We start from the raw sequence: 57,096 nt of genomic DNA, 5'->3' as shown, positions 1-57,096 counted from the left end.
GCCAACGATTGAAAAATCATTAGCCTTAAGTCATACTTATGAGATGATTTATAGTATTATCGGTTGGCATCCAACAGAAGCAGGCACTTATACAAAAGAGGTTGAAAAAACGCTACAACGTCAATTAGAAGATAACCGAGTGGTGGCTTTAGGTGAGATTGGCTTAGATTATTATTGGATGGAAGACCCTAAAGAAGTTCAAGATAAGGTTTTTAGACGCCAAATTACTATTGCAAAAGAGATGAATTTACCCATTAGTATTCATACAAGAGACGCTATTGAAGATACTTACAAAATCTTAAAAGAAGAAAAAATTCAAAATATTGGTGGTATTATGCATAGTTTTAGTGGAGATGAAGAGTGGGCTAAACGCTTTTTAGATTTAGGTATGCACATTTCTTTTAGTGGAGTGGTGACTTTTAAAAAAGCATTTGAAGTCCATGAAGCAGCCAAAATAGTTCCTCTAGATAAATTATTAGTGGAAACAGATGCACCTTACTTAGCTCCTATGCCGTACCGTGGTAAACGAAATGAACCTGGGTATACTAAATATGTAGTGGATCGTTTGTCAGAACTTAGAAATATACCTGTAGAAGAGATAGCTAGAGTGACAAGAGAAAATGCCCATAGATTATTTAGGATTGGTGAGTAATGACTGAAAAAATGAGAATAGAAGAAATTATTGTAGTTGAAGGTAAAGATGATACCAAACGACTACAACAATTTGTTGACGCAGATACCATCGAAACAAATGGATCAGCTTTAAGTGAAGATACCCTAGAAAAAATTAGTCATGCAGAACAAGTACGTGGCGTCATTATTTTTACAGATCCTGATTTTTCAGGTGAAAAAATTAGAAAGCAAATTACAGAAGTTGTTCCAACAGCTAAACATGCTTTTATTTCACGAAAAAAAGGTGAACCTAAAAATGCAGGTGGTAGCTTAGGGGTCGAACATGCGGATAAAGAAGCGATTATTGGAGCACTAAAAAATGTCTCAACGCCTAAACAAACAGAGTTTACCTCTGAGATAGAAATCGAAGATTTGATTTACTTTGGATTAATTGCTGGTAATTGTGCGAAAAAACGTCGCGAGTTATTAGGTGAAAAGCTAAACATTGGCTACACTAATGGGAAGCAATTAAAAAAACGATTAACCATGTTCCAAATTGAGAAAGACACATTTATACAAGCAATGAAAGACATACTAAAGGATGAACAAAATGACAGAATATAAAGACATTGCTACACCAAGTCGTACGAAAGAGATACTGAAACAATATGGCTTTTCTTTTAAGAAAAGTTTGGGTCAAAACTTTTTGACTGAACCAAATATTTTAAGAAATATTGCTGCAACAGCTAATCTCTCTGAAGAGGATCGTATCATTGAGATTGGGCCAGGGATTGGCGCCTTAACGGAGCATTTAGCTCGTTCAAACGGACAAGTCCTATCTTTTGAAATTGATCAACGTTTAATTGAAGTATTAGAAGACACTATGAGTCCTTATCCTAATGTGACAGTGGTCAATGAGGATATCTTAAAAGCTGATGTGAAACAGATTTCAGAAGAGGTGTTTAAAGAAGAAGGTCCTATAAAAGTAGTGGCTAACTTACCTTATTACATCACAACGCCTATCATGATGCATTTATTGATGTCTGGTTTAGACGTTGAGTCAATGACAGTCATGATGCAAAAAGAAGTTGCTGACCGCATTACGGCAGTTCCTGGTACAAAAGCTTACGGCTCTTTATCGATTGCTGTTCAATATTACATGGAAGCTAAGTTAGCTTTTATTGTACCAAAGACAGCTTTTGTTCCTCAGCCAAATGTAGACTCAGCTATTATTCATTTAAGCAAACGCTCAGAGCCGGTAGTTAATGTAATAGATGAAGACTTTTTCTTCACGGTGACGAAGTCTGCTTTTACTCAAAGAAGAAAAACATTATGGAATAACTTAACCAGTCATTTTGGTAAAGATGAAAAAACGAAAGCTTGGCTTGAAACTTCTTTAGAAGAAGTTGGTATCGATCCAAAACGCCGAGGAGAAACATTAAGTATTCAAGAATTTGGTAAGTTATCTAATTCATTAATGACGAACAAAAAATAATTAAACAGTAAAAATGTCCGTTGACAAAAATCTGTGCATTCGTTATCATAGTTTCAAAAGGTGTTGGAGATGAATAATATGAAAAACAGATCGATTCAGTCTTTAACGTACGCATCTTTACTTATTGCATTAGGTATTATGATTCCTTTAGTGATGCCAGTGAAATTTGTAATAGGGCCTGCGTCATTTACATTAGCAAGTCATGTCCCTGTATTTTTGGCAATGTTTGTATCCCCCGTTGTGGCAGTACTAGTAGCATTAGGAACAGCCTTTGGTTTTTTCCTAACGTTTCCTTTTATCGTTGGTATGAGAGCTTTATCTCATGTGATTTTTGCTTTTTTTGGAGCCCTGTATTTGGGGAAACATCCTAACTTAGTGGATTCACCTAAAAAAATGATGGTTTTTAACGTGGTAATTGGTTTAGTCCATGCGATTTGTGAAACCTTAGTCGTAACATTATTCTTTATGACAGGAAAATTATCTGCAGAGACATACACATCAGGCTTTTTCGTCTCTGTGTTCTTACTAATTGGAGTAGGCGGATTTATCCACAGTCTAATTGATTACACTATTGCGTTTTCAATTGCTCAAAAAATTGGTTGGAAATTTAAGTTTCCAGTCTACTTAGCAGCTAACAAACAAAAATAAAAAAAGAGCTTGGCACTTTTAGTGCTAAGCTCTTTTAATTTTCACTTAACGTGAAAAGAGGGAATAGTTTTAGCGAATTGCTTCTTCTGAGTCAGCGTCAAAGAAATGAGCTTTGTTTAAGTTGAAGGCTAATTCGATTTGCTCTCCTGGGATATACGCAGAACGAGCATCTACTTTAGAGATGAACTCAGTATCACCAGTACGAGTGTATAACATTGTCTCAGCTCCAAGTAATTCAGATACAACTACTTCAGAACTAACCACACTATGTGGAGCAGAATCTTTTACGATTGGTTCGCTATGGATATCTTCTGGACGAATACCAAAGACTAATTTTTTACCAGCATAGCCTTTTTCTCTTAAGACTTTGAATTTTCCTTCAGGTACTTCAAGACGTAAATGATCACCATCAGTGATGTAACCATCTTCACCTAAAGTCACGTTAAATAAGTTCATAGCAGGTGAGCCGATGAATCCGGCAACGAATACGTTAGCAGGAGTATCATAAACTTCTTTTGGTGAACCAATTTGTTGAATGAAACCATCTTTCATAATAACGATTCTATCAGCCATAGTCATAGCTTCTGTTTGGTCATGGGTTACGTAGATAGTTGTTGTTTCTAAACGACGGTGTAATTTAGCGATTTCTGCACGCATTGCCACACGTAATTTAGCATCTAAGTTTGATAATGGCTCATCCATTAAGAATACTTTAGCATCACGAACGATGGCACGACCTAAAGCCACACGTTGTCTTTGTCCACCAGATAAAGCAGCAGGTTTACGTTGTAAGTACTCTGTTAAACCTAAGATGTCAGCCGCGTTATCTACACGTTTTTTGATTTCAGCTTTGTCATATTTACGTAATTTTAGACCAAAAGCCATGTTATCATAAACAGTCATATGTGGGTATAAAGCGTAGTTCTGGAAAACCATGGCAATGTCACGGTCTTTAGGTGCTACGTCATTAACGATACGATCGCCAATCCATAATTCACCTTCAGAGATATCTTCAAGACCAGCAATCATACGTAGAGTTGTTGATTTACCACAACCAGATGGTCCAACAAACACGATAAATTCTTTGTCTTCAATATGTAAGTTAAAGTCTGTTACTGAGTAGTTAGGGTTACCGTCATATTTTTTATGGATACTTTTTAAAGCGATTTCTACCATTTTCTTAAGTCCTTCTTTCTTTGTCTTTGATAGTTACAGTATAATAGAAGATGTAATGCGCTTACAATGTAAAAAGTGCCCAATCATTTATGTCACTATGACTAAAAAGGAGAGATAGTAATGAAAATAGCGTTAATTGCTCACGATAAAAAGAAATCAACCATGATTAAGCTTGCAAAACAGTATGAACAGATTCTCAGTCACCATGACTTATTTGCTACAGGAACAACTGGAGAAAAAATAATGGCTCAAACAGATTTAAGTATTCATTGTTTCAAATCAGGTCCTTTAGGAGGCGACCAACAAATTGGTGCTAAGGTATCAGAAGGAGAAATGGATATGATTATTTTTTTAAGAGATCCATTAACTGCTCAACCTCATGAACCTGATGTGAACGCCTTGATTCGTCTAAGTGACGTCTATGAAATTCCTTTAGCGACAAATAAAAGTACAGCAATTCTTTTGTTAAAAGAACTAGAAAATTTGGCGGAAAATTGACTGGCGTGTCCTTTATTGTCATTATGAAGAAATGTGATATAGTCAAGTTGTAAAACAAAAACAGAGTAGGAAGTAATGCGTAAAGTGCCGATGAGATGGGATGTTGCTTGTTGGACGAAAAGTGCTAGTGGAGTACTTGCGACATTAATTTTCCGCATTCGCTGCATATTGGATGTAGCAACTCTATCAAAAAAGGAGATGCTAAAATGGAAAAAACACGTTTTACAACTAGGTCAATTGCTTTAATGGGGGTGCTGATGGCTCTCAGAATTATACTGTCACAGTTTATTTCAATTACAACACCGTTTGTAAAAATCAGCTTTTTCTTTATTACAGTGGTATTGATGGCTATTTTATTTGGGCCAGTTATTGCTGGTGCGGGGAATGCATTATGTGATTTCTTTGGTGCTTTGCTATTTCCGGCAGGGGGAGCTTATTTCCCAGGATTCACACTAACTGCTCTTTTAGCAGGAGCTATTTACGGAAGTTTCTATTATAAAAAGGACTTAACGTTAAAACGTATTATTACAGTTAATTTAATCGTCACGTTCTTATTAAGTTTACCGTTAAATACGCTATGGCTATACATGATGCAAGGGAATGCCGTATTTGCTTATTTGCCAGCAAGAATCATTTCTTCTAGTATTATGTGTGTCATTCAAGTAGTGATTACTTATTCTATGGTAAACATTCGTGTGTTCCAAAAACAATTAGTTAAGTTTGTTGCATAATTACGATAACCGTTGAAGTGGTTTCAACGGTTTTTTTGTTTTATTAAAAAACGGAGAGTATGTGAAAATAGTTTAAGTAAAAATGACGCAAATGTGTATCGATGATAAGTCTGGTTGTGTTAGAATAAGTGTGTTCTTGAGGTGAATAAGTAGAACATAAAAAAACAATGTTAGCAGATTCGAATAAATAATATGATTTTTGAATTAAAGAGCCTATAAAAGTCTTATAAAATCATTATTTAAGACGGATTGATAACATTTTATTTCACAGAGAAAGTTGTTTAATATAGACCATTTATAATCAATATTTTTTTAAGGAGAGTATAATGAATAAATACAGTTATTTAATTTTTGACCTAGATAATACATTACTAAATTTTAGTCAATCAGAATTATCGGCCCTTAAGGGTATTTTCACAAAGTATGGTGTTATCTTTAATGAAGACACATTTGAATCTTATAAAAAAATTAATAAAGAGCTTTGGGATAAGCTAGAAGCAGGAACTATCAAAAAAGAAACGTTGTTAAATAGACGTTTTGAGGCCTTTTTTGCGACTCAAGGTGTTCAAGTTGATGGCGCTGTTGCTGATGATGAGTATCGCGGACTATTAGAAGAAAGAAATGATTTAATGCCTGGTGGTTTAGAGTTGTTAAAAAAATTAAAAGAGGCAGGATACACCATTTTAGCAGGGACAAATGGTGTCGGTAGAACACAACGTAAGCGTCTTGAGAATGCTGATATGACAAGTTTTTTTGATGCTCTTTATATTTCTGAGGAAGTAGGTTTTGAAAAACCAGATATGCGCTTTTTCGAAACAATATTCGCAACAGAAGGTATCAAAGATATGTCTAAAGTTTTGATGATTGGAGATAGCTTAACATCAGACATTAGAGGGGCAAATCGCATAGGAATAGACTCGGTTTGGCTAAATAATGATTATCATGGTGTTATTAATGATAATCCTACTTATGAATGTACCAATTTAAATGAATTAAATAAAATGTTTAATATTTAGTCAATATCATGTTATACTATTAACATAAATGAATATAAAAAACGGAGTGATTTAATGAGACAACTTTTTATGAAACAAATGGTTTCAGGAGAAAAGGACAACTTTACTATTAAAGATCGACGTGGAGAAGAAGTTTACACTGTTGCTTTTGACGAAACAGACTCAGATACCTTATTTTCTATTTCTAATCATGGCCAACAACCAGTTGTTTTGATTAAAGAAGATGAAGAGAGCTGCCAAAAAAGATATTGTATTCATTCGGAAGGCCAAGAGATATTCATTGTTGAGGCTGATGAGACTTTAGTAGAATGTAGAGCGATCAGTGATGAACTCAGTATTAATGGAGATATGTTAAGTATGACTTTTGATGTGATGTATGGTTACCGAAAAGTAGGTAAAATTAGAAAACGTTGGATTCCTTCAGAGAATTCCTATGAGTTGACCATTTTTGAATCAGATCGAGAAGGAGTTCTTCTTGGCTTGATGGCTTGTCTAGACTTTACGATGTGTTGTCCGAGTAATTACTAAAAGAGGTTGTTAAAGAACGCCTAATGGTTCTTTAACAGCCTCTTTTTGTTAGCTATTAAATTGAGCTTGGTATAAAGCGGAGTAGTGACTTGTTGGTTGTTGGAGTAACTCGTGATGGGTTCCAACTTCAACAATTTGACCTTGATCCATGACCATGATTTTATCCGCAGATTGAATTGTAGAAAGACGATGAGCAATAATAAAGCTTGTTTTATTTACCATCATATTTAAAAAGGCTTTTTGGATGAGTTGTTCAGTTAAGGGGTCAATAGAACTAGTCGCTTCATCTAGAATAAGCATTTTAGGTTGGCTAATCATGGTTCTGGCTATTGAGAGTAATTGCTTTTGACCGTCTGAGATACTTAAACCACTTTGTCCAAGAAGTGTATCAAACCCTTGAGGTAAGCTATCAATAAAGTGATCAATGGAAGCCTCTTGACAGGCTTGTTTGACTTCTTCAAGAGAAGCATTAGGTCGGCCAAATACAAGGTTATCCCAGACAGTTCCGTTAAACAACCAGGTTTCTTGTAGAACCATGCCGAATAATTGTCTAAACTCATTTTTATTGTACTGGGTGATAGGCACACCATCTAATAAAATGTCCCCACTATCAAGTTCGTAAAATGCCATTAATAGATTAACTAGTGTGGATTTTCCTGCACCAGTTTTTCCAACAATTGCCACTGTTTCACCAGGGTTAACGTCAAAGTTAAATCCTTGAATCAGTGGTGTTTTTTTGTCGTAAGAAAAAGAAACATCACAAAATTCAATATGTCCTTTAATGACTGTAGGTAAGGGAGTCTCTTTGTTCGTTATTTCAACAGGTTCGTCTAGTAAGTTAAACATTCTCTCTAAACTAGCAATCGCTGTTTGAAGTTGTGTCATCACACCTGACAATTCGATAAAGGGTTTAGAAAATTGAGCCGAGTAAAGTAAAAAACTAGTAACAATCCCAATAGTGATATTAGGAGTCTCTTGAATAACGAGTAGTCCACCAATCAATCCAATACTTAAGTAAGCAAGATGATCCACAAAACGTGATAAAGGATTGGTTAGAGAAGAGATAAACTGTGCTTTTCTACCAACGGTGAATAACTCTTGGTTTAATTGATCAAAGGCTTCTTGAGATGTTTCTTCGTATTGGAAAGCTTTGATTACTTTTTGATTAGTAACATGTTCTGATAAAAAGCCAGAGATAAGACCGACTGTCTTTTGCTGTTTAGCAAACTGAGCATGACTAGTTGTTGCGACAAGCCAATTGACTAAAAAAATAAAAAATGTAGAAACGACTATCACCAGTGTTAAAAGAGGACTTAGATTAAGCATTGTGACAAAAGAAATCACGACAATCGTTAAACCAGAAAAAATCTGGTTAAAGATAGCAGTAGAAGAATCAGAAATAAAATCTAAGTCATTTGAAAAACGACTCATAATGTCTCCATGTGACGTTTTATCATAATAGGAAATTGGCAATTGATTTAAATGATGAAAGGCTTCTGTTCTTAGTTGGTGAACAGATTGATAAGCAACTTTGTTACCTAGTCGTTGAATAAGCCACTGAGAAATAGTTGTCATAAGCGTAATTCCAATCAAATAAGTCAAAATGGTAAGTAATTGTTGGAAGAAGACGTGAGATTCGCCAACCATCGTATCAACTGCTTTACCTACTAAAAACGTAAAAGAAACGACAGAAGCACCATTAATCACACCAAGTATCAATGCAATTAAAATCTCTTTTTTAAAGCTTTTTAGATAAGGTAACCAGCGTTTAATAGGAGTGATAGAAAGGGTTTTATTCATTAATGAACCTCCTTTTCGTCTTGTGCCGCAGCTATTTGTTGATAAATATCAGAAGATTTCATGAGCTCGTCATGAGTTCCTAAACCAACTTGTTTGCCATTATCTAAGACTAAGATATGATCAGCCTGTTTAATTGAAGACAGACGTTGAGAAATAATAATAGTGGTCATATCAGGTAAAACAGAACGAAGCTGCTTTCTGATCAGCCAATCTGTTTGGTAGTCTAAGGCGCTTAGGGAATCATCTAATAGTAATAAGTCAGGTGATTTAATGATAGCTCTAGCTAAACATAAACGTTGTTTTTGACCGCCAGAGAAATTATTACCGTTGGCTAGGACTGGCGCGTCTAGTTTTTCAGGTAAAGCTGTGACAAACTCCAAACATTGAGCAAGTTCTAGTGCGCTGTAACACATCTCTTCTGTGGCATCAGGGTTTCCCATTAGTAAATTACTTTTAATGGTACCGCTAAACAGTGTACTTTTTTGAGGAACGATGCCTAAATGTTGTCTTAGTTTCCCAGTTGGGTAGTTAAAAGAAGCAATCCCGTTTAAGGTCATTTCCCCGTTAGAGATGTCATAAGAGCGATTGATTAGCTCAGCAATTGTTGTCTTACCGCTACCAGTTGGACCGATAATACCTAGGGTTTCACCTTTTTTAAGTTGAAAATTGATTTGTTTTAAGGCATAGCCTCTTGATAAAGGGTATTGGAAAGACACGTTGTTAAAGGAAACAAGGGGAGTGTTTTCCCAAGAGTCATCTATTTCTTTTTCAGTTGTGACAATGTCTGGTTGAGTCTCTAGCATTTCTTCCACACGTGTAGCGGAAGCAAAAGCCTTAGTAAAAATAACAACAAGATTGGATACTACAATCAAAGCAAGTAACATTTGAGTCATATAATTAATAAGCGCTACAACTTCTCCAGATGATAAATGACCTGTGTTGACTTGAAAAGAACCAGCAGACAGGATAAAGACAATCGCGCCATTCATTATTAAACCAGTAATAGGTGATAATAAAGCAGATAAATTTGACACATTTTGATAAGACGTGGCTAAATCATCACTAACTGTATCAAAAACTTTTTCCGACTGCGGTTGCTTTGAAAAGCTACGAATAACTCGTACACCTTGAAGTGTTTCTTTAAGGGTCTCGTTAAGGGCATCAATTTTTTGTTGTACCCGTTTAAATAAAGGGACTGTTTTCTTCATAATCACCCAAAGAATGAGAGAGAAGATAGGGATGGTGATAATGAAAATAATCCCCATAGTAGTATCGATATAAAAGGCCATAATAATAGAACCGATACTTAGGAAAGGAGCTCTTATCACCAGTCTAATTAACATGGCAAGAGCCAGTTGTAGTTGATTGATATCATTGGTCATGCGTGTAATAAGTGTAGAAGTCCCGTAAGCGTCTAATTCTGAATGAGACAGAGCATTTATTTTTTTCATTAAATGATGTCTTAGCTCAGTTCCAAATCCTTGAGAAGCCCGAGCGGCGTAGTACTGGCAAATGATGACGCAGACTAACCCGATGAGTGACATGAAAAGCATCATCATCGCCATTTTGATTGTTTGCTGTGTGTCACCTGATTTGATGCCTTCATCAATGAGTTTTGCCATATAAAGAGGTAGTAGGAGCTCTAAAATAGCTTCTAGTAGTTTGAAAAAGGGACCAAGAATTAATTCTTTTTTGTACGTTTTAGCATAAGTTAATAAAGAGAGCAAAGGATCACCTGCTTTAAAAGTCTTTTAATAGAAAGAGATAATAAGGGACTGTGACTTATCGGTGTCTCAGTCCCCATAAATATAGAATGTTATTGAATTGTTACAAATAGGTGTCAATTTTTTTCAACCAGTCAGACTCGTTATTAATAATCTCTCCGTTTAGCTTAACAAGTCCTGCTGTATAAAGATTGACGTAAGGGAATTGTGATTCTGCTACGTCATTTAAAGCACTAATTTTTTCTGGATTAGTTGCACCTAGTTGTCTTGAGTCTGTAAATAAACCAAGAACAGGAATGCCTGCTTGGTAGGCTACACCAATTTCAGAAGCGACTCCCACATCAATCATAGGACCATCTAAAACCGCTAAAACAAGTTGACTATCTAATAACGCATCAGTGTCATATTTAGCAATCATTTTAGAGTCAGCGTAGCTATTTTTATCGTTAATATCACCTTGTTCTTGAGGAACGTAAATAGAAAGTTCTGGATAAGTTTCGCGAATTTTTTTGACTAAATAGTCATTGTAAAAACGCTCCATATCAGAAAATAAAGGGCTAGCGAAATAACATTTTTTTACCATAAAAATTCTCCTAACTGTTACATGATATGAATACAGGGTCTAAACTGTAATAATTTGTAAAGAGATTGTTACAAACCAAAGGATGTATTCTTGTATAATAATAACATAAATTACGATAAAATGAGTTCGGTATGAAAGTGAAAGGTGTTGTCGTTGTGAAAGTAAAAGGGCTGTCCATCACGTTATTCTCTATTATAGCTCTAGCAGTTTCTCCAGTTGTTTCTTTAGCAGCTAATGATAAAGAAGCCAGTGTGAAAAAAGAGAGTGTAGAGATTAGTAGTAAAATTGACAAAGCGCTTGATTCAGTAAACGTGAAATATCAAGAAGTTGAAACATTAAAATCAGAAGTTTCAGCCACAGAAAAAACAATCAAAGAAACACAAAATAAAATCGAAAAAACAGAAGCAAGTATTGCCAAAAGAACTGAAGTAATGGCAGAGCGTATGCAACATATGCAATCAAATAGTGCGTCATTTAGTTTAATGGATTCACTGTTATCTGCTGAAAATATGTCAGATTTCTTCAATCGTGCTTATGCAGTAACAGTTCTTCAAGGAGCTGAAAAATCAAAAGTTGATTCTTTAGCAGAAGACAAGTTAAAACTAGAAGAAATGAAAACAGACTTAGAGGCGAGTAAAACAACTCTAACAGAAAAACAACAAACTATGACTCAAGAAGCAGCGTCTCTTGAAAGTGATGTAGCCTCTTTAAAAACAGAATTAAGTAATAATCAAGCTGTCTTAGATAAATTAGCTAATGACAGAATTGCTGAAGAATCAAAAGCTAAAAAGGCAGCCGCAGAAGCAGCTAACCGAAAAACGATTGAAAAAGAAGCTTCAGAAGCAGTTAAAAAAGAAAAAGAAAAAGAAACACAAGAATCGGTTGTTGTGGATGAAACACCAGCTGAGACAACACCAACACCTCCTGTGAATGAACCTAACATTCCTGAGTCATCTGGTGGAACAGTTATGAACATGGTAGCAACAGGTTATTCTTATAAACAACCTGGATTGAGCTACTTTACAGCAACAGGTATTGACTTACGTGAAAACTCACGTGTTATCGCTGTTGATAGAAACGTTATTCCATTAGGATCAGTTGTTGAAGTATCTGGTTATGGCTATGCCATTGCTGGCGATACAGGTGGCGATATCGTAGGTAACAGAATCGATTGTCATTTCAACTCAATTGAAGAATGTACACAATGGGGCGTTAAAAACGTTACCGTAACAGTTAAATAATACAAAGTCTTAGTAGAGTTATCTGCTAAGACTTTTTTGTGAACAAAAGGAGGCTTGAGAAGATGCAACAAAAGAAGAAAGATATCCAAATGAGTATTCAAAAAACGGCCCTAGCTATTTTTTATCAACAAGGTTATCCAAAAACAAAGATGAGTGATATTGCAAAAGAGATGAATATGTCTGTTGGGAATATCTATACGTATTTTAAAAACAAAGAAGAGTTGTTTTATACTGTAGTCCCTAAAGAGACGATTTATTACTTTGAAGATGTCATTGCCGTTACTGTTCAGGCGTATAATGATTGCTTGATGAATAAAAAAGAACCACAAGAAGTGATTCCGTTAATTGCTAAGCAAATGATTTTATTATTAGGAAACTACCGTGAAGTAGTTATTATGCTAGATAAAAATGAAGGTACTATTTATGAAGGTATGAAGGACAAATTAGTGAAGGAAATGATTGATGTTCGTCTAGGAGATAGAAAAACAACTTTACTGGATCAAGATATCCGAAAAGAAAATATACCATTGTTTTATAAAATAGTTGGCTCTGGTTTTTTAGATATGGTATTGATGGCTCTAAAGGAAGAAGGTATCTCTGAAGAAGAGAAATTTGAACTTTGTATGTCATTGATCACGTATCAGTTAAAGAAAAGTCAAGCTAACTAAAGAATAGAGGCTGACTAAAATGTCAGTCTCTATTCTTTTTCCCTTAATTGTGAAGTTGCTTAGAGCAAAACGACTTTTGACCCATTCTATTTTTTTATAGATAGCTTCCTAAAAAATAAAGAATGGGGTAAAGAACCATAGTCAAGGACATAGTCTTTAAGATGATAGGAAACGTGGTTTGTTTGTCTTGTTTGTGCTTAAAGACTTTGAGAGACTTTAAGACAAAAGGCAAGGCAAGTAGTAACAGTAGAACTGTCACAGGTGCTAATTGGAGAAAGACTAGAACGACTAGCCACAAGTAATTAAAAACACTCAAGAAAAGAAGTAAGTTCACAGCTCGTGGTTTGCCTAAGTAATAAACTAAAGTTTTTCGACCGTTCGGAATATCTTCTTCTAAGTCACAAATGTTATTAGCAAGTAAGTTATTAAACATACTAATGACTAGGGGGAGACTAATTCCTGCTAGTTTTGTCATAAAGTGTGCGAGACTTTGAGACTCTGTATAAGTTGCTAAATAGTAAGAAATCAAAGTGATAAAAAAACCAGAAGCAATGGCTGTAATAGTTTCTGCTATAGGTAGACTGTTTAGTGGGTATTTGCCATAGGAATAAAATAAACCAATGTAAAAACCAATGCCACCTAGTAAACCAACAAATAGATTGGTCTGACTAACTAAGTAAGTTCCTAATACAAAAGAAATAATCATGGCACTATAAAAGTAGCCTTTGACGGTTTTTAATGACAAGTTATCACGTCCAATAATATTGGTAACTGTTTTGTAGTGTTCATCTTGTGCATTGTTGTAGTCTTGCCAGTGATTAAAAATATTAACAGCCACATGGAAGCTAATAATAATACAAGTAAAGACTGTTAGATTGATAGAAAGAGTTGCGCCTCCTAAGTAATGGGCAGCAGAAATACCGAGTAAAATGATAAATAAATTCAGTGGTGCAGTATAAACTTCTGATAACTCCCAAAATTGTTTAAATGTTAATCCTTTTTTTGTCATGATAGACCTCCTCTTGAAACTTTTCCTATCTTAACAAAAAAGAAAAGCAACTAACAAGTAATTGACTTGTGAAATTTAAGAAGTTGCTTTTTTTTTCGGAGCATGAGATGATGTGTGAGACATCAATATAACAAGTACCATCACAAAGGGGAGCAGTAGCTGAGATTGAGTAGATTTATTCTAAACCCTAGAACCTGATATTGTTAGGACAAGCGTAGGAATTGTGATGGAGTAATGCCTAATTACTCCTCTTTGGTTGTGTGCTCGTAATTGACAAACAAACAAGGGGGATTTTTTTATGAAGTCATCAGGAGCAAAAATATGGTTAGAAGGAGCAATAGCAGCTTCTTTTTCCATGGCCTTATCGTTTATTCCATTAGATGTAGGAATTGGTTTTTCTATTTCAATTGGAATGATTCCAGTCATTATTTATTCTTTCAGAAGAGGTTTTTTAGCAGGTCTTGCTAGTGGTTTTGTCTGGGGATTGTTACATATTTTATTAGGAAAAGCCTATATTTTAACAGTGTCTCAAGCGCTGATTGAGTATTTATTAGCTTTTGCTTGTGCCGGGTTTGCTGGTCTCTATGCTAGCAAGATTCAAGCCCTTGTTAAAGAAGGTAAGACACCTTGGCTACAAATGTTGTTAGGAGTCATTCTTGGGACAGGTATTCGTTATATCTGGCACTTTATTGCAGGGGTGATTTTCTGGGGACAATATGCGACATGGGGTCTTAGCCCAGTTGCTTACTCATTAGTTATCAATGGAACAAATGCTTTATTAACAGGAGCAGCTACCTTTATTGTGGTGCTACTGTTAGTTAAGAAAAGTCCTAATTTAGTGTTACCAAAATAAAAATAAGCCAAGTATAGTTGGGGGACTATGCTTGGCTTATTTTTTTTACTTAGGATAACATTATTTTTTTGTGTAATAGTACCAAATAAAGGCTATTACGCCGACAGGAAGAGCGAATTTAATGAGAGTGAAAATAAGTCCTGTTACTAATTGCAAGACATTAATCGCAACAATCACCAAAATAATGATAGCAATTAATTGTAGGGGGGTTAGTTTTCGTTCCATGTGATTCTCTCCTTCATCGGTTTGATAAATATATCTTAGCATGGGTGTGTAGGTTACACCTCAACCTTAAGCCTGATTTTTATCTACGATCTTTAGCAGCACAAAAGCCACGGCACTAGTAGCAATCCCTGCCACAATGGCTTCAGGAATACCGTTGATGAAAATAACAGATAGGACAGCTTTGTAAAGGCCTGCACCAACCTCCATGTTTTTAGCTGCTGCATAAGCATCTTGGAATAAAAAGAAAATCATGTTCATAACCAAAATAGTATTCACCATAGAACCAGTGATGCCTGCTACGAATAAAGAAATATTTTGTTTGGTTTCTCTATTTTTGAAGAAACGATAGACATAAAAGGGAACAACTCCTGTTAAAATTCTTGGAATTAAGGCAATAGCAATCGCCCAAAGGCTTGTTTCATTTGTACCTAAAACAGGAATGAAAGGTGAAAAAGCAAATGATAACAAGGAAGGGGATATAGTATTGATAGTCATACTAAGTAACCCAAATGCTAGACCAAGAAAGGCACCAATACGAGGTCCTAAAACGATAGCTCCAATAATAACAGGTACATGGACGAGTGTGGCTTTAATAAAACCTAAGTTGATAAATCCTAGTGGTGTAAAAGAAAAAAGAATAATAATTGCTAAAAAGATAGCAGTCAGTGTTAGTTGTTTCGTTTTCAATGTAAAAGCTCCTTCGTTTAACTGTTTAAAGCGTGGCTAATGACGTCAACGATTTCGTTAACATCGGCTAGGGCACCTTTGCCGTAGTCACCACAAGCTAATAAACTGGTTTTTGGTTCGATTAGGTTGTAACCATAGTTCTCTAACCTTTGTAAGTTAGCTTCCATGGCTGGATTTTGATACATGTAAGTATTCATTGCTGGTGCAATAAATTTGGGGATATCGTGAACAGCCAAGGCTGTAGTCGATAGCATATCATCAGCAATCCCATTAGCGATTTTTCCAATGATGTTAGCAGAAGCTGGGGCAATCAAAAAGAGATCAGCTCGTTTAACTAAGTCAATGTGATTAATCTCTAAAGGATTATCTTCAAGCATGACATCTATATGAACGCGATTTTTAGAAAGCACTTGAAGAGTCAACTCCGGAATGATTTGCGTGCTATGTTTGGTCATAATCACTTCCACATTGATATTTCTTTTCTTTAATTGGCTAATAATATCTGCTGCTTTGTAAGCAGAGATGCTGGCAGAAACACCTAATAAAACAGTAGGCATTATAAATCATCCTTTCTTTCAAGTATAAGCTCCTTAAGACCTTGAGCAATTTCTTTTTTAGTTTGAAAGCGAGCCTTAACTCCGTCTTTTGTAACTAATAAACCTAAATGCTGGGTCGGAGTAATATCAATCAAATCGTTGGCTAAAATAAAATCAGCTTGATTGGTTTCAAGGCTTTTTTGAGCAACTGTAACTAATTCTTCTTCAGGTACATCGACTAGTAACTTGAAGCCGATTAAAGAGACGCTAGGTTGCCACTTTTTAATGCTAGTAATGACTTTAGGGGCTTTCTTCATAACTAATATCAACTTTTCGCTTGCTGAGCTGATTTTTTTCTGAGTAGGCTCACCTGTACGTGATTCTTGTTTCAAGGTTTCTTGAATGATCAGCTCTATTTGCTCTTGAGTAGTTCCTTGTTTTGTTGTAATAGCTTTAGCTAACTCTTTTGCTAAGAGAGCTTCATTAGTCGCTGTCTCCACTTCATAATCACTAACGGCCATACTATGAATCACATAATCAAATGAAAGAGTGGTTAGTAACTCTTTCATTTGTTGTTCTAATTCTTTAACTGAGCGAATGGGATAAAAATGGATGCTGTTTCCTTCAGGTAAAACAGCTTGAGGACCATAAACGTAATGAATCGTTACTTGTTCTTCTGACTGTAAAAGTGTGGCGATTTCTTTTCCTAACGAGCCTGTTGCGTGATTGGTTAAATGTCTCACGTCATCAATTTTTTCTGATGTCCCACCAGCTGTGATTAAAATATTCATGCTAATAACTCCTTATGTCTTAACGAATGTCTTCAATAATTTTATAACTAGGTTGTCTTGCTTCATTGATAATCTGATGAACAAGGGTACTTAGAGAGGTTGGATAAACTTTCTGAGCCTCTTTTTTGATAAGAGGGACTTTTTCACCTAGTTTGATTGCCATGCCTTGAGCATAACGAAAAGGGTGTTTTTTTGACACGATTAGTCCACTGCGGATAATGGTTGTCGGGTGCCTTTTAGTCAGTAGTTCTTGCTCTGCTTTTTTCTTAGCCTCAACGTATCCGCACGGTCCTCCTTTAGCAGAAAGAAAGATCACTGGAATGTTCTTTCGACTGGCTTCCGTACTAATCAAATGATTAATTTGAACAATCATTTTGTCATAAGTTAAGCCCTTTCTTTTATTCTCAAAAAGAATCCCTATAAGGTTAACACAGACCACTGAAGAATCAAGGTATTTTTTCCATGAATCATCTCGTGTGATATCAATTTTTAGCCAAGTCATATAAGGATGGGTTAACCAAATATCATCACTTTTAGGTTTACCGTGTTTTGAAATACTAATGACTTTTATATTCTGTTTTAAGGCTTCTTGACACAGGGCTTTTCCAACAAAACCACTACCTCCAAAAACAATTAATGTCTCTTTCATTTTGAATGCCTCCTTTAACTTGAGTAAAGTTAGGTTTATTTTAACATAAATTTAAAAATCATAGGGAAATCCAGGTTTATTAAGAATGAAGATAACTTTTATTTCCTATTAAAAATTGATAGAATATAGCAAGTAGCTATTTAGAAAAGAGGAAATGACATGAGACTTTTATTTTGTGGAGATGTGGTGGGTTCTTTAGGAAGAGACACCATTACCACTTATTTACCTAAATTAAAGAAAAAATACCGTCCCCAAGTAACGATTGTGAATGGTGAAAATTCGGCAGCAGGCCGTGGGATTACGGAAAAAATATATAAGAAATTATTACAAGATGGTGCTGACGTGGTGACTTTAGGAAATCACGCTTGGGACAACCATCAAATTTTTGAGTTTATAGATGATGCTAAAAAAATGGTTAGACCAGCCAATTTCCCAGCCAAAACAACACCAGGTGTGGGACTTGTCTACATTAAAGTCAATCAAGAAGAATTAGCAGTGATTAATCTGCAAGCAAGAAGTTTTATGACAGCCATTGATGACCCATTTGAAGTGATTGATGAGTTATTAGAAGAAGTCAAAACAAGAACGAAGCATGTATTTGTGGACTTCCACGGGGAAACAACGAGTGAAAAATTAGCTATGGCATGGTACCTTGATGGTCGTGTATCAGCTATTGTAGGCACACATACACATGTTCAAACTAATGATGCGAGAATCTTACCTTTAGGAACGGGTTATTTAACAGACGTAGGGATGACTGGTCCTTACAACGGGATTTTAGGTATGCAGCGTAATGCCGTTATTGAAAAATTTAGAACGGCACTACCTCATCGTTTTGAAGTGGTAGAAAGCGGAGATACCGTGTTGTCTTATTGTGTGATTGATATTGATGACGCGACAGGTAAAACGAAAAAAATTGAAGCCAATATGATTAATCCAGACCGTCCATTCAAAGACTAAGGAGATAACTAAATGGAGACACGTGACTTTCAATACGAAGCAGAAGTGCAGGAACAATTAGACAGACTCATTGAAGCTTTAGGTAAAAATGAAGTGATTGAGGATTACAAACAAATCGCTCAACAAGTGAATCACCACGAAGGTTTAAAGCAATTAGTTGAATCAATCAAAGCTCTCCAAAAAGATGCGGTTCAATTTGCTCATTACGATAAACCAGAAGCTGAAAGAGAGGCGATTCGTTTGGCTGATGAGAAACAACGGGAATTCGATGAGCACCCGCTGGTTATGTTGTACCGCGAGAAATTAATCGAGGCTAATGATTTGTTGCAACATGTGACCTATTTATTAGAAAAGCAAGTGAATCAAGACTTAGAAGAAAAATTAGAAGAAGTGAGAAAAGAGGAGTGAGAAAATGCCTCAAAAAACCAAACACACACCTATGATGGAGCAGTATTTTAGTATTAAAAAGGATTACCCTGATGCTTTCTTGTTCTATCGACTAGGTGATTTTTATGAGATGTTTTATGAAGATGCGATTCAAGTATCTCAATTATTAGAATTAACTTTAACAGCCCGTAATAAAAACGCAGATGATCCAATCCCAATGTGTGGTATTCCTCATCATGCGGCGCAAGGTTATATTGATACCTTGATCGATCAGGGTTATAAAGTAGCTGTTTGTGAGCAAGTAGAAGACCCTAAGACAACTAAGGGAATGGTTAAGCGAGAAGTGGTGCAATTAGTAACACCAGGTACGCGTTTAGCAGTAGGTGAAACAGGTGCTAGAGAAAACAATTATTTAACAGCTGTTCTTTATATAGAAGAACAAGGTGTATACAGTTTTTCTTATGCAGATTTAAGTACGGGTGAAATAAAAGTAGCCATCCTTTCAAGTGTGGATAGTTTAATCAATGAATGTGAAAGTTTAGCGACTAAAGAAATTGTTATCGGTTCTGAGTTAGGGGAAGAAGTGACACATAAGCTAGAGCAACATGGTATTTTGTTATCCCCTCATAATATGTTACCAACTGACAAACAAGAGTATAGTAGTTTAACTTTAAAATTAGAATCAACAGAATTAATAGCCGGAGCAACGCTACTGATTTCTTATCTTCAAGTGACACAGAAACGTCGTTTGGATCATTTACAAAAAGCTATGAGCTACCAACCAGAGCATTTCTTAAAAATGGATTATTACTCAAAATATAACTTAGAGCTGGCTCAATCCATTCGAACTAAAGAGAAAAAAGGTACTTTGTTGTGGTTATTAGATGAGACGAATACAGCTATGGGGGCTCGTTTACTAAAACAATGGTTAGACCGCCCACTTGTTGAAAAAGACCTAATTGTGGAACGCCAAGACCGTGTGGAAAGTTTATTAAATGCTTTCTTTGAGCGCATGGATTTAAAAGAACGTTTGAAAAAAGTCTACGACTTAGAACGTTTAGCCGGACGAGTGGCTTTTGGCTCGGTGAATGGACGTGACTTGATTCAATTAAAAACGTCTTTAAATCAAGTGCCAGGTATTAGAGAAGTAATTGAAGGAATCAATCAAGGTCAATGGGATAGTTTATTAGTCGATTTAGTCCCAGCTTATTCACTAGTCGATTTAATCGACACAGCTATTAATGAAGAGGCACCTTTAGCGATTACAGAAGGTAATGTCATTAAAGATGGTTACAATGAGCAATTAGATACCTATAGAGATGCCATGAAAAACGGCAAACAATGGATTGCTGAACTGGAAGCCAAAGAGCGTCAAGAAACAGGGATTAAAACTCTTAAAATCAAGTTTAATCGTGTATTTGGTTACTTTATTGAAATTACTAAAAGTAATATCGCTTCTTTACCAGAAGGTCGATATGAAAGAAAACAAACACTAGCAAATGCCGAACGCTATGTCACACCTGAGTTAAAAGAAATTGAAACCTTGATTCTTGAAGCAGAAGAAAAATCTCAAGAATTAGAGTATCAATTATTCTTAGAGGTCAGAGAAGAAGTCAAAAAAGAAATCGACTTTTTACAAAAATTAGCCAAATCGATTGCTAGTCTAGATGTGTTGAAAAGTTTTGCTGATATTAGTGAGTCGTATCATTATGTTCGTCCAGAACTGGTTAATGATAGATCTCATCTAGAACTTGTCGAAGGTCGCCACCCTGTTGTTGAGAAAGTATTAGGCTCACAAGAGTATGTACCAAACTCAGTTATGATGCCAGAAGATACGTCTATTTTATTAATTACTGGACCTAACATGTCAGGTAAGAGTACTTACATGAGACAACTTGCCTTAACAGTCATTATGGCTCAAATGGGTTGTTTTGTTCCATGTGAAAAGGCAACGCTACCGATTTTTGATCAAATATTTACGCGAATTGGTGCCTCAGATGATTTAATTTCTGGGCAAAGTACTTTCATGGTAGAAATGATGGAAGCTAACCAAGCCTTACGTTTTGCTACGAAAAATAGCTTGATTTTATTTGATGAATTAGGTCGAGGGACCGCAACTTATGACGGAATGGCTCTGGCTCAAGGTATCATTGAATACATTCACGAAAAAGTTGGCGCAAAAACATTATTCTCAACTCACTATCATGAAATCACTGTCTTAGAAGAAGTTCTAACTGGATTAAAAAATATTCATGTAGGAGCAGTTGAGGAGAATGGTAAGCTAGTCTTTTTACATAAAATGATGACAGGTTCAGCTGATAAGAGTTATGGGATTCATGTCGCTAAATTAGCGGGCTTACCAGATGAATTATTAGTTCGCTCTTCAGAAATTTTAGCTCATCTAGAAGGTGAAACGCCTGAGATGTCTTTAACGGAAAAAGAAAGTGTCGCACCTGTAGTTTCAGAAGCAACAGAGCAACTCTCTTTATTTGAAGACTCCCAAGAAAACCCCGTGTTGAAAGAACTAAAAGAAATTAATTTATTAGAGATGACACCAATGGACGCCCTGAATTGCTTATTCCAATTGCAGAAAAAGCTTTAACATAAGGAGGTGAGGCTTCATGGGTAAAATCGAAGAACTATCTCAAACTCTAGCCAATCAGATTGCAGCAGGTGAAGTTGTGGAACGACCTGCCTCAGTGGTGAAAGAGCTTGTGGAAAATGCCATAGATGCCAATAGTTCAAGGATTGACATCTATTTAGAAGAGTCTGGTCTAAAAAAAATTCAAGTCATTGATAATGGGGACGGGATTGAGGCCGTTGATGTGGTGAATGCCTTTAAGAGACATGCCACAAGTAAAATTCATAGTCGCGATGATTTATTCCGAATTAGAACACTTGGGTTTCGAGGAGAGGCCCTTCCGAGTATTGCCTCAGTCTCAGAAATCACTCTAGAAACATCTACCGGTGATAATGAAGGAAGTTTTGTCTTTTTATCAGGGGGAGAAATCAAGGAGAACAAACCTCATTCTCTAAGAAAAGGGACAAGTATTACAGTTGGAAACTTATTTTTCAACACACCTGCTCGTTTGAAGTACGTTAAAACATTGCAAACAGAACTTGCTAATGTAGGAGATATTGTTAACCGTTTAGCCATGAGCCATCCCAATATTGCGTTTCGTTTGTTTCATGATGACAATCAAATGTTAACGACTACTGGTAATGGTGATTTGAAGCAGACAATTGCGGGCATATATGGCCTTCAAAATGCGAAAAAGATGCTACCAATTAAAGAAGAAGATTTAGACTTTAAGTTATCTGGGTATATATCTCTACCTGAAGTGACTAGAGCTAGTCGTAATTATATGTCTCTAATCATCAATGGTCGTTTTATTAAAAACTATGTATTGAATAAAGCGATTATTGAAGGGTATGGTTCTAAGTTAATGGTAGGACGTTTTCCTTTAGTGGTTCTCCAAATTGAGATGGACCCGTTATTAGTTGATGTGAACGTCCATCCGACGAAACAAGAAGTGAGACTGAGTAAAGAAAAAGAGTTAGTGGTGTTGATCTCTTCAGCGATTAAAGAAGCTTTAAGTGAGCGCCAGTTAATCCCAAATGTTGGTGACAGTCCTTCATTTCAACGAAAACTTGTCACAGAACCTAAAGCAGAACAATTAGGCTTTGATTTTGCAACAAAAAAAACAGTGGACTATACACAACCTAAAATAAAGGACACTGATTTGGCCTATGACCGAGTAACAGGTGATTTTTATGTGAAGCAAGAGTCACCAACGTCAATCCCATCTTCTTTTGTGGAAGAAGACAAAGCTAAAGAAACAATTCCTTTTACTCCGCAAGTGACTGAGCCTGTTGAAGAAATAGCAAGTGAACAAGCAGAGTCAAACAAGGAAGAGGTTTATCACTTTCCTGATTTAGCTTATTTCGGACAAATGCATGGCACTTACTTGTTTGCCCAAAATGAAGAAGGTTTATTTATTATTGACCAACATGCCGCCCAAGAGCGAATTAAATACGAATATTTTAGAAAGAAAATTGGCGAAGTATCTAATGATTTGCAAGAGTTATTAGTGCCTATCGTTTTAGATTTTTCAAAAGATGATTTGATTCGTATTAAAGAAAACAAAGAAGTCTTAGAAGAAGTCGGGATTCATTTAGAAGAGTTTGGCAACAATAGTTTAATTGTCAGAGCTCATCCTACTTGGTACATACCTGGTCAAGAAGAGGGAATTATTCGAGAGATGATTGATATCTTTTTAGAGACAGGTAAAGTGAGTGTGGCTAAGTTTAGAGAAGATACTGCGATAATGATGAGCTGTAAACGCTCCATCAAGGCCAATCATTACCTAGATGATAAACAAGCAAGAGCTTTGTTAGAGGATTTAAAACACTGTGAAAATCCATTTAATTGTCCCCATGGTCGTCCCGTATTAATTCAATTTAGTAATAACGACATGGAAAAGATGTTTAAAAGAATACAAGATCCACATTAAAGGAGTCTATCAGATGGCAATTATTTTAGCTTCTAGCTCACCTAGAAGAAAAGAATTACTCAGAAAAAGCGTCTCGTCTTTTGATGTGATACCAGCAAACATTGATGAGAGTGTGAAACCAAAAGAATTACCTAAAACCTATGTCGCCAGAATGGCTAAAGAAAAAGCATTAGCCATTGCGAATCACCATCCTGATGACATTGTCATTGGATGTGATACTAGTGTGATTATAGGCAATAGTATTTTAGGGAAACCTGGAAATGACACAGAAGCTAGGTTTATGTTAAAACGCTTGAGCAATTTGACTCATCAAGTGTTAACGAGTGTTTATATCAAAACCCCAGACAAGGTGTATCAAAAAACAGAAGTCGTTCAGGTTAAATTTTATCCCTTAAGCGAAGCAGACATTGATGCTTATCTGAAAACAGGTGAGCATCAAGATAAGGCTGGTGCTTACGGTATTCAAGGAAAAGGCGCTTTATTTGTGAAAGAAATAAAAGGGGATTACTATTCGATTGTAGGGTTCCCTATTGGCTTTGTTCATCAAGTGATGAAAGACATTTTTGATAAGGAGTAGAGACTTATGAAAAAAGATCTAGAACGTTTAAGAAGAGAGTTAACACCGATTCAGTATTCAGTGACTCAAGAAAATGGGACAGAACATCCCTTTACAAGTGAGTACGATAAATTTGCTGAAGAAGGAATTTATGTGGATATTGTCAGTGGAGAGGCTTTATTTTCTTCCCAAGACAAATACGATGCAGGCTGTGGTTGGCCCTCATTTACTAAACCAATTGCTACATTAAAAGAATTAGAAGACAATAGCCTAAGACGCATGAGAACAGAAGTTAGAAGCCAAGAAGCAGACTCGCATTTAGGCCATGTGTTTCCAGATGGCCCTGTTGAAAGTGGGGGCTTGCGTTATTGTATTAACGGAGCAGCTTTAGCTTTTATCCCTGTAACTGAATTAGAAGAAAAAGGTTACGGGGCTTACCTATCCTTGTTTCAAGATTAGACTTAGGAAAATCCTTTAAGGTGTGTTACAATCTTAGGGAACACACGTACGTGAAAGGTGGAAACAAGCAGTGTATGAATACATCAAAGGCATCGTAACTTTTGTTAGCCCTTATTATATGGTAGTTGAAACAAATAAAATTGGTTATCAAATAGCAGTAGCTAATCCATTTAAATACTCAGCCTATTTAAATAAAGAAGTAACCGTTTATCTGCATCAAGTTATTCGAGAAGATGCTCATGTGTTGTATGGTTTTTCTAACTTAGAAGAAAAACAACTCTTCCTAAAAATTATTAGTGTTTCTGGGATTGGTCCAAAAAGTGGTATGGCCATTATGGCTTTAGACGATCATGCTGGTTTAGTGACAGCTATTGAATCAGAAGATGCTAAATACTTAACAAAATTCCCAGGCGTTGGGAAAAAGACTGCTCAGCAAATGATCTTAGATTTAAAAGGAAAACTAGGTGAACTTGAGATAGCAGGAGAGCCTAAAGGAGTTGTGGCAACTCAAGATGATTTATTCTCGACAGTTGATGACAGTTCATTAAATGAAGCCATTGAAGCCTTAAAAGCTTTAGGTTACTCAGAAAGAGAAATCAAACGAATCAAGAAAGAATTAGAAGTTATGACTGGTAGAGCAACAGACGAGATTTTACGCCAAGGTCTGAAACTATTAATGAAGAAATAAAGGAGGGGAGAGTATGTGTGAAGAGGAAAACAGGTTGTTATCAGGGGAAATTACTTTTGATGAAGAAGGCCTTGAAAAATCACTAAGACCCCAATACTTATCTCAGTATATCGGTCAGGATAAAGTGAAAAGAGAGCTAGAAATCTATATCAAAGCAGCTAAACACCGTGAAGAAACTCTAGATCATGCTCTTCTTTATGGCCCGCCTGGATTAGGTAAAACCACAATGGCTATGGTGATTGCTAATGAAATGGGTGTTAACATTAAGACGACTAGTGGCCCAGCAATTGAAAAACCTGGGGACTTAGTAGCTATCTTAAATGAGTTAGAGCCAGGAGATGTGTTGTTTATCGATGAAATTCATCGCTTACCCCGAGTTGCTGAAGAGTTACTTTATTCAGCCATGGAAGATTTTTACGTGGATATCATTGTGGGACAAGGACCAAATGCTCACCCCGTTCATTTTCCTTTACCACCCTTTACATTAGTTGGGGCTACAACAAGAGCCGGGATGTTATCTGCTCCTTTAAGAGATCGCTTTGGGATTATTTGTCATATGGAATATTATGAAGAGACAGACTTAAAAGAGATCGTCCTACGTTCAGCTGATATTTTTGAAACAGAAATTATCGAATCGGGTGCTTTTGAAATCGCTAGACGCTCTCGTGGTACGCCACGTATTGCCAATCGTTTATTAAAACGTGTCCGTGATTTTGCACAAGTTGAAGGCGATGGTTTTATTGACTCAGCTATTGCCAATGAAGCTTTATTAATGCTTCAAGTGGATCATAAAGGCCTTGATTATGTGGATCAAAAAATATTGAAGACTATGATTGAGTTGTATAATGGTGGACCGGTTGGGCTAACAACGATTGCTGTTAACATCAGTGAAGAAACAGAAACTGTTGAAGACATGTACGAGCCTTATCTCATTCAAAAAGGATTCATCAAAAGAACGCAACGTGGGCGAGTCGTAACAGAATTTGCATATGAACATTTAGGGTATACGCGGGATATATAGTTTATAACAAGTTATAATTGAGAGAAGCTCTTAAAAATATAGGAGCTTTTTTTTTGTAAATTTTTAAGTAGATAAAAAGAAACTATTGTTTCAAAGTGAAATAAAGGAGAATGAAGATGATAGATGTTATACAAGAAAATTTGGATACTTCAATAGCTATAGCTACATTATTTATATCAGCATTAGTAATATTTTTAGGGTTGGGAGAGAGTGAAAAAAATAAACAAGAGCAATTAAAGTTTATACTCATTTCCTACACGGTTATTATTTTACTTGTATTATTTTATACTAATGTATCAACGTTTATTTTTGGAATATTACTATTATTTTTCTTTTTAGGAGGTCTTTCATTTTCTACTAATGGCACCTTTGGTTTAGAAAAAGAGTTAAATAGTATTGAGTTGTTATGGTACTCTTCTGTTTCATGGTTTTTTATTACGAATAATTATTTCTTGTATATGAGTATAATGATAAGTTATGCATTTAGATTCGAAGTTTATATTTCTTTAGCAATTATTAGTATCTCCTTAATCTTACAATATCTAGCTATAGTAAAGGATTATTTTGGAATAAATACATACAAAGTAACTTTTGAAGAATTAGAAAAAATAAATTTATACGCTAGGAACAATAAAAGAGCTGAAGATGTATTGAATAGTGAATTTTTGAACGAAAAATTACAACTAGTTGCTTTTGTTTTATATGTTGAGGATAGATATTTGCTAGATAGAAAAAAATTCCGCATATCATTAAAAAACTTAATTGATTCAAAGAGAGATCCTGTTATTTTCAAAGGGAAAATAGCCTATCAAGAAAAATCTCGAATTGATAAATATAAGCGAGGATATTCCACTATTGAGCAACAACTTATTAGGCAATATTCTATTGGGAATAATGCGTATAGGTATAAATATAGAAGGAAATTCTTTTTTGATTGGGTATATACTCCTATGTTTAGTAAAGCATTGTGTAATAGAAAAAGTAGAGTTTATGGAAAAGAGAAAAAAATTGCAAAAAAAGAGCTAGTTTGGAGTTTGAAATTAATGCTTCTTTACAATTATTTTATGAGTGTACTCAAAAATCCTAAAGATAGTGAAGAACTAATATTAAATATGTCACGACAATCTCGAGTGTCTGTATCTGTTTATGAAAAAATGTTTGAAATATTTAAAGATAGTGAAGACGAGAAAAACATCAAGGAAAAGATAAAATCAAATCTATTAAACAAATATAATTTTTATTAAATATATTGTCTAACTATCAAAAAACTAGTTTGAAATGCTTTTTTTCAAAAATCCCTAAGGCTTTTTCTTTTAGGATAAAGATGTTAGAATACAACAGGAAGACTTAGAAAGGAACTGGTCATATGACGTTACAAACCTCAGATTTTGATTTCTATTTACCAGAAGAGTTGATTGCACAAACTCCTCTAAAAGATAGAGCTTCATCAAGATTACTTGTTTTAGATAAAGAAACAGGCAACATTGAAGATAAGCATTTTGAAGATATTATAGATGAATTACACCCTGGAGATGCTCTTGTGATGAATAATACGAGAGTGTTACCTGCTAGACTTCATGGTGAAAAACCGGCAACAGGAGGCCACTTAGAAGTGCTACTTCTGAACAACACAGAAGGAGATACTTGGGAAACTTTAATTAAACCAGCTAAACGAGCTAAAGTTGGAACAGAGATTTCATTTGGTGATGGCAGATTAAAAGCCGTTGTGACAGAAGAGTTAGAACATGGTGGACGAATCATTGAATTTTCTTACGAAGGTATCTTTATTGAAAATTTAGAAGCATTAGGCGAAATGCCTTTACCGCCTTATATTAAAGAAAAACTAGATGACCAAGAACGTTATCAAACAGTTTACGCTAAAGAAAATGGGTCAGCAGCAGCACCTACAGCAGGCCTACATTTTACCCAAGAGTTATTAGAAAAAATCCAAGCTAAAGGCGTTAGATTGGTTTATTTAACACTCCATGTTGGTTTAGGTACTTTCAGACCTGTTAGTGTGGAAGATTTAGAAAACCATAACATGCACAGTGAGTTTTATAACTTATCTGAAGAATCAGCTAAAGCTTTGAGAGAAACTAAAGAAAATGGTGGACGAATCGTTGCTGTAGGAACAACATCTATCAGAACCTTAGAAACAATTGGTTCAAAATTTAATGGTGAGATTAAAGGGGATAGTGGCTGGACAGACATCTTCATTAAACCAGGTTATGAGTTTAAAGTAGTCGATGCTTTTTCAACAAACTTCCATTTACCGATGTCGACTTTAGTTATGTTAGTTAGTGCGTTTGCAGGACGAGAAAACGTATTACATGCCTATGAGCATGCAGTAGAAGAAAAGTATCGTTTCTTTAGTTTTGGCGACGCCATGTTTGTAAAATAAGAGAAAGTAGGAGAATAAATGAGTGAGCCAGCGATTAAATATCGTTTAATCAAAAAAGAAAAACACACTGGAGCAAGATTAGGTGAAATTATTACCCCTCATGGGACTTTCCCAACGCCTATGTTTATGCCAGTAGGAACGTTAGCAACTGTTAAAACAATGGCCCCAGAAGAATTAAAAGAAATGGGCGCAGGCATTATTTTAAGTAATACGTATCACTTATGGTTACGACCAGGAGAAGACTTAGTGGAAGAAGCTGGTGGTCTGCATAAATTTATGAATTGGGATCAAGGGATTTTAACGGATTCAGGTGGTTTCCAAGTATGGTCATTAAGTGATATGCGCCGAATCGAAGAAGAAGGGGTTCATTTTAGAAATCATTTAAACGGTTCTAAAATGTTCTTGTCTCCTGAAAAAGCGATTCAAATTCAAAATAAACTAGGTCCAGATATTATGATGAGTTTTGACGAGTGCCCACCTTTTGAGCAAAGTCATGACTACGTGAAAAAATCTATTGAAAGAACGTCTCGTTGGGCTGAGCGTGGTTTAGCAGCGCATGCTAATGCAGATCGTCAAGGTTTATTTGGTATTATTCAAGGGGCAGGATTTAAAGATTTACGTGAACAAAGTGCTCGTGATTTAGTAAGCTTAGATTTCCCAGGATATTCTATTGGTGGGTTATCTGTAGGTGAAACAAAGTCTGAGATGAATAAAGTACTTGAATACACAACACCATTAATCCCAGAAAACAAACCTCGTTACTTAATGGGTGTGGGAACAGCGGATTCATTAATCGATGGCGTTATTCGTGGTGTGGATATGTTTGACTGTGTGTTACCAACTCGTATTGCTCGTAATGGTACTTGTATGACTAGCCAAGGACGTTTAGTGGTTAAAAATGCAAAATACGCAAGAGATTTCCGTCCAATTGATGAAAAATGTACGTGTTATACTTGTCGTAATTATTCAAGAGCTTATATCCGTCACTTGATTAAATGTGATGAAACATTTGGTATTCGTTTAACGTCTTACCATAACTTGCATTTCTTATTAAATGTCATGAAACAAGTTAGACAAGCCATTATGGATGATAATTTACTTGAATTCAGACAAGCCTTTTTTGAAGAGTATGGATTTAATGAAGAAAATGCGAAAAATTTCTAAAAAAACTAAAATTAACTAGTGTAATGTATTAAAATTTGATACAGTAAATAGTGAATATAAGAGATGAAATAGGGGTGAAAAAAATGGGAGCAATGTTATTTCCGTTAATTATTATTGGTGGTATGATGTTTTTCATGACTCGTACACAAAAGAAACAACAAAATCAACGCCAAGAGCTATTAGATAGCATGAAAATTGGTGATGAAATCGTAACAATTGGTGGTTTATACGGAGTTATTCATGAAGTGAATTCAGATAAAGGCACTATCGTTATTGATTGCGAAGGTATTTATTTAGAGTTTGAACGTAATGCTATTAAAACAGTTAAACCTGGTTCAACACCAACAGAAGAAGTCGTTGAGACAGTTGAAGTTGAAGAAGTAGTTGAAACTGAAGAGGAAAAAGAAAATCAATAAGATTTTCTTTTTTTCTTCTATATAGGACTTATTATGGCAAATAAAATTAGCAAACCTATGACTTGGTTATTGCAAGGAACAGTCAACAATCAAGTAGCTTATTTTCTTGATTTAGGGTATCAAGACATTTCAGAAAAGGACATGTGGGATTTTTTACTCCATTACCGTTGGAAGAAAAAGAAACCTGAAACTATTAAAGAAATGAAAACAGACATTAAGAAAATAACACCAAATGATTTTTTTGATTATCAACAAGTCAAGGCAATGACTAGAAAAGAATTTCCTGATTTGAATCAACTCCTTTAAAGATAAAAGACTTATAAAATCAGAGTAAATCTGATTTTTATAAGTCTTTTTTTGTTTTGAAATAGTCTTATTTTAAGGAAGTGACTATTAGCATATTTACTTTATAATTCATAAAAGGTAAGATTATTACAGGAAACGATTACATATGAAAATAGTGAAGAAAATCACAAATAAGTATTTACAATCGTGAAATTATGTTGTATATTATGTTTGTGAAGAACATAACAAATTATTTCAGGAGGCTATCATGGTTAAAACAAAAGATAAAAAGCAAGAAAAACAAGAAAACAGTGTGGCACAGGTAATTGATGAGTTAGTTGTTAAAGGGAATGCTGCCTTAGCGGAAATGAAAAAATTTAATCAAGAAGAAGTAGATCATATCGTCCATCAAATGGCAATGGCTGCTTTAAATCAACACATGCCACTAGCTAAAATGGCTGTTGAAGAAACAGGCCGTGGTATTTATGAAGATAAAGCGATTAAAAATATGTTTGCTTCAGAAAGTATTTGGAACAATATTAAATATGACAAAACAGTCGGTGTCATTAGTGAAGATAAAGTAAAACAAATCATTGAAATCGCAGATCCAGTGGGAGTTGTTTGTGGGGTAACACCAACAACAAACCCAACATCAACAACTATTTTTAAAGCAATGATTTCAATTAAAACACGTAACCCAATTATTTTTGCTTTCCACCCAAGCGCACAAAAATGTTCGGCAGAAGCAGCTCGTGTTGTACGTGATGCAGCTATTGCAGCAGGTGCACCAGAAAACTGTGTTCAATGGATTGAACAACCTTCGATTGAAGCAACTAATGCTTTAATGAATCATGAAGGCGTGGCAATTGTTTTAGCAACAGGTGGAGCAGGTATGGTTAAAGCGGCTTACTCAACTGGTAAACCAGCACTTGGTGTAGGACCTGGTAACACACCATCATACATTGAAAAATCAGCTCAAATCAAACGCGCTGTAAACGACTTAATCGTATCTAAATCATTTGATAATGGTATGATTTGTGCATCTGAGCAAGCAGTTATTGTTGATAAAGAAGTTTATGAAGAAGTAAAAGCTGAGTTTGAAGCTCATCAAGTTTATTTCGTTAAACCAAACGAATTAGCTAAATTAGAAAACACAGTAATGAACGAATCTAAAACAGCAGTTAACGCTAGTATCGTAGGCCATTCAGCTGTATCAATTGCTAAAGAAGCAGGCATTAAAGTCCCAGAAGGAACTAAAATTTTAATCGCTGAATTAGAAGGTGCTGGAGCGGAGTACCCATTATCACGTGAAAAATTATCTCCAGTTTTAGCTATGATGAAATCTAACAGTCGTGAACATGGTTTAGAATTATGTGAGCAAATGTTAAAACTTGGTGGAGAAGGACATACAGCAGTTCTCCATTCAGAAGATGAAGATTTACATATTGAATTTGGTTTAAGAATGAACGCATGTCGTATCCTAATCAACTCACCAGCAGCTCAAGGTGGTATTGGTGACATTTACAACGACATGATTCCATCATTAACATTAGGTTGTGGATCTTACGGTAAAAACTCAGTATCTAAAAACGTAACAGCTATCAACTTAATTAATACTAAGACAGTAACAAAAAGGAGAAAAAACATGCAATGGTTTAAACTTCCTGAAAAAATCTATTTTGAGTTAAATTCAATTCAATACTTACAAAAAATGGAAAACTTAGAACGTGTCTTTATTGTTTGTGACCCAGGTATGGTTAAATTTGGTTACGCTCAAAAAGTAATTGATGAGTTAAACAAACGTAACAACAAAGTGACTTACGAAATTTTCTCTGATGTTGAACCAAACCCTTCTACAAACACAGTTTACGCAGGAACAGAAAGAATTGCTAAGTTTGAACCAGATACAATTATTGCTATTGGTGGTGGTTCAGCGATTGATGCTGCTAAAGGTATGTGGTTATTCTACGAACATCCAGATACAGAATTCTTTGGAGCAAAACAAAAATTCTTAGATATTCGTAAACGTACTTACAAAATTGAGTCAGCTAAAAAATCTCAAATGGTATGTATTCCAACAACATCTGGTACAGGTGCTGAAGTAACACCATTTGCAGTTATTACAGATAGTGAAACACATGTAAAATACCCATTAGCAGATTACGCATTAACTCCAGATGTGGCAATTATTGACCCACAATTTGTAATGAGTGTACCAGCTTCAGTAACAGCAGATACTGGTATGGACGTATTAACTCATGCAATCGAATCATATGTATCTGTTATGGCAAGTGATTATACAAGAGGTTTAAGCTTACAAGCGATTAAATTAGTCTTTGATTATTTAGAAGATTCAGTAAAAAATCCTAACTTAGAAAACAGAGAAAAAATGCATAATGCTTCAACAATGGCTGGTATGGCTTTTGCGAATGCTTTCTTAGGAATTTGTCACTCAATCGCTCATAAAATTGGTGGAGAATACGGTATTCCTCATGGACGTACTAATGCTATTCTTTTACCACACATTGTTAGATACAATGCAAAAGATCCATCAAAACATGCTTTATTCCCTAAATATGATTTCTTTAGAGCAGATACAGACTACGCTAACATCGCTCGTTTCTTAGGGCTTAAAGGAAACACAACAGAAGAATTAGTAGAAGCATTAGCAACTGCTATTTACGATTTAGGAAAACGTGTTGGCATTGAAATGAACTTAGAAGCTCAAGGTGTTACTCAAAAAGTATTAGACGAAACATCTTACCGTATGGCTGAGCTTGCTTATGAAGATCAATGTACAACAGCTAACCCTAAAGAACCATTAATCAGTGAGTTACAACAAATCATTATTGATTCTTTTAAAGGATAAATAAAAACATAATTAAAAGATTGGCTTTTTAGCCAGTCTTTTTTTGTCAAAATAAAAGGAGAAGACTTCTTATAAAATTGTTAATTTTAACAGTTGATTTCTAGCGATTTTTTAAAAATGATGTTAGAATGGAGGTTATGTATACGTCAAAAAACGAAGATTTCATTGAGGTGGAAAAGTGAAGAAATTTAATTCAAGTCGAAATATCATTATTGCCCTAACGATTATTATCCTAGTGGTTTTACTTATTAGTTTTACTGCGATGCAACGAGATAATAAAAAAGAAAGTTTACCTGGACAATCTCAAGTAAACGGAGTAGTGGCAACCATTGATAATATTGTTAAAGCACCTTTTAGAGGGATTGAAAACATGGTGAAATCCGTGAATAATTTATTTAATACTTATTCAGAGAATGATGAGTTAAAGAAAAAAATAGATCATAATGCCTCACTTCAAGCAGAAGTAGAAGTATTAAAATCAGAAAACGAAAAATTAAAGAAACAGTTGGATCTAAATGAAACACTAATTAATTACGATGTTGTTAATGCTAGTGTGGTGAACCGTTCACCAGATAGTTGGCAAGATGTTCTGATTATCAATAAAGGTAAAAAAGATGGCATTGATGTGAACATGGCAGTTATGGGAGATAAAGGCTTAATTGGTCGAGTAATTATTGCAGAAGAAAATAGTGCTAAAGTCGAATTATTAACATCTATTAACCAAACAACAAATCATTTTCCTGTGATGATTCCAGGTGACAAAGGTGACATGGTATATGGTTTAATGGATGGCTATAACAATAAAACACACACTCTAGTTGTTTCTCAATTAACATCAACTGATAAAATCGAAGTCGGAAGTAAAGTAACAACTTCAGGCCTAGGGAATAATTCACCAAAAGGCTTATTAGTAGGTGAAGTAAAAGAAGTTAAGAAAAATAAAACAGGTTTAACGAATGAAGTTTTAATTACACCCTTAGCAGATATGTATGACGTGAGTCAAGTGACTGTTGTTAAAAGATCGGCAGGTAACAATGAATGACAAAAAAGAGAAAATACTTATCTTATAGTTTGCCGTTTATTTTGTTTTTTATGATGCTAATTGATGGTCATATTAGTAGTCGAATTCTAGCAGTTTTATCAGTACCAATGGACTTTACAAGTAACTTACTATTATTGTTTTTAATGTTTGCTACCTTCCAAATGGAGAAGCCATACTTGGTAATTACATCAGGAGTCATTGGCTTGTTATATGATTCTTATTTTTACAATGTAGTAGGGATTAATTTTATTTTGTTACCACTCATTGTTTTAGTCATGTATGCCTTGTTTGAACATGTGTATCCTAATACATTTACCCTAATACTAAGTTTTATTGTATTTGTTACAGCACTCTCATTAGGACGTGTATTACTCTTAACAATCTTTAATTTAACACATACAACTGTGTTGGACTTTTTCGCTAGAACACTAGCCCCAACACTCATTGTTAACATTTGTTTGATCGCCATTTTAGTGGTGCCATTAAAGAAAATGTTTAACGTAGGTAAATAGAATTATTTGATTTGAAACATGTTTGTAACATTCTCATTATATGGCTGACATGTGCTTGTGCTACAATTCTATTATCGTTAAATAACAAGAGAAAATTTAAAGAATAATTTATATATTTGGGGGACTAACAAATTGAAAAAGAAGATTTTATCTACACTATTAATAAGTAGTCTTATGTTATCAGCAACTGCATTACCATTAGTTGTAAGTGCAGACACAGTTGATTCAAAAATCGAATCACAAGACAAAAAAATTGCAGACTTAAAAAGTAAAGAAGCAACTGCTTCATCAGCATTAGCTTCAATTCAAGGAAACATCGCTTCTATTAAAGAAGAAGCATCAGCTTTACAAACAAAACAAGGTGAGTTAAACAAACAAATTGGCTCATTAAACGAGGAAGTAAAAGACTTAGAAGCACGTATTGAAAAACGTGATGCTTCTATCAAAGAACAAGCTCGTTCGGTTCAAGTTGAATCTAACAACTCTAACGTAGTTGACTTAGTGTTAACATCAGACTCAGTTTCTGACGCTGTGACAAAAGTAATGGCAGCATCAAAATTAGTTAACGCAAACAACGACATGATGAAACAACAAAAAGAAGACAAACAAGCTGTTGAAGATAAAAAATCTGAAACAGAAGATAAAATCGCTGAAGTTCAAGAAACAGCAGTTGTTTTAGAACAGAAAAAAGGCGAATTAATCGACCAAGAATTAGCTCAACAAGCAGCAGTTAGCGAAATCTCAGCTGAAAAAGAAACTGAACAAGGTAAAAAAGATAAGTTCTTAGCTGAAAAAGCTGAAGCTGAAGCTCAACGTGAAGCTGCTAAAAAAGCGGCTGAAGCAGCTGTGAAACAAGCAGAAAAAGAGCCAGCTAATACAGTAGATAACTCTGGTACAACAACAAATAATGACGGTGGTGGACAAACAACACCTCCAGTAGAAAACAACACTGACAACAACGGTAACGGTGGCGGACAAACAACACCTCCAGTTGACAACGGTAACGGTGGCGGACAAACAACGCCTCCAGTTGACAATGGTAACGGTGGAGGCGGCGGTCAAGAAGTAGCTCCTCCAGCACCAGGAGATGCAAGTGCAGTTGTTGCTGAAGCTTACAAACACATTGGAAAACCATATGTTTGGGGAGCTAAAGGACCTGATTCATTTGACTGTTCAGGATTTACATCTTATGTTTACCGTGTTGCTCAAGGAAGAGAAATCGGTGGTTGGACTGTACCTCAAGAGGGTGCAGGAGCTAAGATTTCACTTAGCCAATTAGCACCTGGAGATTTAGTATTCTGGGGAGCACCTGGATCAACTCACCATGTTGGTATCTATGTAGGTGGTGGACAATATATCCATGCACCACAACCAGGACAAAACGTATGTGTTCAAAGCATTTCAGCTTGGTCACCAGACTTCGGCGTACGTATGTAATAACAACTTTTAAATGTTTAAAGACTGAACCTGAGTGTTATTCTCAAGTTCAGTCTTTTTTTAGTACTCTTTTATAGATGAGACTAACTAAGTAGAGGGGATAAAAATGAAGATTAATGAGTTGCTTAACTATTTAGAAACACTTGAACAATCGTCACTTAGATTTAGTGAAGGTGATTTAGAAAATCAGCAAAAGAAATGTCTTATTATAAAGGAGATAACAGAACAAACTATTACCTTTCCAAATCATGTTGTCATAGGTAGTTTGATGAAAGGTAGTGGCTACTTGAATTCAAGTGGTTATTTAAATGTAGGAAATCTGATAGTAATTCCAACAGGGAATAAAGTGTCACTAACATTATCAAAGAATAGTATATTTAGTTTGTTTTTAATTCCTAAAAAAGAATTTATCAATCTCTTGTCAGAGACAACTAGTTATATATTGAAGTCAATGAATTCTACTCACTCCAAGCAGTTTAGTATTCATTTAAAGACAACGCTAGAAGATGACTTACCTTTTGTATTTGTTCGAATACTTTGTGAGTATTATGATGAATGGGATTTCTCAGAGCAATTATTGTATTCATTAATGATGTCTCTTATTTATGAAATCGAAAGAGAGCTAAGAGAGCGTTCTAATGACAGGAACAAACGAGTGATCAAAGCAACAGATATTTTAGAGTATATTAAAAATCATTTTCAAGATATAACTTTAATCAGAATGGCAGATTATTTTAATTATCATCCTAATTATTTATCATATCGTCTTAAACTTGAGTTTGGTAAAAGTTATTTGGAACTTGTCCAAATGGAACGATTAGAAAAAGCAAAAGATTTATTGAAACATACTGATTATTCAGTAGAGGAAGTGGCGTTAGCTTGTGGGTACACATCAAGTTCTTTTTTCTATAAGAAATTTAAAGAATTAGTTGGTATTACTCCAGGTGAATTTAAAGAATCTTTGAAACGAGGAGATTAATCGTTGATTCAGACCTTATTAACTATCATTAGACTTGTTATAATCAATTGTGAAAAAATTATCAAGCGAGATAGGATGGGGAAAAATTAATGAAAAAGAGATTTTTTGTATCGTTACTTGGATTAAGTTTATTATTAACAGGTTGTCAACAAGATCAAAGTCAGTATAAATCAGGTGTTTATTCTGGTGTTGGTCAAGGAAAGAACGGAGATGTTAAGGTTGAAGTAACCTTATCAGATAAAAAGATTGAAAAAGTAGAAGTTAAAGAACATGCTGAAACAGAAGATGTAGCGGCACCAGCTTTAGAACGAATTCCTAAAGAAATTGTGGATAGTCAAAGTTTAGATGTGGATACAGTATCTGGAGCAACTGTGATTTCAGAGGGAATTATTGATGGAACCAAAGATGCTTTGAAATCAGCAGGCGTGGATACGGAAAAACTAAGTAAAAAAGATAAAAAAGCTACAAAAAAAGCGGAAGATAAAGAAATTAGCACAGATGTTGTTGTAGTTGGTGCTGGGGCAGCGGGATCTTCAGCAGCGATGGCAGCTGTTGAAAGTGGTGCTAAAGTTACTTTGCTTGAAAAAACGGCTCAACCAATGGGGGCAGGTACATTAGCTGGTGGTATGTTTGCAGCTGATAGTAAAGAACAAAAGGAAAAGAATAAAACAGTCGATAAAGAATGGCTCTATGACAAATACTTAGAAGCCTCACAAGGAAATATGAACTCTCTTTTAGTTAGAAAAATTATCGATGAGTCTGGACCAACTGTGGACTGGTTAAATGAAAATGGTGTTAAGTTGAAGTTAGCAGATGCTGGAACAGGTGGCGGTTATGAGCATATTGGAAATCCAGCTACTTTACATGGTTATCAAGATGGCGGAACTAAAGCAATTACTAATTTAATTGAAAACTTTAAAAAAGCTGGTGGTGATGTTTACTTCGATACGCCTGTAGAGGAATTGCTTAAAGATGATAATGGAAAAGTAAGCGGTGTTGTTGGTAAACAAAAAGATGGTAGCAAACTAACTGTAAAAGCTGAAAAAGTCATTCTAGCAACAGGTGGTTTTGGTGGTAACGATGACATGCTGAAAGAATATATGGGTGAGCCTTATACAAAAGGTGAAATCGAACAAAATAAAGGCGATGGTGTCCAAATGGCTTGGGATGCTGGTGCTGCTAAAGAAGGAACAGAAGTAGCTCAGTATTTCTGGGAAAAAAATGATCCTAAAGATATTGGGAATGTTCCAAAAGAAGTAGGGGACGAGTGGTATGCATTAACAACGTTTACTAAATACCCAAACTTAAGAGTAAACACAGATGGTAAGAGATTTAGCGATGAAACACATGCAACGTTGTATTCTGTTCATGGAGCAGAAATAGCTTCTCAACCGAATCAAACGGAATATGTTATTGTTGATTCTAATATGTTAAATAAAATTAAGAAGTCAGGGACTAAATCAATCGAACATCAATTTAAAAAATGGGAAAATAATCGTCAGTTTTTCATGGAGTTTAATGAGCCAAATGATACAGATGAGTTCTTGGCTGAAGAAGAAATGGCTTATGATTTTGTTCCACTATTAGATTCTTTAGCGGGAAAAGGTATGATTTTCAAAGGTAATTCTGTTGAAGAATTAGCTAAGTCTATGAAAGTAGATGAAGGAGCCTTTAAACAGTCTGTTAAGCAATACAATGATAGTATTAAATCTGGTAAAGATGACTTATTTTTTGCAGATACAAAACGTTTAATTGGTGTTGATGAAGGTCCATACTATGCGATTAAATTTGTAGCGAGAAACTTAGGAACATTAGGTGGAGTCCGCATTAATGAAAATATTCAAGCTGTTGATGCAAAAGGCAACGTTATTCCAAATCTTTATGTGGCAGGTTCTGATGCCGGTGGTATGTACGGAAAAGTTTATGTAGATTTTGAAGGAGCTACTTTAGGTTTTGCTTATACGTCTGGACGTTTAGCTGGATTAAATGCCAGTCAAGAATTGAAAAAATAAAAATGAAACAGGCTATGACGTCTATATGTCATAGCCTGTTTTGTTATATCGTGGAAAGTTATTGTTATGATTTTTTAGATAATACGTAACTTGCTCCTAAAATAGAAAATAGGCCTAGTGTTGCTAGAACCAATTCGTTTTGTTTCTCGCCAGTTTTTGGTAAGGAACCATCTTTTTTATTGCTAGAACTTGTTGGTGTTACTTTGTCTTTTTGTGTACTAGTAGTTGTCGACTCACTTGTTGTTGAATCTGTTGAACTAGAGTCACTACTATCATCTGTATCACTTTGTAGTAAACCAGCAATTCTTCCAAAAGGTAGTGTCTGACCGTTTGCTTTAGCTTCATCTTCGATTACTTGTAGTTTTTTTAGTTTAACAATCAATTGCTCGTTTGTCATACTGACACCAGGTAAAAATGTGCTATTAACTGGATAGAGAGTTTTTAAATAGACTTGTAATTGTTCAACTTGGGGAATCATATCAGCATAGCTATTGAAGGATGCTGGATCAAATGAGAGCTGGGTTAACGCGTTTTCAATATTCACAGTTTTATCCACATAGAGTGTTGTCAGAAGTCGTGCGTAAGCACCGTAATCCATTCCAGTGATATCATAATTGTAACGTGTGAATAAGGTCATAGTATTTTCCAGTTGTTCATCTGTATACTTGTCTAATTCATCTTTTGTTATCCCGTAATCTTGACTTAATAACTCATCTCTAATGATTGATGGTCGTGGTTTAGAATCAACAGGAACGTCTTCGCCTTTCTTTTCTCCAATGGCTTTATCGATAGTTTCAACGACTTTCGATGCATCAGTTGTCTCTTTCTCATTAGAACTATTACTGTCTAGGGATTCAGTAGTTGTTGATTCAGTGATGTCATTTAGTTTAGTGTCTTCAGTAGCTACTTCTTTTTGTTCTTGATTAGCTGGTTCTGTAGATGTGTCTTCTGCAGACGCAGTCATTCCGTAAAGTGACATACTCAGCATTAAACCACTTAAAATTAACCAATTGATATTTTTTTTCATGAGAGTGCCTCCGTTCTCTTTTGTAATAATTGTAACATTTGTGTAACACAAAAACAATATACTTGAGGTTTTTAATGTTTTCTTAATAGTTACTGTAATCGAAAAACCAATTTACGTACTTCAAGTCTAGTAGTTTGAAATCAAAAAAAGAACTGAAAATTCAGTTCTTTTTTGTGCTATTAGATGTATTTTTTTGTGATATCTAAGAACTCTTCAACATCTTTTTTAATGATATCAATACCATCTTGCCAGAAGTCTGGTTTAGTTAAATCGATACCTAAGTGTTTTAGAGCTAAATCTTCAGTACTCATTGAAGCAGTATCTCTTAATAAAGCTATATACTCATCTTCAAATGAAGCACCTTGTTTTTGAGCATGTGCGTAAATACCTAAACTGAATAAGTAACCAAATGTATAAGGGAAATTGTAGAATGGTACGTCATCAATGAAGAAGTGTAATTTGCTTGCCCAGAAATGTGGGTGGTAAGAACCTAATGAATCACAGTAAGATTCTTTTTGAGCATCTAACATTAATTGTGTGATTTCTTCATCTGTTAAGACATTCTCTTTACGCGCTTCATGGAAATTATTTTCAAAAATGAAACGTGTATGAATGTTTAGGAACATAGCAATGGCATTTTGCATTTTTACATCAATTAAGTTGATTTTTTCTTCGTCAGTTGCTGCTTGTTTAAGTGTTGCATCAGCTACGATTAATTCAGCAAAAGTACTTGCTGTTTCAGCCACGTTCATTGCATAATCTTGGCTCATAGCAGGTAAGTCCCACATAACATGAGAGTGATACGCATGACCTAACTCATGTGCAAGAGTCGACACTTCATTGATTGACTCACCATAAGTCATAAAGATACGTGATTCTTTATCTTCAGGTAAGCTTGTACAGTAGCCACCTGGGCGTTTTCCGGGACGATCTTCTGCTTCAATCCAACTCTTATCAAAAGCCATTTGAGCAAAATCAGCCATTTTAGGGCTAAATAGACGGAAGTTTTCAACGATAAAATCAGCTGCTTCATCAAAGGTATAACGTTTTTCTTTGAAGTCACCTAAAATAATTGGAGCATCTTGGTCTTGCCAGTCCATTTTTTCTTTACCAAATAGTTGTGCTTTACGAGTTAGGAAGTCAACAAAAGGTTGTTTGTTGTTAGCGATTGCTCCCCACATAGCATTTAGTGTATCTTCTTTCATACGGTTGTATTCTAAAGGTACTTGTAAGTGATTAGTCACGCCATGTAATTTATTGGCAGTTAAGCGGAAGCCATCTAAGTGATTTAATGTGTCAGCAAATAGAGGTGCTTTTTCAGCCCATGCTTGCTCCCATTTTTCAAATAGATCAACACGTACCTTGCTATCAGCGTCTCCCATCATTTTGTTAAAGGCTTGTCCAGCTGAAAGCAATACTTCTGTACCATCTTCTTCTGTAAAAGGAATTTGGATTTGAGTCACTAATGTATCATAATGTGTACTCCAAGCGTTGAAACCATCTGTTGATAGTTGATTGATAATGTTTTCTTCGTTTTCGCTTAATAGGCGTTTACCTTGTTCGCGTTTTTCGTTTAAGATGAAAGCCACGCCTTGTTTTTGAGCTGCTGGTGATACTTTCAGTTGTTCCCAAACGTCTTCAGGCATTTCTGTTAATTTTTTAGCAAATGTCACATTGGCATTTTCAAAGTCAGTTGATTTAGAGAAAAGACTTGCTAAAACAGTCCCAGCTTTTTTATTGTTAACATCTGCAGATTGAATGGCATTAACAAAACTAATTGTTTGACCAAAGCCGTTTTGAACTAATTCTTGTAAAGCTAAAATAGAATCTAGAAATAAAAAGGCAGGTGCGTCTCTTGTTGTGTCCCATTTTGACACTAAACGTGAATAATCTTTGATTTGTTCATCTAATAAAATTAAACGTGCTTGTAATTCTTTTGAATCAATGCCACCTTCAAAAAGTGAATCAAGATCCCATGTAATTGTATATTTCATATAATTAACTCCCTTCAATGATTATTACTATTATACACTAACTTTTTTTAATCAGAAACTTGTTTGATAAAATGTACCAAACAAGGTACGATTATTAAGATTGAGGAGTGATGAGATGACGAAACAATTTAAAAATGGCAATGCCTATTTAGTGATTGCCTTAGTAATGATGGGAATATTATTTTATAGTTCCTCTCAGACGTATGAACAACAAAGTACAATTCCTTTGCTGGAAAAAATATTAAGTAAAGAGCCCTTTAAAGAAGCTTTCTCGAAAGTCTCGTTCATGTATGGCGGCTCAACTGTCAGTGTAAAGGCAAGTGGGTACTTTAAATTTGTCGAGTTTTTTATTCGTAAAGGTGCACACTTTGGCACTTATTTTATTTTAGGTGGTAGTTTCTTTTTAGGAATCAACCCACGTGTCAAACACTTAGGTATCTCTTTCTTATTCGCTTGGTTAAGTGCTACAGGGTACGCAGCTTTAGATGAGTTTCATCAAATGCTTACAGGAGGAAGAAGCCCACTTTTTGAAGACGTGGTTTTAGACAGTACGGGGGCCTTTTTTGCTTGTTTGATTTTAAGTGGAACGTATCTCTACTTGAATCGCCGTAAAGGAAGTAAAAAGAAAGGGTAACGTGTTTATTAAGTAGTAATTATGTTACACTAAAGGAGCAGTTTAAAATTTTTAGGAAGAAGGGGTCTTAAGATGGCAGGACATTCAAAGTGGAATAACATTAAACAAAGAAAAGGTGCTCAAGATGCAAAGCGTGGTAAAATTTTTCAAAAGTTATCGCGTGAAATCTATATGGCAGCTAAAAGTGGTGGACCTGACCCGGCTTCGAATCCTTCTTTAAGATTAGTATTAGATAAAGCAAAATCGGCAAATATGCCTAATGACAACGTGCAACGAGCAATAAAAAAAGCGACATCAGCTGGTGAAGGTGACAACTATGATGAAGTGATTTATGAAGGTTATGGTCCAGCAGGTGTAGGGATTTTAGTTCATACGTTAACAGATAATAAAAATAGAACAGCTACTAATGTGCGAGTAGCGATTAATAAAAATGGTGGTTCTTTAGGTGAAACAGGTTCAGTCGCGTATTTATTTGATCGCAAAGGTTATATAGCAATTGAACGTGAAGCGTTGGATATAGATGAAGATACCATGTTAATGAGCGTTTTAGAAGCTGGTGGGGAAGAGCTAGAAGCTAGTGAAGATGTTTTTGAGATTTATACAGAGGCCAGTGATTTTGCGGAGGTAAGAGATGCCTTAGAAAAAGAAGGTTATGTTCTCGCTCAAGCTGAATTAACCATGGTTCCTCAAGTTTATACAGAATTAACGGAAGAACAACAAGTTATACTAGAAACAATTGTAGATGCTTTAGAAGATGACGATGACGTATCCGAAGTTTACACATCAGCACATATGTAAAAAGAGATTGACCTATAAACAGGTCAATCTCTTTTTTTGCCTTAAAAATCTAAATCGTCAAAATCATCAGATGTCTCTCTACGGTAGTCATTTCTAGGGATAAAGAAGCCCTTTGAAAGGAGAACTTGTTCTCCAAAAGCATCAACGGGACCATATCCTTGATTAAGTAAATCAGTAATATAGAGTTTGTTATAAATAAACATAAAGACGAAATGAGATAAGCCAGCTGTAAATATATTAGCTAGAAACATAATGAAAAACCATTTTAAATCCCCACGAAAAAGTGCTGGGAAAGAACCGAAAAAGAAAACAGTCCATGAAAAGCCCACTTTAACTTGTTTACCTTGTCTAGTATCGGGGTTAACGAGTGTGATAGTCATACAATTCCTCCAAACGAATAATACTGATTATAGCATACTTAAAAAAAGTTAGAAATTCATAAGTAAATGCATTTTTTTGGCGAATCTTGAATATGAAAAGGAAAGGAGGGAGAAATGGAAGTTAAAAAAATAGCTCAAGCTTTGCTACAAAAAGGTTTTGTCACTCAGGCGAGTGACTTATATGTTTTCCCACATGGGTCATCATATGATTTATCTTACCGTTATCATCATGAAGTAGAAACTTATAAACAAGTGGATAAACAGATTGGAGAAAAGTTAATTTTATACCTGAAGTACTTAGGTGGCATGGATATTGCTGAAAAAAGAAAGGCACAAGTCGGTAGTGCCACAGTCTCCCTTTCTAATCGCTCTGGAAGGGTTCGATTATCAAGTGTGGGTGATTACATGAACCGAGAAACACTAGTGGTTCGTTTTTTACATCATAGCCAAAAGGAAACAGCTCATCACTACGTCTTTCCAGAGCAGTCTCAGTTATTAGTAAGTGGTGTGAAAAAACAAGGTTTGTATTTATTTTCTGGTCCTACTGGGGCAGGGAAATCAACGACTATGTATGAATTAGCTAAAAAGAGGTATCAACAAAAAAGAAAACAAATCATTACCATAGAAGATCCTGTGGAAATAGAACAGACAGATTTTTTACAATTTCAAGTGAATGAAAAAATTGATCAAACCTATGAGTCTTTGATTAAGGTTTGTTTGAGACATCGACCAGATATTTTGATTATTGGTGAAATAAGGGATCAAGAAACTGCAAAAATGGTGGTTCGAGCAGCACTCACGGGGCATATGGTTTTCTCAACAATCCATGCCACAGATAAGGAAAGTGTATGGCTCAGGTTGCTAGATTTTGATATCCCAAAAATTGAATTAGAGCAATGCGTAAAAGGGATTATTTATCAAGAACTCATTCCAGTGACTGGAGCCAACAAATATAGCGTACTATATGATGTCTCACTAAATGGGGTGGAAACTAATTGGGAGGAAAGTGTGGCAACAGCCTATAAAAATAAGCTTATTTCAAAAGAAACTTACCACAACATGCAGTAAGTCGTTCTCTAAAAAAGAGCGTTTAGAGTTTATCTCGTTGTTATCAGAGTTATTGGCAAATGGGTTTACTTTAGAAAGCAGTTTTCAATTTTTGATGGTTGTGATGCCAAAGAAGAAAAAAGAAATAAAAGGAATGAATCGCAAGTTACTGCGAGGTGCTAGTTTATCAGAAACCTTAACAGTATTAGGTTTAACAACAGGTCAAAAAGCCCAACTGAGTTTTGCAGAAGTACATGGAGACATTGTGGGTACACTCAGTCACATTGCTGAGCAAATGTCAGATAAACAAAAAAAGCAACAACATTTAGCTAAAGTGGTGAGTTATCCTTGTTTACTATTGCTATTTTTATCAGGCGTTTTATTAGGAATGAAGTGGTACATTTTACCACAACTAACAGATCTCTATGCGGCAAACGAAAGTACTAACTTAGCCTTAGTATTTGTTGAGTATAGCCCAGAAATACTATTAGGTTGTCTGTTACTGGCTGTAATTATCTCTTTAGTATTAAAGTCATTTTTAGGAAAAAAATCAGCTGTTGAAAAAGCGAATTGGTGGAGTAAGGTACCTATTATAGGGGCATTTTTCATGTCGTATTATACCTCTTTATTTGCTACTGAATGGGGGAAATTATTGACACAAGGGATGGAATTTAGAGAGGTGGTCATGGTAATGAACGGAAAGAACTATACACCTTTAATGAAAGAAATGGCTCAAACTATTGAAGGGAAAATTGAAAAAGGGATCTCGATTAGCGCGCCCATTAAAGAATGGCGATTTTTAAAACCAGAACTAAACTTAATTTTACTACAAGGCGAGGTCAAAGGGGATTTAGGCAAAGAATTACTTATTTACGGGAAAAAAGAATGGGAGTATTTACTTCAACTAGCTGAGAAAAAGATGAAGTTCTTACAACCACTCATGTTTTTATTAATTGCGATATTGATTGTATCTGTTTACGCAGCGTTACTTTTACCGATATATAGTGGAATGGGGGATATGTATTGAAGTTACGAAGAAAGAAGAAAAATAATAAGGGATTTACTTTGATAGAGATGTTAATTGTATTATTAGTGATTGCTGTTTTGATTATTTTATTTGTGCCTAATCTAGTGAAACAAACAGATACCATTAATCAGCAGGGAGATTCTGCAATTACTAAAGTCATTGAAACGCAAAGTGAGATGTATTATTTAGACAATAATAAGCGTCCTACAAGTACCAATGAATTGCATGCGGCTGGCTATATTTCAACAGAACAAAAAGAAAAAGCTGACGCACTTAATATTAAGGTTCAGTGATGAAAAGAATAGGTAATGAAGGCTTTACACTGATTGAAAGTTTATTAGTTCTTTGTTGTGTGAGTGTTTTTTTCATGGTCCCTATGATTTTACTGAAGAAGTGGCAAGAAGAGATGGAGATTGCAATGTTTTTTAACCAGTTGGAACGCAACATAGAGAAAACACAACAGAGTGCTATTGTGGAAGCAGCTAACACAAGTATTAATCAAAAAGACCTTGAAAATGTTCTGATTTTTAATTATGTTCATCATGGAAATATGCATCAAAACAGATTAGAAGTTAATGGTCCGCTGAACTTACGTACATCTGGAAGTATCGATTTTCTCACCACAACAGGTAATATAAAAGAGATTAAACAAATAAAAATCGAAGATCATTTGCACAAAAAAGTGGTTCGTTATCAATTTCAATTAGGTAGTGGTAAGGTGATTCGCAGTGAAGGAAAACTATAAAGGGTATCTGTTATTAGAGTCAATGGTTGCGATGGTGGTCATTGTTACGAGTGTCTTAATGATTTACAATACGATTATTTTTATGCTATCAGAAGAGAAAAAACGTCAAGATGAATTAGAGATGGCTATCCTATTGTACGAAGTCGCGGCTTCTTCTCACTACCCAAAAGAGAACCAAGAAAAAATTAAACAAAAGAGTCAGGACAAAGGATTTACTATTAATACTTGGAAAGACAAACATATAAGAATCGAAGGTGACTCATTATCATTAGAGCTAATCAAAGAATAAAAGGGTATCAAGGATTTACCTTATTAGAAGCTCTGTTAGCTCTTGTCGTACTAATGGGGTTATTAATCTTTCTTGAGCCGTTTTTGAAAAGTATGACACGAGTAGAGTCAACGATCAAAAAGTCTGACTATCTAGAAGTACAGATTGGTAAAATTCAATTAGATTTAGAACGTAGAGGATTGGTTTTTTCTGAGATAAAAGGCAATCAACTTATTTATAAAAATGATAAAGGAGAGAATGTGACATTTGAATTTTACCAAAATATGATTCGTAAAAGAGTAAGTGGTGAAGGGCACCAACCTATTATGACTGGGGTAAAATCTGTTAGATACCAAGAGATAAATGAAGTTATCGAAATGGAGGTCACGACACTTGAAAAAGAAACCTATTGTTACTTTCTTTTTCCGTGGTAATCAAGGTGGGATTTTGTTTCCTGTTATGGCAATATTGTTAATGATGACATTACTCCTTGTTTATGTCACAGATGACTATTTTGCTAGACGTGAGATGTTAGTTAATACAAGGGACTACTATGTGAGTCGAGCAATGGAAGAGATGAGCCTTGAGACAGTGAGGAAAGATACAGAAGCAGCAGAAGTTGTCGTTTATTTTAATCAAGGAAAATCAAAATGGAAAAAAGGAGACAACTTAGCAGATTATCAAGTAATCACTAGTTTGAGTAACCAGTATAAACGAACGAGTCATCGGAACTTAACAACGAAAAGGTGAGATAATCAAGAAATCTCGCCTTTTTGTTATGCCTATATCTTGAATTATTCGGTTTTTTTAGATAGAATGAAAAAGTGATAGATATTTTGTTAAAGTAAATGGAAGAGGTGAAGGTATTGACACAGACAGATGTAGAAAAAGGCTTTCAGTTTTTCCTAGAGTCAGTTAAGAGATTGCAAATGGCATTAGACACAACTTTTTTTGATGCATTCATTGAGAATGGTGAGAATCTTATGGAAAATCGTCAGGTTCGTGTGATTGATGGAGTTCCTGCTAAAGAAGAAGTAGAAGCGATTGAAGCTCTTTACGAACAACTTTCTAACTTGTCTTTAAATCAAGAAGATAAAAGAAAAATAACTCAGCTTGTCTTGTTAAAAGGATCTATGGAAGAAGCAGTTCAAGCCAATCATCAACTAACGCCAGATGGCATTGGTTTTTTATTTGTCTACATTTTGGAACAATTGGCTAAAAAAGATAATCCTTTAAGCTTACTGGATTTATCAGTTGGTACAGGAAATTTGTTATACACAGTCATGAGTAACCTGAATCTAGCTAATATTACCAATAAAGGTTTTGGTGTTGATTTAGATGATACATTATTAAGTGTTGCTGCTGTCAACAAGGAATGGTTAGATTTAGAGGTGGAATTATTCCATCAAGATAGTCTAGATAGTTTATTGATTGATCCTGTTGATTTTACTTTATCTGATTTACCTATTGGCTATTATGCTTTTGATGAAAAAGTAGCAGATTTTAAAGTCTCAGCCAAAGATGAGCATAGTTACGCTCATCATGTCTTAATGGAAAAAGCAATGAAACATGTAAAAGAAGATGGTTTTGGTTTATTCTTAGTACCAAGTAACCTACTTGAAACCCCACAAGCTCCGCTGTTAACAGGTTGGATCAAAGAAGAGGTGTACCTTCAAGCAGTTCTTCAATTACCAGAGTCATTGTTTAGTCAAAAAGGTTTAGGCAAATCTATTTTGATTGTTCAAAATAGAGGAGGAGAATCTAAGCAAGTTAAAGAAGTCTTACTTGCTGAGTTACCATCATTAAAAGATAATCAGTCCGTATTAAATTTTATCAATGAATTTCGTGAATGGCGAAAATCTAATATTAACTAAAAGGGAGAAAAAGAAATCATGTCTAAAACAATTGCAATTAATGCAGGAAGCTCAAGCTTAAAATGGCAATTATACATTATGCCAGAAGAAACTGTTATCGCTCAAGGAATCGTAGAAAGAATTGGTCTAAATGACTCAATCTTTACTATTAAATATGGCGAAGGCGAAAAATTTGAAGTGATTAAAGATATTGAAAATCACGAAATCGCTGTTAATATGTTATTAGAACAATTAATCGAATTAAAGATTATTGCTTCTTATGATGAAATTACAGGAGCTGGACACCGTATTGTTGCTGGTGGAGAGCACTTCAAAGAATCAGCAATCATTGATGCAGAAGCATTAAAATTAGTTGATGAATTAGCAGAATTTGCTCCATTACACAACCCTGCTGAAGCACAAGTAATCCGTGTATTTGAAAAAGTATTACCTGGCGCTTTAAACGTAGGTGTATTTGATACATCATTCCATGCAACAATGCCAGCTGTTAACTACTTATACAGCATTAACACTGAATACTATGAAAAATTTGGCGCTCGTAAATACGGAGCTCACGGAACTAGTCACCGTTACGTATCTGAAAGAGCTGCTGATATGTTAGGTAAACCAATTGAAGAAACAAAAATTATCACATGTCACTTAGGTAATGGTGCTTCAATCACTGCTGTTGAAGGTGGTAAATCAGTTGATACTTCTATGGGATTCACACCACTTGCAGGTGTTACTATGGGAACTCGTTCAGGAGATATCGACCCTTCATTGTTACAATACTTAATGGGTAAATTAGAATTAACTGATATTAAAGACATGATTAACATTTTAAATAAAGAATCTGGACTTTTAGGTTTATCAGGTGTATCAAGTGATATGCGTGACTTAGAAAACTCAGAAAAAGAATCTGCTAAATTAGCTTTAGAAATCTTTGCTGACCGTGTACGTAAATACATTGGTAGCTACATCACTGTAATGAACGGTGTAGATGCAATTGTCTTTACAGCTGGAATTGGTGAAAACGACATTAACATGCGTAAAGAAATCATCAACGGCATTAGCTGGTTCGGTTGTGAAATCGACGAAGAAAGAAACAACGTTCGTGGTGACGAACGCGTGATTTCTACAGATGATTCTAAAGTAAAAGTATTATTAATTCCAACGGACGAAGAATTAATGATTGCTCGTGACGTAGAAGCATTAAAAAAATAAATAAAAAAGAGGCTAGAAAGTTAACTTAACTTTCTAGCCTTTGTTGTTTTATTTTTTCTTTTTTTCTTTAGGTAATAATTTATTGTCGATATCTGTTCTGACGATTAAGACGTCACAACTTGCATGTCTAGCGACATACCCAGAAACAGAACCAATTAAAATTCTTTCCATAGCATTTAAGCCAGTGGCACCTAGCATAATAAGGTCAATGTTGTAATCTTTTTGAAGTTGTTTTGAAATAACCGTTTTAGGTGCACCATATTCAATCAAGCATTGGATGTCTTCTAATCCATGCTCCTTGCCATATGCCAAATAATCATCTAAAGTCTCGCGAGCAATCTTGGTTGCTTCTGCTGCCAAATTCTCATCAAAACTAGATACAGATTCAAAGGCTCTGATATCAATAACATGAGCAACATAGAGGATAGAGTCATTTCGTTTAGCAACTTGAACAGCTTTTTTAAAGGCTTGTTCAGATTCATCTGATCCATCAATGGCAACTAAGATTTTTTTGTATTCTTTTAACATAGTATAACACCCTTTCTGATTACCTTTACTTCATTTTTTTGGAAAGACGAATTGAAAAGATAGCTGAAATGACTAGTACTAAAGAGATAAAAAATAGCCCAGCTACTTTTGTCGGAATAAAAATGCCTAAAATAATACCTAAAATTCCTGATGCAAAGAGAAGACTCATATAACCAACTAGGTTTTCTCTATTGGCGCTAGAAAAAGTGACTTCTAAGTCTGAAAGATGCTTTTTCATGTACCAACTAAGAAGAATGAGTATCAAACTAAACAGGAGTAGAAGTATCTGTATCAATTATATCACAATCCAATCTGAGTAAAATAAAAAAATATAAAAAAAAGCATTTGCTTGTCACAAGCAAACCCTTAAAAAGACAAAAAAATATCCGTCGATGCCGTAATATGCTCTGTCTGGTTGAACCCGCTTTATATGCAGGTGGGAATCGTTAGTATTAATTCAAACTACCAAGTGATAAGGCTTGTTTTCTGTTAATAACTGGTTAATTCCCAAGGTAAAATTAATTGTTCGGTCAACACTAATGAGAGCACGACGCACATCACAGATATTCTCTATAAATATATACTAACATAATAAAGCATTTTCATCAATTACTAGGTAAATAAAAATTATTTTTTTGCATTCTTAATTTGTTGTAAACGTTGGGCTAGACCTTTTTCATATTTTCCTGTTTCTTTAGGAAGATAATAAGTTTTATGTTTGATTTTTTCAGGTAAGTAAGATTGTTTTACCCAACCACCAGGGAAATCATGTGGGTATTTATAAGAAACACCACGACCTAATTTCTCAGCTCCTTGGTAGTGACTATCTCTTAAATGATCAGGTACTTCTCCAATATTTCCTTGTCTAATATCAGCTAAAGCTTGATCGATACCTAAATAACTTGAGTTTGATTTTGGTGATAGGCAGAGATCAATTACAGTTTGAGCTAGTGGGATTCTCGCTTCTGGTAACCCAAGTTTTTCAGCTGCTTGAACAGCAGAGACAGTTCGTGAGCAAGCACCGGGATTGGCTAGACCAATATCTTCATAGGCGATAACTAAAAGTCTACGACAAGCAATTAACAACTCCCCAGCTTCTATTAAGCGAGCTAAGTAATGAAGTGCTGCGTCAACATCACTACCACGAATAGATTTTTGAAAAGCAGAAATCACGTCGTAATGAGCATCTCCGTCTTTATCATGTGAGAAGGCTTTCTTCTGAATGCACTCTTCTAAAATGTTTAAAGTAAGGTGAATACTGCCATCTTCATCAGGTTTAGTTGATTTACTTGCTAACTCTAAACCGTTTAAAGCACTTCGTAAATCCCCGTTAGTCGCTCTAGTTAGGTGGATTAATGCTTCTTCATCTATTTTCACATTGAGTTCACCTAAGCCGTTTGTTGTGTCTTGAAGAGCTCTATTAACAGCTATTTCAATATCTTCTTCAGTGAGAGGTTTCACTTCAAAAATTTGCGTTCGACTACGAATAGCGGGATTAATAGCGATATAAGGATTTTCTGTTGTGGCACCAATCATGACAATTCGACCATTTTCCAGATGAGGTAATAAAAAGTCTTGTTTTGGTTTATCTAAGCGATGGACTTCATCAAGTAATAAGATAACAGTGCCACTCATTTTAGCTTCCTCTACAACAACTTGAAGGTCCTTTTTAGTATCTGTGGCAGCGTTTAGCATGCGAAAGGCATAGTGAGTTGAGCCGGCAATCGCACTAGCGATACTCGTTTTCCCTGTTCCAGGAGGTCCATAAAGAATCATGGAAGATAGCATATTGGCTTCAACCATTCGTCGAATAATCTTACCTTCACCTACGAGATGTTGTTGTCCGACAATGTCATCAATAGTAGTTGGTCTCATTCGGTAAGCTAATGGTTTTTGCATGGATACCCTCCTCTTTACTTTTTCCTCATTATATCACAGATTTTCATTGGCAAAGCTTCTGGTTTTCGTATATGATAAGAACATCAAACTAAAAGGAAAAAGAGTGAAATAAATGAAAAAAGAACACGTATTAGACGTTTTAGAAAAAGAGTTAGAAAAACATTTAACTGAGGCTGATTTTGCCATTGATTGGCATCCAAAGAAACATCAATTTGAAGTCTTAGTAGCCCTTTTTGCAGAAAATAAAGATCAAGAGCAAATTGAAGACGAAGAAGGGGTTGTGAGTGAAGAAGAAGTCATCGAATTTGAAGATGGTATTTTATTCTATACAAATCCACTTGATGTGATTGATAAAGAAGAGTACTTAACAACAATTGCTTTTGACCGTAAAAAAGGCTTATCAAGAGAGTGGTTAAGAGAGTTTGCTCGTTATTTAAATGACGTACTCATTGAAGGCCAAAATGATTTGTTTGATTTTCTAACAGATGAGTCTGTCGATATCTTTGAATTAAAATGGGAAGATAGCGTCTTTGAACAACGTTTAGAAGCAATTAAAGAGCATCATTTTGTCCCATACCCTAAATATTAGAAAAAGAGGAAATCATTATGAAGTGGAATCAAGTATCCGTATTAACAACAAGTGAAGCAGTCGAAGCAGTCTCTAATATCTTGATGGAATCAGGAGCCAATGGTGTGGCTATCGAAGACTCAATGGATGTATTAAATTTTGAAAGTGACGCCTTTGGTGAAATTTTAGATATCACAACGTTTGATCATATTAAAGAAGGAGCCAAAGTGATTGCTTACTTCCCTGAGACAGTCTTTCTACCAGAGATTCTACCGACCATTTCATTACGTGTGGAACAATTGAAAGAGTTTGGTCTAGAGATTGGTGAGAATACGATTGAAACCTCAGAGGTACTAGAAAATGATTGGGCAACTGCTTGGAAAAAATATTACCATCCAGTAAATATTAGTCGTTATTTAACCATTGTTCCAGAGTGGCAAGAGTACACACCCCATTCAACAGATGAGCACGTGATGAAGTTAGATCCAGGAATGGCTTTTGGAACAGGGACTCATCCGACGACTCGTCTGACACTTCAAGCATTAGAAGTTGTCTTAAGAGGTGGCGAAACAGTTATTGATGTGGGGACGGGCTCTGGTATTTTAAGTATTGCTAGTAAATGCTTAGGTGCTAAGGACGTTTATGCTTATGACTTAGATGATGTTGCAGTGGCTTCAGCTAAAGAAAACATGAATCTTAATCCAGTAGCCAAAGATGTGTTTGTCGCACCGAATAATCTCTTAGTAGGTGTGGATAAAAAAGCTGATGTGATTGTAGCTAATATCTTAGCTGATATTATTATTAAGATGATTCCAGATGCGTACCGTTGTTTAACAGACGAGGGAACTTTAATTATTTCAGGGATTATTGAAGAAAAAGAAGCCAGCGTTTTAGTTTATCTAGAAGAAAATGGTTTTGTTGTGGATCAACGTTTCTCTCAAAGAGATTGGTTAGCTCTGATTGTGAAGAAAGCAACTGAGGATTAATCATGCAGCGCTATTTTTTACCAGAAAATTATAAAGAAAATCAAACCTACTCTTTAGTAGCAGATGACTTTCATCATGCAGCTCATGTCATGCGTATGAAAGTTGAGGAAGAATGTTTTTTGGTGTTTAATCATCAAGAAACCATTGTGGCTAAGGTAGTTGATATCTTAGAAGATAGTATCTTGTTAGAAGAAGTTCGCAAAGAAGCGACTCAAAAAGAAATGCCCTATGCTGTGAGTATTGCTTGTGGCTATACAAAAGGGGACAAGCTAGAGTTAGTGGCTCAAAAGGGAACTGAACTTGGTATGAGTGAGTTAATTGGTTTTCCAAGCAAGACCTCTGTAGCTAAGTGGGATGACAAAAAGCTAACTAAAAAAGTACCTCGCTTTGAAAAAATTGTGAAAGAAGCTGCGGAGCAGTCTCATCGTCAGACAGTTCCAAGCATTCGTTTACTAAGTAGTCAAAAAGAGTTTATTCAGTTATTGGCGACTTATGACCATATACTAGTTGCTTATGAAGAATCTGCCAAAAGCGGGGAAACAAAGAGTCTAGTTAAAACCCTTCAGGCTGTTCAACCTGGTGAAACTGTTTTAATTATCTTTGGACCAGAAGGCGGACTTAGCCCAGAAGAAATCACGTTATTTGAAGCTTCAGGTGGTATTTTATGTGGATTAGGCCCAAGAATATTACGTGCTGAGACTGCACCTTTATACGCCTTATCAGCTATGAGTTATCAGTGGGAATTATTATAAAAAGAAAGAGCTTGTTGTATGTATTTACATAACACAAGCTCTTTGCTTTTTTTAATGATCTATTTTTAATTCATACTCAATCCCAACGTCATCAATCAAACGATTATTATTGGTTTCTGATTGTTTAAAGGATTTGTTAAAGTCTTTTCCAGTTAGGGAGACTTCTTTTTTGTCTTCATCAATGTTTAAAGTTACTTTTTTGATTGTTTTTTCAAAATAAGGAGAGAAGTTATCTAAGTTTAATGATGTATTAGGGAATTCTTTTTCATAGCGTTTCATATCATTTTTAACTATGTCAGAGTCTTCAAATTCATTAGGTAATTCATTAGGTTTTCTAAAAGGGGCGTAAGTTAAAGAAACGGTAAGAGTCCCATTATCAAAATAGTAAACAGCATTTTGTTGTAAGCTGTTTTGGTTATTAAGAATTTGAATGATGTGTGCTTTTTTGGGTTGATTTTTTTTAGGAGAAGAACAAGCGACTAATAGGAGTGACAAGGATAGGAGCAGAAAAAGAATAATTGATGATTTTCTACTGAAATATCGCATAGGAATCATTCCTTTCTTTTGTTTAAGTATACCACGAATAATAATTGTCCATCTATCTCTAACAAGTAAATAAGGAGTGAAATAGATAGAATAATTGATTAAAAATCATGAAATGCTCATAAAAATAAAGTATAGTAAGTGTATGAGATAAATTTAGGAGTGAAGACAATGGAATTTTCTTCAAAAGAATTAATGGATATTATGAACAATGATGATCCCAGGGCAAATATTTATATGGGTGCATTTGATATTTACAAAAAGCTGATTATTTATTACCAATCAGCAATTGATGAAGTTGAAACCAAACTGAGAATTATTGATAGAGAATTAACTAATTCTAATATTGTTGGTCGCAATAATACGATTCATCAAATTCAAAGTCGTGTTAAAAAAATTGGTAGCATTGCAACAAAACTGGACCGAAAAGGTTATTCTTTTTCTAGAGAAATTGTTGAGGAAAAGCTAGCTGATGTGGCAGGTATTCGTGTGATTTGTTCTTATACAGATGATATTTACATGATTTTAGATTCACTAAGCCATCAAACAGATGTGACTATTTTAGAGATTAAGGACTATATCAAAGAACCTAAGCCAAGTGGTTATCGTAGTTTACATGTGATTCTTGAAATTCCAGTCTTTTTCTTTCAAGAAACGAAAAAAGTAAAAGTTGAAATTCAATTTAGAACAATTGCTATGGACTATTGGGCAAGTCTTGAGCATGGTTTGCGATATAAGGACTCACATATTGACTCTAAATTAAGTGAACGATTAGAAGTATCAGCTAAAGTGATTGCTCAAATGGAAGAAGAGATGTTAGCAATACGCAATGAAATAGAAGCTTTAGAAGAATAAAAAAATCCTCTGCGACTAGGGCAGAGGATTTTTTTATTTAGCTAATTTTTTAGTTAATTTCTTTTTCGCAATAAATATTAAAGCCACCATTAGTAGGACTGGTAAGATTTGTGACGGAAAGAAAAGTGCCACAAAAATAGGAATACCCACAGGTGAGTCTAAAATAACAATTGCCATAGACGTTGCTACAACAGCTGCAATGAAAATAGCATCAAATGTTGGGAACAATTGAGAGATGGCAAAACCATTTAAAATGGCTGCAAAAACAATAGGGAAGATATCCCCGCCAATCCAACCAGTGTTTAGGCAAATTAATAGAAAGACTAATTTTAAGGCTACTACAACGAGTAAGAAAGCAACTGAGAATTGTAAGTAGCGTTCAGGAATACCACCTAAGCTTGTTTGTCCAGAAAAGAGTAAACTAGGTAAAAAAATCGCTGTTACAAAAATAGCAACTGAACCAATTAAGGCTTTTTTGATAGGTTGATCTTGCCAAAAATCAAACCAGCGAGTCATGTGTTTTTTGAGTAACAAATAAAGTTGACCTGATAAGTACCCGAATAACACTAAAGGAATTAATAAAAGTAATTCTTTTAAATGCCAATTAGTTTCTCCCATTTTGGTAATGAAAGAAGGCTGCTCAGTTAACTTCATTAAAACAAAGAAGGCCACAAGTCCATTTAATGAAAACAATGTGTTACTAAATTTCTTGATGTTTGCTAGTTGTGGATGGTCAGGTTCATTGTCTTTGTGATAAGTGACTAAGTATTTTGTTGGGTGTAGCATGTGCTTGATT

63 protein-coding genes, 1 other RNA gene and 1 riboswitch (2 of these 65 only partly in view) are annotated in these 57,096 nt (G+C 35.1%); of the genes, 45 read left to right on the top strand and 19 right to left on the bottom strand.

Annotation, left to right across the window (positions count from 1 at the left end):
• The 4 genes from DOK76_RS05755 to DOK76_RS05740 form a co-directional block, all read left to right on the top strand.
• A protein-coding gene (locus DOK76_RS05755) for a TatD family hydrolase (RefSeq protein ID WP_206965670.1) crosses the window boundary here: on the top strand, positions 1-652 show its 3' portion. 119 nt of this gene lie to the left of the window's left edge; the window shows 652 of its 771 coding nt (coding positions 120-771); its start codon lies beyond the left edge, outside the window; it ends in the stop codon at positions 650-652.
• Positions 652-1,236 (top strand): ribonuclease M5, encoded by a 585-nt coding sequence (gene rnmV / locus DOK76_RS05750; RefSeq protein ID WP_304941631.1) that lies wholly within the window; start codon positions 652-654, stop codon positions 1,234-1,236. The genes DOK76_RS05755 and rnmV overlap by 1 nt, the downstream gene beginning before the upstream one ends.
• On the top strand, positions 1,223-2,107 hold the full coding sequence (rsmA, locus tag DOK76_RS05745) for a 16S rRNA (adenine(1518)-N(6)/adenine(1519)-N(6))-dimethyltransferase RsmA (protein WP_206965669.1): 885 nt from the start codon (positions 1,223-1,225) through the stop codon (positions 2,105-2,107). Before rnmV ends, rsmA begins: the two co-directional genes overlap by 14 nt.
• 78 nt (positions 2,108-2,185) lie before the next feature.
• A complete protein-coding gene (locus DOK76_RS05740; RefSeq protein ID WP_206965754.1) occupies positions 2,186-2,755 on the top strand; it encodes a hypothetical protein in 570 nt (189 codons plus the stop codon).
• Positions 2,756-2,824: 69 nt separating this feature from the next.
• Here the strand turns inward: DOK76_RS05740 and DOK76_RS05735 are convergent, their stop codons facing one another.
• A complete protein-coding gene (locus DOK76_RS05735; RefSeq protein WP_206965667.1) occupies positions 2,825-3,931 on the bottom strand; it encodes an ABC transporter ATP-binding protein in 1,107 nt (368 codons plus the stop codon).
• Positions 3,932-4,051: 120 nt separating this feature from the next.
• On the opposite strand from DOK76_RS05735, the gene DOK76_RS05730 reads away from it, so the two are divergent.
• The 4 genes from DOK76_RS05730 (at position 4,052) to DOK76_RS05715 (ending at position 6,704) form a co-directional block, all read left to right on the top strand.
• Entirely contained in the window at positions 4,052-4,429 is a 378-nt protein-coding gene (locus tag DOK76_RS05730) for a methylglyoxal synthase (protein ID WP_206965665.1), read from the top strand.
• A gap of 59 nt (positions 4,430-4,488) precedes the next feature.
• A riboswitch (THF riboswitch) is annotated at positions 4,489-4,595 on the top strand.
• Positions 4,596-4,635: 40 nt separating this feature from the next.
• Positions 4,636-5,160 carry a folate family ECF transporter S component gene (locus tag DOK76_RS05725; RefSeq protein WP_206965663.1) on the top strand — a complete coding sequence of 175 codons (525 nt, stop codon included), beginning with the start codon at positions 4,636-4,638 and terminating at the stop codon, positions 5,158-5,160.
• Between the two features lie 326 nt (positions 5,161-5,486).
• Positions 5,487-6,176: a YjjG family noncanonical pyrimidine nucleotidase gene (locus tag DOK76_RS05720; RefSeq protein WP_206965660.1), complete on the top strand. Its 690-nt coding sequence runs from the start codon at positions 5,487-5,489 to the stop codon at positions 6,174-6,176.
• Between the two features lie 54 nt (positions 6,177-6,230).
• Complete coding sequence (locus DOK76_RS05715; protein WP_206965658.1) at positions 6,231-6,704, top strand: LURP-one-related family protein; 474 nt, start codon at positions 6,231-6,233, stop codon at positions 6,702-6,704.
• Positions 6,705-6,752: 48 nt separating this feature from the next.
• Here the strand turns inward: DOK76_RS05715 and DOK76_RS05710 are convergent, their stop codons facing one another.
• From DOK76_RS05710 to DOK76_RS05700, 3 genes are all read right to left on the bottom strand, one after another.
• The gene (locus DOK76_RS05710; protein WP_206965656.1) at positions 6,753-8,504 is read right to left on the bottom strand and encodes an ABC transporter ATP-binding protein; all 1,752 of its coding nucleotides are present in this window, start codon (positions 8,502-8,504) and stop codon (positions 6,753-6,755) included.
• Entirely contained in the window at positions 8,504-10,231 is a 1,728-nt protein-coding gene (locus DOK76_RS05705) for an ABC transporter ATP-binding protein (protein WP_206965654.1), read from the bottom strand. Before DOK76_RS05705 ends, DOK76_RS05710 begins: the two co-directional genes overlap by 1 nt.
• A gap of 100 nt (positions 10,232-10,331) precedes the next feature.
• A complete protein-coding gene (locus DOK76_RS05700) occupies positions 10,332-10,811 on the bottom strand; it encodes a nucleoside 2-deoxyribosyltransferase (RefSeq protein ID WP_206965652.1) in 480 nt (159 codons plus the stop codon).
• A gap of 131 nt (positions 10,812-10,942) precedes the next feature.
• Between DOK76_RS05700 and DOK76_RS05695 the strand changes: the two genes are divergently transcribed.
• The gene (locus DOK76_RS05695; RefSeq protein ID WP_206965651.1) at positions 10,943-12,052 is read left to right on the top strand and encodes a 3D domain-containing protein; all 1,110 of its coding nucleotides are present in this window, start codon (positions 10,943-10,945) and stop codon (positions 12,050-12,052) included.
• A gap of 62 nt (positions 12,053-12,114) precedes the next feature.
• Positions 12,115-12,720, top strand: coding sequence for a TetR/AcrR family transcriptional regulator (locus tag DOK76_RS05690; RefSeq protein ID WP_206965649.1), 606 nt, complete (start codon positions 12,115-12,117; stop codon positions 12,718-12,720).
• 94 nt (positions 12,721-12,814) lie between these two features.
• Here the strand turns inward: DOK76_RS05690 and DOK76_RS05685 are convergent, their stop codons facing one another.
• Entirely contained in the window at positions 12,815-13,729 is a 915-nt protein-coding gene (locus tag DOK76_RS05685; RefSeq protein WP_206965647.1) for a prenyltransferase, read from the bottom strand.
• A 298-nt stretch (positions 13,730-14,027) separates the two neighbouring features.
• On the opposite strand from DOK76_RS05685, the gene thiT reads away from it, so the two are divergent.
• On the top strand, positions 14,028-14,582 hold the full coding sequence (thiT, locus tag DOK76_RS05680) for an energy-coupled thiamine transporter ThiT (RefSeq protein ID WP_206965645.1): 555 nt from the start codon (positions 14,028-14,030) through the stop codon (positions 14,580-14,582).
• Positions 14,583-14,642: 60 nt separating this feature from the next.
• On the opposite strand, the gene DOK76_RS05675 is transcribed toward thiT, so the two are convergent.
• The 5 genes from DOK76_RS05675 to DOK76_RS05655 form a co-directional block, all read right to left on the bottom strand.
• Positions 14,643-14,807 (bottom strand): hypothetical protein, encoded by a 165-nt coding sequence (locus DOK76_RS05675; RefSeq protein ID WP_206965642.1) that lies wholly within the window; start codon positions 14,805-14,807, stop codon positions 14,643-14,645.
• Positions 14,808-14,873: 66 nt separating this feature from the next.
• Positions 14,874-15,494 carry an ECF transporter S component gene (locus DOK76_RS05670; RefSeq protein WP_206965640.1) on the bottom strand — a complete coding sequence of 207 codons (621 nt, stop codon included), beginning with the start codon at positions 15,492-15,494 and terminating at the stop codon, positions 14,874-14,876.
• A 17-nt stretch (positions 15,495-15,511) separates the two neighbouring features.
• Complete coding sequence (locus tag DOK76_RS05665; RefSeq protein ID WP_206965638.1) at positions 15,512-16,051, bottom strand: phosphopantothenoylcysteine decarboxylase; 540 nt, start codon at positions 16,049-16,051, stop codon at positions 15,512-15,514.
• Positions 16,051-16,821, bottom strand: coding sequence for a phosphopantothenate--cysteine ligase (gene coaB, locus DOK76_RS05660; protein WP_206965636.1), 771 nt, complete (start codon positions 16,819-16,821; stop codon positions 16,051-16,053). Before coaB ends, DOK76_RS05665 begins: the two co-directional genes overlap by 1 nt.
• A 19-nt stretch (positions 16,822-16,840) precedes the next feature.
• Positions 16,841-17,470 (bottom strand): NAD-dependent epimerase/dehydratase family protein, encoded by a 630-nt coding sequence (locus DOK76_RS05655; protein WP_206965634.1) that lies wholly within the window; start codon positions 17,468-17,470, stop codon positions 16,841-16,843.
• A gap of 159 nt (positions 17,471-17,629) precedes the next feature.
• Between DOK76_RS05655 and DOK76_RS05650 the strand changes: the two genes are divergently transcribed.
• The 19 genes from DOK76_RS05650 (at position 17,630) to DOK76_RS05560 (ending at position 39,172) form a co-directional block, all read left to right on the top strand.
• A complete protein-coding gene (locus tag DOK76_RS05650; protein WP_206965632.1) occupies positions 17,630-18,430 on the top strand; it encodes a TIGR00282 family metallophosphoesterase in 801 nt (266 codons plus the stop codon).
• A 12-nt stretch (positions 18,431-18,442) separates the two neighbouring features.
• Positions 18,443-18,838: a YlbF family regulator gene (locus tag DOK76_RS05645; RefSeq protein WP_206965629.1), complete on the top strand. Its 396-nt coding sequence runs from the start codon at positions 18,443-18,445 to the stop codon at positions 18,836-18,838.
• Between the two features lie 4 nt (positions 18,839-18,842).
• The gene (gene mutS / locus DOK76_RS05640; protein WP_206965626.1) at positions 18,843-21,419 is read left to right on the top strand and encodes a DNA mismatch repair protein MutS; all 2,577 of its coding nucleotides are present in this window, start codon (positions 18,843-18,845) and stop codon (positions 21,417-21,419) included.
• Between the two features lie 19 nt (positions 21,420-21,438).
• Positions 21,439-23,331, top strand: a complete 1,893-nt coding sequence (mutL, locus tag DOK76_RS05635; protein WP_206965624.1) for a DNA mismatch repair endonuclease MutL — start codon at positions 21,439-21,441, stop codon at positions 23,329-23,331.
• A 13-nt stretch (positions 23,332-23,344) separates the two neighbouring features.
• The gene (locus DOK76_RS05630; protein ID WP_206965622.1) at positions 23,345-23,908 is read left to right on the top strand and encodes a Maf family protein; all 564 of its coding nucleotides are present in this window, start codon (positions 23,345-23,347) and stop codon (positions 23,906-23,908) included.
• A 6-nt stretch (positions 23,909-23,914) separates the two neighbouring features.
• Positions 23,915-24,346, top strand: a complete 432-nt coding sequence (msrB, locus tag DOK76_RS05625; RefSeq protein WP_206965620.1) for a peptide-methionine (R)-S-oxide reductase MsrB — start codon at positions 23,915-23,917, stop codon at positions 24,344-24,346.
• A 70-nt stretch (positions 24,347-24,416) separates the two neighbouring features.
• Positions 24,417-25,034, top strand: coding sequence for a Holliday junction branch migration protein RuvA (gene ruvA / locus DOK76_RS05620; protein ID WP_206965618.1), 618 nt, complete (start codon positions 24,417-24,419; stop codon positions 25,032-25,034).
• Positions 25,035-25,047: 13 nt separating this feature from the next.
• Positions 25,048-26,055, top strand: a complete 1,008-nt coding sequence (ruvB, locus tag DOK76_RS05615) for a Holliday junction branch migration DNA helicase RuvB (RefSeq protein WP_206965616.1) — start codon at positions 25,048-25,050, stop codon at positions 26,053-26,055.
• 116 nt (positions 26,056-26,171) lie between these two features.
• Positions 26,172-27,299, top strand: coding sequence for a hypothetical protein (locus DOK76_RS05610; protein ID WP_206965613.1), 1,128 nt, complete (start codon positions 26,172-26,174; stop codon positions 27,297-27,299).
• Positions 27,300-27,421: 122 nt separating this feature from the next.
• A complete protein-coding gene (gene queA, locus DOK76_RS05605; protein WP_206965612.1) occupies positions 27,422-28,456 on the top strand; it encodes a tRNA preQ1(34) S-adenosylmethionine ribosyltransferase-isomerase QueA in 1,035 nt (344 codons plus the stop codon).
• An 18-nt stretch (positions 28,457-28,474) separates the two neighbouring features.
• Positions 28,475-29,620: a tRNA guanosine(34) transglycosylase Tgt gene (gene tgt, locus DOK76_RS05600; protein ID WP_206965609.1), complete on the top strand. Its 1,146-nt coding sequence runs from the start codon at positions 28,475-28,477 to the stop codon at positions 29,618-29,620.
• An 83-nt stretch (positions 29,621-29,703) separates the two neighbouring features.
• The gene (gene yajC / locus DOK76_RS05595) at positions 29,704-30,036 is read left to right on the top strand and encodes a preprotein translocase subunit YajC (RefSeq protein WP_206965607.1); all 333 of its coding nucleotides are present in this window, start codon (positions 29,704-29,706) and stop codon (positions 30,034-30,036) included.
• Between the two features lie 33 nt (positions 30,037-30,069).
• Positions 30,070-30,342 carry a post-transcriptional regulator gene (locus tag DOK76_RS05590; RefSeq protein WP_206965605.1) on the top strand — a complete coding sequence of 91 codons (273 nt, stop codon included), beginning with the start codon at positions 30,070-30,072 and terminating at the stop codon, positions 30,340-30,342.
• Positions 30,343-30,589: 247 nt separating this feature from the next.
• Positions 30,590-33,190 carry a bifunctional acetaldehyde-CoA/alcohol dehydrogenase gene (gene adhE, locus DOK76_RS05585; protein ID WP_206965603.1) on the top strand — a complete coding sequence of 867 codons (2,601 nt, stop codon included), beginning with the start codon at positions 30,590-30,592 and terminating at the stop codon, positions 33,188-33,190.
• A 178-nt stretch (positions 33,191-33,368) separates the two neighbouring features.
• Positions 33,369-34,232: a rod shape-determining protein MreC gene (gene mreC, locus DOK76_RS05580; protein ID WP_206965602.1), complete on the top strand. Its 864-nt coding sequence runs from the start codon at positions 33,369-33,371 to the stop codon at positions 34,230-34,232.
• Positions 34,229-34,744, top strand: coding sequence for a rod shape-determining protein MreD (gene mreD / locus DOK76_RS05575; RefSeq protein ID WP_206965599.1), 516 nt, complete (start codon positions 34,229-34,231; stop codon positions 34,742-34,744). The genes mreC and mreD overlap by 4 nt, the downstream gene beginning before the upstream one ends.
• Before the next feature lie 132 nt (positions 34,745-34,876).
• Positions 34,877-36,181 (top strand): C40 family peptidase, encoded by a 1,305-nt coding sequence (locus DOK76_RS05570; RefSeq protein ID WP_206965597.1) that lies wholly within the window; start codon positions 34,877-34,879, stop codon positions 36,179-36,181.
• Positions 36,182-36,287: 106 nt separating this feature from the next.
• On the top strand, positions 36,288-37,160 hold the full coding sequence (locus tag DOK76_RS05565) for an AraC family transcriptional regulator (RefSeq protein WP_206965595.1): 873 nt from the start codon (positions 36,288-36,290) through the stop codon (positions 37,158-37,160).
• Between the two features lie 89 nt (positions 37,161-37,249).
• Complete coding sequence (locus DOK76_RS05560) at positions 37,250-39,172, top strand: FAD-dependent oxidoreductase (RefSeq protein WP_206965594.1); 1,923 nt, start codon at positions 37,250-37,252, stop codon at positions 39,170-39,172.
• 64 nt (positions 39,173-39,236) lie between these two features.
• On the opposite strand, the gene DOK76_RS05555 is transcribed toward DOK76_RS05560, so the two are convergent.
• Positions 39,237-40,199 (bottom strand): LPXTG cell wall anchor domain-containing protein, encoded by a 963-nt coding sequence (locus tag DOK76_RS05555; protein ID WP_206965592.1) that lies wholly within the window; start codon positions 40,197-40,199, stop codon positions 39,237-39,239.
• Positions 40,200-40,378: 179 nt separating this feature from the next.
• Entirely contained in the window at positions 40,379-42,193 is a 1,815-nt protein-coding gene (locus tag DOK76_RS05550) for a M3 family oligoendopeptidase (RefSeq protein WP_206965590.1), read from the bottom strand.
• A gap of 115 nt (positions 42,194-42,308) precedes the next feature.
• Between DOK76_RS05550 and DOK76_RS05545 the strand changes: the two genes are divergently transcribed.
• Positions 42,309-42,827, top strand: coding sequence for a VanZ family protein (locus DOK76_RS05545; protein WP_206965588.1), 519 nt, complete (start codon positions 42,309-42,311; stop codon positions 42,825-42,827).
• A gap of 72 nt (positions 42,828-42,899) precedes the next feature.
• Positions 42,900-43,625: a YebC/PmpR family DNA-binding transcriptional regulator gene (locus tag DOK76_RS05540; RefSeq protein ID WP_206965586.1), complete on the top strand. Its 726-nt coding sequence runs from the start codon at positions 42,900-42,902 to the stop codon at positions 43,623-43,625.
• A 41-nt stretch (positions 43,626-43,666) separates the two neighbouring features.
• On the opposite strand, the gene DOK76_RS05535 is transcribed toward DOK76_RS05540, so the two are convergent.
• Positions 43,667-44,005: a hypothetical protein gene (locus DOK76_RS05535; RefSeq protein WP_206965583.1), complete on the bottom strand. Its 339-nt coding sequence runs from the start codon at positions 44,003-44,005 to the stop codon at positions 43,667-43,669.
• Positions 44,006-44,119: 114 nt separating this feature from the next.
• On the opposite strand from DOK76_RS05535, the gene comGA reads away from it, so the two are divergent.
• The 9 genes from comGA (at position 44,120) to DOK76_RS05490 (ending at position 50,169) form a co-directional block, all read left to right on the top strand.
• Positions 44,120-45,073, top strand: coding sequence for a competence type IV pilus ATPase ComGA (comGA, locus tag DOK76_RS05530; RefSeq protein WP_206965581.1), 954 nt, complete (start codon positions 44,120-44,122; stop codon positions 45,071-45,073).
• Positions 44,985-46,079 carry a competence type IV pilus assembly protein ComGB gene (gene comGB / locus DOK76_RS05525; protein WP_255521644.1) on the top strand — a complete coding sequence of 365 codons (1,095 nt, stop codon included), beginning with the start codon at positions 44,985-44,987 and terminating at the stop codon, positions 46,077-46,079. Before comGA ends, comGB begins: the two co-directional genes overlap by 89 nt.
• The gene (gene comGC, locus DOK76_RS05520; RefSeq protein ID WP_255521643.1) at positions 46,076-46,372 is read left to right on the top strand and encodes a competence type IV pilus major pilin ComGC; all 297 of its coding nucleotides are present in this window, start codon (positions 46,076-46,078) and stop codon (positions 46,370-46,372) included. The genes comGB and comGC overlap by 4 nt, the downstream gene beginning before the upstream one ends.
• Positions 46,372-46,824, top strand: coding sequence for a competence type IV pilus minor pilin ComGD (gene comGD / locus DOK76_RS05515; protein ID WP_206965577.1), 453 nt, complete (start codon positions 46,372-46,374; stop codon positions 46,822-46,824). The genes comGC and comGD overlap by 1 nt, the downstream gene beginning before the upstream one ends.
• Positions 46,808-47,113, top strand: a complete 306-nt coding sequence (locus DOK76_RS05510) for a hypothetical protein (RefSeq protein WP_206965576.1) — start codon at positions 46,808-46,810, stop codon at positions 47,111-47,113. Before comGD ends, DOK76_RS05510 begins: the two co-directional genes overlap by 17 nt.
• Positions 47,114-47,166: 53 nt before the next feature.
• On the top strand, positions 47,167-47,526 hold the full coding sequence (locus tag DOK76_RS05505; RefSeq protein WP_255521642.1) for a ComGF family competence protein: 360 nt from the start codon (positions 47,167-47,169) through the stop codon (positions 47,524-47,526).
• Positions 47,486-47,842 carry a competence type IV pilus minor pilin ComGG gene (gene comGG / locus DOK76_RS05500; RefSeq protein WP_206965572.1) on the top strand — a complete coding sequence of 119 codons (357 nt, stop codon included), beginning with the start codon at positions 47,486-47,488 and terminating at the stop codon, positions 47,840-47,842. The genes DOK76_RS05505 and comGG overlap by 41 nt, the downstream gene beginning before the upstream one ends.
• A 116-nt stretch (positions 47,843-47,958) precedes the next feature.
• Positions 47,959-48,966 carry a class I SAM-dependent methyltransferase gene (locus DOK76_RS05495; RefSeq protein WP_242542214.1) on the top strand — a complete coding sequence of 336 codons (1,008 nt, stop codon included), beginning with the start codon at positions 47,959-47,961 and terminating at the stop codon, positions 48,964-48,966.
• Positions 48,967-48,984: 18 nt separating this feature from the next.
• On the top strand, positions 48,985-50,169 hold the full coding sequence (locus tag DOK76_RS05490; RefSeq protein ID WP_206965568.1) for an acetate/propionate family kinase: 1,185 nt from the start codon (positions 48,985-48,987) through the stop codon (positions 50,167-50,169).
• Between the two features lie 48 nt (positions 50,170-50,217).
• On the opposite strand, the gene DOK76_RS05485 is transcribed toward DOK76_RS05490, so the two are convergent.
• From DOK76_RS05485 to DOK76_RS05470, 4 genes are all read right to left on the bottom strand, one after another.
• Positions 50,218-50,697, bottom strand: a complete 480-nt coding sequence (locus DOK76_RS05485; protein WP_206965566.1) for a universal stress protein — start codon at positions 50,695-50,697, stop codon at positions 50,218-50,220.
• A 25-nt stretch (positions 50,698-50,722) separates the two neighbouring features.
• A complete protein-coding gene (locus DOK76_RS05480; RefSeq protein WP_206965564.1) occupies positions 50,723-50,935 on the bottom strand; it encodes a hypothetical protein in 213 nt (70 codons plus the stop codon).
• 141 nt (positions 50,936-51,076) lie between these two features.
• Positions 51,077-51,266, bottom strand: a non-coding RNA gene (ssrS, locus tag DOK76_RS05475) — 6S RNA.
• A gap of 58 nt (positions 51,267-51,324) precedes the next feature.
• Positions 51,325-52,596, bottom strand: a complete 1,272-nt coding sequence (locus DOK76_RS05470) for a replication-associated recombination protein A (protein WP_206965562.1) — start codon at positions 52,594-52,596, stop codon at positions 51,325-51,327.
• Positions 52,597-52,708: 112 nt separating this feature from the next.
• Here DOK76_RS05470 and DOK76_RS05465 point away from each other — a divergent pair, with 112 nt between their 5' ends.
• Genes DOK76_RS05465 through DOK76_RS05455 form a run of 3 tightly spaced genes read left to right on the top strand, consistent with a single transcriptional unit; the run spans position 52,709 to position 54,902 of the window.
• Positions 52,709-53,185 carry a DUF3013 family protein gene (locus DOK76_RS05465; RefSeq protein ID WP_206965560.1) on the top strand — a complete coding sequence of 159 codons (477 nt, stop codon included), beginning with the start codon at positions 52,709-52,711 and terminating at the stop codon, positions 53,183-53,185.
• Positions 53,186-53,202: 17 nt separating this feature from the next.
• Positions 53,203-54,150, top strand: coding sequence for a 50S ribosomal protein L11 methyltransferase (gene prmA / locus DOK76_RS05460; RefSeq protein WP_206965558.1), 948 nt, complete (start codon positions 53,203-53,205; stop codon positions 54,148-54,150).
• 2 nt (positions 54,151-54,152) lie between these two features.
• A complete protein-coding gene (locus DOK76_RS05455) occupies positions 54,153-54,902 on the top strand; it encodes a 16S rRNA (uracil(1498)-N(3))-methyltransferase (RefSeq protein WP_206965556.1) in 750 nt (249 codons plus the stop codon).
• Positions 54,903-54,953: 51 nt separating this feature from the next.
• On the opposite strand, the gene DOK76_RS05450 is transcribed toward DOK76_RS05455, so the two are convergent.
• Positions 54,954-55,448 carry a hypothetical protein gene (locus DOK76_RS05450; protein WP_206965554.1) on the bottom strand — a complete coding sequence of 165 codons (495 nt, stop codon included), beginning with the start codon at positions 55,446-55,448 and terminating at the stop codon, positions 54,954-54,956.
• Positions 55,449-55,616: 168 nt separating this feature from the next.
• Here DOK76_RS05450 and DOK76_RS05445 point away from each other — a divergent pair, with 168 nt between their 5' ends.
• A complete protein-coding gene (locus tag DOK76_RS05445; protein ID WP_206965553.1) occupies positions 55,617-56,300 on the top strand; it encodes a GTP pyrophosphokinase in 684 nt (227 codons plus the stop codon).
• Positions 56,301-56,333: 33 nt separating this feature from the next.
• Here DOK76_RS05445 and DOK76_RS05440 read toward each other — a convergent pair whose 3' ends face one another.
• Positions 56,334-57,096, bottom strand: partial view of a chloride channel protein gene (locus DOK76_RS05440; RefSeq protein ID WP_206965551.1) — the 3' portion only. 446 nt of this gene lie beyond the right edge of the window; only the last 763 of its 1,209 coding nucleotides appear in the window; its start codon lies off the right edge, out of view; it ends in the stop codon at positions 56,334-56,336.

The organism is Candidatus Vagococcus giribetii (assembly GCF_017316185.1).
GTDB classification, from domain to species: domain Bacteria; phylum Bacillota; class Bacilli; order Lactobacillales; family Vagococcaceae; genus Vagococcus; species Vagococcus giribetii.
The sequence above is the reverse complement of the archived record's forward strand: the minus strand, read 5'-3'. Positions and strand labels throughout refer to the sequence as shown.

Coding starts and splice junctions, on each gene's coding strand:
- rnmV (WP_304941631.1), top strand. CDS start 652: ATGACTGAAAAAATGAGAATAGAAGAAATTATTGTAGTTGAAGGTAAA.
- rsmA (WP_206965669.1), top strand. CDS start 1,223: ATGACAGAATATAAAGACATTGCTACACCAAGTCGTACGAAAGAGATA.
- DOK76_RS05740 (WP_206965754.1), top strand. CDS start 2,186: ATGAAAAACAGATCGATTCAGTCTTTAACGTACGCATCTTTACTTATT.
- DOK76_RS05735 (WP_206965667.1), bottom strand. CDS start 3,931: ATGGTAGAAATCGCTTTAAAAAGTATCCATAAAAAATATGACGGTAAC.
- DOK76_RS05730 (WP_206965665.1), top strand. CDS start 4,052: ATGAAAATAGCGTTAATTGCTCACGATAAAAAGAAATCAACCATGATT.
- DOK76_RS05725 (WP_206965663.1), top strand. CDS start 4,636: ATGGAAAAAACACGTTTTACAACTAGGTCAATTGCTTTAATGGGGGTG.
- DOK76_RS05720 (WP_206965660.1), top strand. CDS start 5,487: ATGAATAAATACAGTTATTTAATTTTTGACCTAGATAATACATTACTA.
- DOK76_RS05715 (WP_206965658.1), top strand. CDS start 6,231: ATGAGACAACTTTTTATGAAACAAATGGTTTCAGGAGAAAAGGACAAC.
- DOK76_RS05710 (WP_206965656.1), bottom strand. CDS start 8,504: ATGAATAAAACCCTTTCTATCACTCCTATTAAACGCTGGTTACCTTAT.
- DOK76_RS05700 (WP_206965652.1), bottom strand. CDS start 10,811: ATGGTAAAAAAATGTTATTTCGCTAGCCCTTTATTTTCTGATATGGAG.
- DOK76_RS05695 (WP_206965651.1), top strand. CDS start 10,943: ATGAAAGTGAAAGGTGTTGTCGTTGTGAAAGTAAAAGGGCTGTCCATC.
- DOK76_RS05690 (WP_206965649.1), top strand. CDS start 12,115: ATGCAACAAAAGAAGAAAGATATCCAAATGAGTATTCAAAAAACGGCC.
- DOK76_RS05685 (WP_206965647.1), bottom strand. CDS start 13,729: ATGACAAAAAAAGGATTAACATTTAAACAATTTTGGGAGTTATCAGAA.
- thiT (WP_206965645.1), top strand. CDS start 14,028: ATGAAGTCATCAGGAGCAAAAATATGGTTAGAAGGAGCAATAGCAGCT.
- DOK76_RS05675 (WP_206965642.1), bottom strand. CDS start 14,807: ATGGAACGAAAACTAACCCCCCTACAATTAATTGCTATCATTATTTTG.
- DOK76_RS05665 (WP_206965638.1), bottom strand. CDS start 16,051: ATGCCTACTGTTTTATTAGGTGTTTCTGCCAGCATCTCTGCTTACAAA.
- coaB (WP_206965636.1), bottom strand. CDS start 16,821: ATGAATATTTTAATCACAGCTGGTGGGACATCAGAAAAAATTGATGAC.
- DOK76_RS05655 (WP_206965634.1), bottom strand. CDS start 17,470: ATGAAAGAGACATTAATTGTTTTTGGAGGTAGTGGTTTTGTTGGAAAA.
- DOK76_RS05650 (WP_206965632.1), top strand. CDS start 17,630: ATGAGACTTTTATTTTGTGGAGATGTGGTGGGTTCTTTAGGAAGAGAC.
- DOK76_RS05645 (WP_206965629.1), top strand. CDS start 18,443: ATGGAGACACGTGACTTTCAATACGAAGCAGAAGTGCAGGAACAATTA.
- mutS (WP_206965626.1), top strand. CDS start 18,843: ATGCCTCAAAAAACCAAACACACACCTATGATGGAGCAGTATTTTAGT.
- mutL (WP_206965624.1), top strand. CDS start 21,439: ATGGGTAAAATCGAAGAACTATCTCAAACTCTAGCCAATCAGATTGCA.
- DOK76_RS05630 (WP_206965622.1), top strand. CDS start 23,345: ATGGCAATTATTTTAGCTTCTAGCTCACCTAGAAGAAAAGAATTACTC.
- msrB (WP_206965620.1), top strand. CDS start 23,915: ATGAAAAAAGATCTAGAACGTTTAAGAAGAGAGTTAACACCGATTCAG.
- ruvB (WP_206965616.1), top strand. CDS start 25,048: ATGTGTGAAGAGGAAAACAGGTTGTTATCAGGGGAAATTACTTTTGAT.
- DOK76_RS05610 (WP_206965613.1), top strand. CDS start 26,172: ATGATAGATGTTATACAAGAAAATTTGGATACTTCAATAGCTATAGCT.
- queA (WP_206965612.1), top strand. CDS start 27,422: ATGACGTTACAAACCTCAGATTTTGATTTCTATTTACCAGAAGAGTTG.
- tgt (WP_206965609.1), top strand. CDS start 28,475: ATGAGTGAGCCAGCGATTAAATATCGTTTAATCAAAAAAGAAAAACAC.
- yajC (WP_206965607.1), top strand. CDS start 29,704: ATGGGAGCAATGTTATTTCCGTTAATTATTATTGGTGGTATGATGTTT.
- DOK76_RS05590 (WP_206965605.1), top strand. CDS start 30,070: ATGGCAAATAAAATTAGCAAACCTATGACTTGGTTATTGCAAGGAACA.
- adhE (WP_206965603.1), top strand. CDS start 30,590: ATGGTTAAAACAAAAGATAAAAAGCAAGAAAAACAAGAAAACAGTGTG.
- mreD (WP_206965599.1), top strand. CDS start 34,229: ATGACAAAAAAGAGAAAATACTTATCTTATAGTTTGCCGTTTATTTTG.
- DOK76_RS05565 (WP_206965595.1), top strand. CDS start 36,288: ATGAAGATTAATGAGTTGCTTAACTATTTAGAAACACTTGAACAATCG.
- DOK76_RS05560 (WP_206965594.1), top strand. CDS start 37,250: ATGAAAAAGAGATTTTTTGTATCGTTACTTGGATTAAGTTTATTATTA.
- DOK76_RS05555 (WP_206965592.1), bottom strand. CDS start 40,199: ATGAAAAAAAATATCAATTGGTTAATTTTAAGTGGTTTAATGCTGAGT.
- DOK76_RS05550 (WP_206965590.1), bottom strand. CDS start 42,193: ATGAAATATACAATTACATGGGATCTTGATTCACTTTTTGAAGGTGGC.
- DOK76_RS05545 (WP_206965588.1), top strand. CDS start 42,309: ATGACGAAACAATTTAAAAATGGCAATGCCTATTTAGTGATTGCCTTA.
- DOK76_RS05540 (WP_206965586.1), top strand. CDS start 42,900: ATGGCAGGACATTCAAAGTGGAATAACATTAAACAAAGAAAAGGTGCT.
- DOK76_RS05535 (WP_206965583.1), bottom strand. CDS start 44,005: ATGACTATCACACTCGTTAACCCCGATACTAGACAAGGTAAACAAGTT.
- comGA (WP_206965581.1), top strand. CDS start 44,120: ATGGAAGTTAAAAAAATAGCTCAAGCTTTGCTACAAAAAGGTTTTGTC.
- comGB (WP_255521644.1), top strand. CDS start 44,985: ATGGGGTGGAAACTAATTGGGAGGAAAGTGTGGCAACAGCCTATAAAA.
- comGD (WP_206965577.1), top strand. CDS start 46,372: ATGAAAAGAATAGGTAATGAAGGCTTTACACTGATTGAAAGTTTATTA.
- DOK76_RS05505 (WP_255521642.1), top strand. CDS start 47,167: ATGGGGTTATTAATCTTTCTTGAGCCGTTTTTGAAAAGTATGACACGA.
- DOK76_RS05490 (WP_206965568.1), top strand. CDS start 48,985: ATGTCTAAAACAATTGCAATTAATGCAGGAAGCTCAAGCTTAAAATGG.
- DOK76_RS05485 (WP_206965566.1), bottom strand. CDS start 50,697: ATGTTAAAAGAATACAAAAAAATCTTAGTTGCCATTGATGGATCAGAT.
- DOK76_RS05480 (WP_206965564.1), bottom strand. CDS start 50,935: ATGAAAAAGCATCTTTCAGACTTAGAAGTCACTTTTTCTAGCGCCAAT.
- DOK76_RS05470 (WP_206965562.1), bottom strand. CDS start 52,596: ATGCAAAAACCATTAGCTTACCGAATGAGACCAACTACTATTGATGAC.
- DOK76_RS05465 (WP_206965560.1), top strand. CDS start 52,709: ATGAAAAAAGAACACGTATTAGACGTTTTAGAAAAAGAGTTAGAAAAA.
- prmA (WP_206965558.1), top strand. CDS start 53,203: ATGAAGTGGAATCAAGTATCCGTATTAACAACAAGTGAAGCAGTCGAA.
- DOK76_RS05455 (WP_206965556.1), top strand. CDS start 54,153: ATGCAGCGCTATTTTTTACCAGAAAATTATAAAGAAAATCAAACCTAC.
- DOK76_RS05450 (WP_206965554.1), bottom strand. CDS start 55,448: ATGCGATATTTCAGTAGAAAATCATCAATTATTCTTTTTCTGCTCCTA.
- DOK76_RS05445 (WP_206965553.1), top strand. CDS start 55,617: ATGGAATTTTCTTCAAAAGAATTAATGGATATTATGAACAATGATGAT.